At 60.9% G+C, this 56,060-nt stretch carries 55 protein-coding genes (2 of these 55 only partly in view); 40 read left to right on the forward strand and 15 right to left on the reverse strand.

Annotated features, from left to right (window positions below; translation table 11 throughout):
- From lepA to pdxJ, 7 genes are all read left to right on the forward strand, one after another.
- On the forward strand, positions 1–1,544 hold the 3' portion of the coding sequence (gene lepA, locus AERO9A_RS13770; RefSeq protein WP_159972525.1) for a translation elongation factor 4. 256 nt of this gene lie to the left of the window's left edge; the window shows 1,544 of its 1,800 coding nt (coding positions 257–1,800); its start codon lies off the left edge, out of view; it ends in the stop codon at positions 1,542–1,544.
- Positions 1,545–1,550: 6 nt separating this feature from the next.
- Positions 1,551–2,405, forward strand: coding sequence for a signal peptidase I (lepB, locus tag AERO9A_RS13775; protein WP_159972526.1), 855 nt, complete (start codon positions 1,551–1,553; stop codon positions 2,403–2,405).
- Positions 2,406–2,496: 91 nt separating this feature from the next.
- A complete protein-coding gene (locus AERO9A_RS13780; RefSeq protein ID WP_159972527.1) occupies positions 2,497–2,874 on the forward strand; it encodes a DUF4845 domain-containing protein in 378 nt (125 codons plus the stop codon).
- The gene (gene rnc / locus AERO9A_RS13785) at positions 2,871–3,560 is read left to right on the forward strand and encodes a ribonuclease III (RefSeq protein WP_159972528.1); all 690 of its coding nucleotides are present in this window, start codon (positions 2,871–2,873) and stop codon (positions 3,558–3,560) included. The genes AERO9A_RS13780 and rnc overlap by 4 nt, the downstream gene beginning before the upstream one ends.
- Positions 3,547–4,452: a GTPase Era gene (gene era / locus AERO9A_RS13790; RefSeq protein WP_178111141.1), complete on the forward strand. Its 906-nt coding sequence runs from the start codon at positions 3,547–3,549 to the stop codon at positions 4,450–4,452. Before rnc ends, era begins: the two co-directional genes overlap by 14 nt.
- Before the next feature lie 57 nt (positions 4,453–4,509).
- Positions 4,510–5,199: a DNA repair protein RecO gene (gene recO / locus AERO9A_RS13795; RefSeq protein ID WP_159972530.1), complete on the forward strand. Its 690-nt coding sequence runs from the start codon at positions 4,510–4,512 to the stop codon at positions 5,197–5,199.
- Positions 5,192–5,938, forward strand: a complete 747-nt coding sequence (gene pdxJ / locus AERO9A_RS13800) for a pyridoxine 5'-phosphate synthase (RefSeq protein WP_159972531.1) — start codon at positions 5,192–5,194, stop codon at positions 5,936–5,938. Before recO ends, pdxJ begins: the two co-directional genes overlap by 8 nt.
- Before the next feature lie 58 nt (positions 5,939–5,996).
- On the opposite strand, the gene cmoB is transcribed toward pdxJ, so the two are convergent.
- From cmoB to rapA, 4 genes are all read right to left on the reverse strand, one after another.
- Positions 5,997–6,965, reverse strand: a complete 969-nt coding sequence (cmoB, locus tag AERO9A_RS13805) for a tRNA 5-methoxyuridine(34)/uridine 5-oxyacetic acid(34) synthase CmoB (protein WP_159972532.1) — start codon at positions 6,963–6,965, stop codon at positions 5,997–5,999.
- Positions 6,962–7,705, reverse strand: a complete 744-nt coding sequence (cmoA, locus tag AERO9A_RS13810) for a carboxy-S-adenosyl-L-methionine synthase CmoA (RefSeq protein WP_159972533.1) — start codon at positions 7,703–7,705, stop codon at positions 6,962–6,964. The genes cmoB and cmoA overlap by 4 nt, the downstream gene beginning before the upstream one ends.
- 57 nt (positions 7,706–7,762) lie before the next feature.
- Positions 7,763–8,404: a lysoplasmalogenase gene (locus tag AERO9A_RS13815; RefSeq protein WP_159972534.1), complete on the reverse strand. Its 642-nt coding sequence runs from the start codon at positions 8,402–8,404 to the stop codon at positions 7,763–7,765.
- A gap of 131 nt (positions 8,405–8,535) precedes the next feature.
- Positions 8,536–11,379 (reverse strand): RNA polymerase-associated protein RapA, encoded by a 2,844-nt coding sequence (rapA, locus tag AERO9A_RS13820; RefSeq protein WP_159972535.1) that lies wholly within the window; start codon positions 11,377–11,379, stop codon positions 8,536–8,538.
- A 161-nt stretch (positions 11,380–11,540) separates the two neighbouring features.
- Here rapA and AERO9A_RS13825 point away from each other — a divergent pair, with 161 nt between their 5' ends.
- The 8 genes from AERO9A_RS13825 to argC all read left to right on the forward strand — a co-directional run bounded on the left by AERO9A_RS13825 (position 11,541) and on the right by argC (position 17,270).
- The gene (locus tag AERO9A_RS13825; protein ID WP_159972536.1) at positions 11,541–11,834 is read left to right on the forward strand and encodes an aspartate-semialdehyde dehydrogenase; all 294 of its coding nucleotides are present in this window, start codon (positions 11,541–11,543) and stop codon (positions 11,832–11,834) included.
- 38 nt (positions 11,835–11,872) lie between these two features.
- Positions 11,873–12,472, forward strand: a complete 600-nt coding sequence (locus AERO9A_RS13830) for an alpha-ketoglutarate-dependent dioxygenase AlkB (RefSeq protein WP_159972537.1) — start codon at positions 11,873–11,875, stop codon at positions 12,470–12,472.
- Positions 12,469–12,630: a hypothetical protein gene (locus AERO9A_RS13835; RefSeq protein ID WP_178111142.1), complete on the forward strand. Its 162-nt coding sequence runs from the start codon at positions 12,469–12,471 to the stop codon at positions 12,628–12,630. The genes AERO9A_RS13830 and AERO9A_RS13835 overlap by 4 nt, the downstream gene beginning before the upstream one ends.
- Before the next feature lie 174 nt (positions 12,631–12,804).
- Entirely contained in the window at positions 12,805–12,921 is a 117-nt protein-coding gene (ccoM, locus tag AERO9A_RS22640; protein ID WP_306109804.1) for a cytochrome c oxidase subunit CcoM, read from the forward strand.
- Between the two features lie 223 nt (positions 12,922–13,144).
- Positions 13,145–15,133 (forward strand): FUSC family protein, encoded by a 1,989-nt coding sequence (locus AERO9A_RS13840; protein ID WP_159972538.1) that lies wholly within the window; start codon positions 13,145–13,147, stop codon positions 15,131–15,133.
- Entirely contained in the window at positions 15,120–15,323 is a 204-nt protein-coding gene (locus tag AERO9A_RS13845) for a DUF1656 domain-containing protein (protein WP_159972539.1), read from the forward strand. Before AERO9A_RS13840 ends, AERO9A_RS13845 begins: the two co-directional genes overlap by 14 nt.
- Before the next feature lie 14 nt (positions 15,324–15,337).
- A complete protein-coding gene (locus AERO9A_RS13850; protein WP_159972540.1) occupies positions 15,338–16,195 on the forward strand; it encodes an HlyD family secretion protein in 858 nt (285 codons plus the stop codon).
- 121 nt (positions 16,196–16,316) lie between these two features.
- The gene (argC, locus tag AERO9A_RS13855) at positions 16,317–17,270 is read left to right on the forward strand and encodes an N-acetyl-gamma-glutamyl-phosphate reductase (protein WP_159972541.1); all 954 of its coding nucleotides are present in this window, start codon (positions 16,317–16,319) and stop codon (positions 17,268–17,270) included.
- A 132-nt stretch (positions 17,271–17,402) separates the two neighbouring features.
- Here the strand turns inward: argC and AERO9A_RS13860 are convergent, their stop codons facing one another.
- Positions 17,403–19,331 carry a transglycosylase SLT domain-containing protein gene (locus tag AERO9A_RS13860; RefSeq protein WP_159972542.1) on the reverse strand — a complete coding sequence of 643 codons (1,929 nt, stop codon included), beginning with the start codon at positions 19,329–19,331 and terminating at the stop codon, positions 17,403–17,405.
- Between the two features lie 210 nt (positions 19,332–19,541).
- Here AERO9A_RS13860 and AERO9A_RS13865 point away from each other — a divergent pair, with 210 nt between their 5' ends.
- Entirely contained in the window at positions 19,542–21,473 is a 1,932-nt protein-coding gene (locus AERO9A_RS13865) for an ATP-binding cassette domain-containing protein (protein WP_159972543.1), read from the forward strand.
- A 17-nt stretch (positions 21,474–21,490) separates the two neighbouring features.
- Entirely contained in the window at positions 21,491–22,177 is a 687-nt protein-coding gene (locus AERO9A_RS13870) for a hypothetical protein (protein WP_159972544.1), read from the forward strand.
- Positions 22,178–22,200: 23 nt separating this feature from the next.
- On the opposite strand, the gene AERO9A_RS13875 is transcribed toward AERO9A_RS13870, so the two are convergent.
- Together AERO9A_RS13875 and AERO9A_RS13880 are read right to left on the reverse strand one after the other, a co-directional pair.
- On the reverse strand, positions 22,201–22,641 hold the full coding sequence (locus AERO9A_RS13875) for a universal stress protein (RefSeq protein ID WP_159972545.1): 441 nt from the start codon (positions 22,639–22,641) through the stop codon (positions 22,201–22,203).
- A gap of 133 nt (positions 22,642–22,774) precedes the next feature.
- On the reverse strand, positions 22,775–23,596 hold the full coding sequence (locus AERO9A_RS13880; RefSeq protein WP_159972546.1) for a hypothetical protein: 822 nt from the start codon (positions 23,594–23,596) through the stop codon (positions 22,775–22,777).
- A gap of 460 nt (positions 23,597–24,056) precedes the next feature.
- On the opposite strand from AERO9A_RS13880, the gene fadB reads away from it, so the two are divergent.
- The 6 genes from fadB (at position 24,057) to AERO9A_RS13910 (ending at position 31,380) form a co-directional block, all read left to right on the forward strand.
- Positions 24,057–26,204, forward strand: coding sequence for a fatty acid oxidation complex subunit alpha FadB (gene fadB, locus AERO9A_RS13885; protein WP_159972547.1), 2,148 nt, complete (start codon positions 24,057–24,059; stop codon positions 26,202–26,204).
- A gap of 30 nt (positions 26,205–26,234) precedes the next feature.
- On the forward strand, positions 26,235–27,410 hold the full coding sequence (gene fadA, locus AERO9A_RS13890; protein ID WP_159972548.1) for an acetyl-CoA C-acyltransferase FadA: 1,176 nt from the start codon (positions 26,235–26,237) through the stop codon (positions 27,408–27,410).
- Positions 27,411–27,496: 86 nt separating this feature from the next.
- Positions 27,497–27,739, forward strand: coding sequence for a DUF1653 domain-containing protein (locus AERO9A_RS13895; protein WP_159972549.1), 243 nt, complete (start codon positions 27,497–27,499; stop codon positions 27,737–27,739).
- A gap of 105 nt (positions 27,740–27,844) precedes the next feature.
- The gene (topA, locus tag AERO9A_RS13900) at positions 27,845–30,451 is read left to right on the forward strand and encodes a type I DNA topoisomerase (protein ID WP_159972550.1); all 2,607 of its coding nucleotides are present in this window, start codon (positions 27,845–27,847) and stop codon (positions 30,449–30,451) included.
- Between the two features lie 93 nt (positions 30,452–30,544).
- The gene (locus AERO9A_RS13905; protein ID WP_159972551.1) at positions 30,545–31,063 is read left to right on the forward strand and encodes a DUF6586 family protein; all 519 of its coding nucleotides are present in this window, start codon (positions 30,545–30,547) and stop codon (positions 31,061–31,063) included.
- Between the two features lie 80 nt (positions 31,064–31,143).
- Positions 31,144–31,380, forward strand: coding sequence for a hypothetical protein (locus AERO9A_RS13910; protein WP_159972552.1), 237 nt, complete (start codon positions 31,144–31,146; stop codon positions 31,378–31,380).
- A gap of 224 nt (positions 31,381–31,604) precedes the next feature.
- Here the strand turns inward: AERO9A_RS13910 and sulA are convergent, their stop codons facing one another.
- Both sulA and lexA read right to left on the reverse strand, forming a co-directional pair.
- Entirely contained in the window at positions 31,605–32,078 is a 474-nt protein-coding gene (sulA, locus tag AERO9A_RS13915; protein WP_159972553.1) for an SOS-induced cell division inhibitor SulA, read from the reverse strand.
- Between the two features lie 9 nt (positions 32,079–32,087).
- On the reverse strand, positions 32,088–32,702 hold the full coding sequence (gene lexA, locus AERO9A_RS13920) for a transcriptional repressor LexA (RefSeq protein ID WP_159972554.1): 615 nt from the start codon (positions 32,700–32,702) through the stop codon (positions 32,088–32,090).
- A 226-nt stretch (positions 32,703–32,928) separates the two neighbouring features.
- On the opposite strand from lexA, the gene AERO9A_RS13925 reads away from it, so the two are divergent.
- From AERO9A_RS13925 to AERO9A_RS13940, 4 genes are read left to right on the forward strand one after another with little or no spacing between them, the layout of a single operon-like run.
- Positions 32,929–33,636 (forward strand): TetR/AcrR family transcriptional regulator, encoded by a 708-nt coding sequence (locus AERO9A_RS13925; protein WP_159972555.1) that lies wholly within the window; start codon positions 32,929–32,931, stop codon positions 33,634–33,636.
- Positions 33,637–33,677: 41 nt separating this feature from the next.
- Positions 33,678–34,205: a L,D-transpeptidase gene (locus tag AERO9A_RS13930; protein ID WP_159972556.1), complete on the forward strand. Its 528-nt coding sequence runs from the start codon at positions 33,678–33,680 to the stop codon at positions 34,203–34,205.
- Between the two features lie 11 nt (positions 34,206–34,216).
- Positions 34,217–35,215: a beta-N-acetylhexosaminidase gene (nagZ, locus tag AERO9A_RS13935; protein WP_159972557.1), complete on the forward strand. Its 999-nt coding sequence runs from the start codon at positions 34,217–34,219 to the stop codon at positions 35,213–35,215.
- Positions 35,216–35,221: 6 nt separating this feature from the next.
- Positions 35,222–35,962 (forward strand): S-methyl-5'-thioinosine phosphorylase, encoded by a 741-nt coding sequence (locus AERO9A_RS13940; RefSeq protein WP_159972558.1) that lies wholly within the window; start codon positions 35,222–35,224, stop codon positions 35,960–35,962.
- An 86-nt stretch (positions 35,963–36,048) separates the two neighbouring features.
- Here AERO9A_RS13940 and AERO9A_RS13945 read toward each other — a convergent pair whose 3' ends face one another.
- Positions 36,049–36,570, reverse strand: a complete 522-nt coding sequence (locus tag AERO9A_RS13945) for a CsiV family protein (protein ID WP_159972559.1) — start codon at positions 36,568–36,570, stop codon at positions 36,049–36,051.
- A gap of 11 nt (positions 36,571–36,581) precedes the next feature.
- A complete protein-coding gene (mfd, locus tag AERO9A_RS13950; protein WP_159972560.1) occupies positions 36,582–40,034 on the reverse strand; it encodes a transcription-repair coupling factor in 3,453 nt (1,150 codons plus the stop codon).
- 149 nt (positions 40,035–40,183) lie between these two features.
- Here mfd and AERO9A_RS13955 point away from each other — a divergent pair, with 149 nt between their 5' ends.
- The 10 genes from AERO9A_RS13955 to sthA all read left to right on the forward strand — a co-directional run bounded on the left by AERO9A_RS13955 (position 40,184) and on the right by sthA (position 50,509).
- Positions 40,184–41,632 carry a glyceraldehyde-3-phosphate dehydrogenase gene (locus AERO9A_RS13955; RefSeq protein WP_159972561.1) on the forward strand — a complete coding sequence of 483 codons (1,449 nt, stop codon included), beginning with the start codon at positions 40,184–40,186 and terminating at the stop codon, positions 41,630–41,632.
- A 278-nt stretch (positions 41,633–41,910) separates the two neighbouring features.
- On the forward strand, positions 41,911–43,248 hold the full coding sequence (locus AERO9A_RS13960; protein ID WP_159972562.1) for a Na(+)-translocating NADH-quinone reductase subunit A: 1,338 nt from the start codon (positions 41,911–41,913) through the stop codon (positions 43,246–43,248).
- A gap of 3 nt (positions 43,249–43,251) precedes the next feature.
- Positions 43,252–44,463, forward strand: a complete 1,212-nt coding sequence (locus AERO9A_RS13965) for an NADH:ubiquinone reductase (Na(+)-transporting) subunit B (RefSeq protein ID WP_159972563.1) — start codon at positions 43,252–43,254, stop codon at positions 44,461–44,463.
- Positions 44,456–45,244, forward strand: coding sequence for a Na(+)-translocating NADH-quinone reductase subunit C (locus tag AERO9A_RS13970; protein ID WP_159972564.1), 789 nt, complete (start codon positions 44,456–44,458; stop codon positions 45,242–45,244). The genes AERO9A_RS13965 and AERO9A_RS13970 overlap by 8 nt, the downstream gene beginning before the upstream one ends.
- Positions 45,241–45,915: an NADH:ubiquinone reductase (Na(+)-transporting) subunit D gene (locus AERO9A_RS13975; RefSeq protein WP_178111176.1), complete on the forward strand. Its 675-nt coding sequence runs from the start codon at positions 45,241–45,243 to the stop codon at positions 45,913–45,915. Before AERO9A_RS13970 ends, AERO9A_RS13975 begins: the two co-directional genes overlap by 4 nt.
- Positions 45,915–46,523 (forward strand): NADH:ubiquinone reductase (Na(+)-transporting) subunit E, encoded by a 609-nt coding sequence (nqrE, locus tag AERO9A_RS13980; protein ID WP_159972566.1) that lies wholly within the window; start codon positions 45,915–45,917, stop codon positions 46,521–46,523. The genes AERO9A_RS13975 and nqrE overlap by 1 nt, the downstream gene beginning before the upstream one ends.
- A 15-nt stretch (positions 46,524–46,538) precedes the next feature.
- Positions 46,539–47,762, forward strand: a complete 1,224-nt coding sequence (gene nqrF / locus AERO9A_RS13985; RefSeq protein WP_159972567.1) for an NADH:ubiquinone reductase (Na(+)-transporting) subunit F — start codon at positions 46,539–46,541, stop codon at positions 47,760–47,762.
- A gap of 2 nt (positions 47,763–47,764) precedes the next feature.
- Positions 47,765–48,790, forward strand: a complete 1,026-nt coding sequence (locus tag AERO9A_RS13990; RefSeq protein WP_159972568.1) for an FAD:protein FMN transferase — start codon at positions 47,765–47,767, stop codon at positions 48,788–48,790.
- Positions 48,787–49,017 (forward strand): (Na+)-NQR maturation NqrM, encoded by a 231-nt coding sequence (gene nqrM / locus AERO9A_RS13995; RefSeq protein ID WP_159972569.1) that lies wholly within the window; start codon positions 48,787–48,789, stop codon positions 49,015–49,017. The genes AERO9A_RS13990 and nqrM overlap by 4 nt, the downstream gene beginning before the upstream one ends.
- Before the next feature lie 97 nt (positions 49,018–49,114).
- Positions 49,115–50,509, forward strand: a complete 1,395-nt coding sequence (gene sthA, locus AERO9A_RS14000) for a Si-specific NAD(P)(+) transhydrogenase (RefSeq protein WP_159972570.1) — start codon at positions 49,115–49,117, stop codon at positions 50,507–50,509.
- A gap of 407 nt (positions 50,510–50,916) precedes the next feature.
- Here sthA and AERO9A_RS14005 read toward each other — a convergent pair whose 3' ends face one another.
- From AERO9A_RS14005 to AERO9A_RS14020, 4 genes are read right to left on the reverse strand one after another with little or no spacing between them, the layout of a single operon-like run.
- Positions 50,917–51,429, reverse strand: coding sequence for an AAA family ATPase (locus AERO9A_RS14005; RefSeq protein ID WP_159972571.1), 513 nt, complete (start codon positions 51,427–51,429; stop codon positions 50,917–50,919).
- Positions 51,430–51,437: 8 nt separating this feature from the next.
- Positions 51,438–52,157: a glycerophosphodiester phosphodiesterase gene (locus tag AERO9A_RS14010; RefSeq protein ID WP_159972572.1), complete on the reverse strand. Its 720-nt coding sequence runs from the start codon at positions 52,155–52,157 to the stop codon at positions 51,438–51,440.
- Entirely contained in the window at positions 52,154–52,456 is a 303-nt protein-coding gene (locus AERO9A_RS14015) for a phosphodiesterase (protein WP_159972573.1), read from the reverse strand. Before AERO9A_RS14015 ends, AERO9A_RS14010 begins: the two co-directional genes overlap by 4 nt.
- Before the next feature lie 20 nt (positions 52,457–52,476).
- The gene (locus AERO9A_RS14020; RefSeq protein WP_159972574.1) at positions 52,477–53,043 is read right to left on the reverse strand and encodes a PilZ domain-containing protein; all 567 of its coding nucleotides are present in this window, start codon (positions 53,041–53,043) and stop codon (positions 52,477–52,479) included.
- Between the two features lie 140 nt (positions 53,044–53,183).
- On the opposite strand from AERO9A_RS14020, the gene AERO9A_RS14025 reads away from it, so the two are divergent.
- The 3 genes in view from AERO9A_RS14025 to AERO9A_RS14035 are tightly spaced (at most 19 nt apart) and all read left to right on the forward strand, a layout consistent with a single transcriptional unit that may run on beyond the window.
- Entirely contained in the window at positions 53,184–54,431 is a 1,248-nt protein-coding gene (locus AERO9A_RS14025; protein WP_159972575.1) for a lipoprotein-releasing ABC transporter permease subunit, read from the forward strand.
- A gap of 19 nt (positions 54,432–54,450) precedes the next feature.
- On the forward strand, positions 54,451–55,137 hold the full coding sequence (lolD, locus tag AERO9A_RS14030) for a lipoprotein-releasing ABC transporter ATP-binding protein LolD (RefSeq protein ID WP_178111177.1): 687 nt from the start codon (positions 54,451–54,453) through the stop codon (positions 55,135–55,137).
- Positions 55,137–56,060 carry the 5' portion of a lipoprotein-releasing ABC transporter permease subunit gene (locus tag AERO9A_RS14035; RefSeq protein ID WP_159972577.1) on the forward strand. The gene runs 321 nt beyond the window's last position, so 924 of the gene's 1,245 nt are visible here — the first part of the coding sequence; the start codon lies at positions 55,137–55,139; its stop codon lies off the right edge, out of view. Before lolD ends, AERO9A_RS14035 begins: the two co-directional genes overlap by 1 nt.

The following is a 56,060-nucleotide window of genomic DNA, read 5'->3' on the forward strand; positions in this document are numbered from 1 at the left end:
ACTTCACCTACGAGGTCAGCCGTTCCCTGGCTGCCTGTGAAGGCGCGCTGCTGGTGGTGGATGCGGGGCAGGGCGTCGAGGCGCAGTCTGTTGCCAACTGCTATACCGCCATCGAGCAGGGCCTTGAGGTCATGCCGGTACTGAACAAGATGGATCTGCCGCAGGCTGACCCAGATCGCGTAAAAGACGAGATCGAGAAGATCATCGGCATCGACGCCACCGACGCTGTGGCGTGCAGCGCCAAGAGCGGTATGGGTGTGGATGAGGTGCTCGAGCGCCTGGTGCATACCATTCCCGCGCCGGTCGGTGAGATCGACGCGCCGTTGCAGGCCCTGATCATTGACTCCTGGTTCGACAACTACCTGGGCGTGGTGTCGCTGGTGCGTGTGCGCCAGGGCCGTGTGAAGAAGGGCGACAAGATTCTGGTCAAGTCCACCGGTAAGGTGCACCTGGTCGACAGCGTCGGCGTCTTCACCCCGAAACACACCGCCACCGTCGATCTCAAGGCTGGTGAAGTGGGCTTTATCATCGCCAGCATCAAGGACATTCATGGCGCGCCGGTCGGCGACACCCTGACCCTGTCCACGACGCCTGAAGTCGAAGTGCTGCCAGGCTTCAAGAAGATTCAGCCGCAGGTCTACGCTGGCCTGTTCCCGGTTAGTTCCGACGATTTCGAGGACTTCCGCGAGGCACTGCAGAAGTTGACCCTCAACGATTCGTCGCTGCAGTACGCGCCGGAAAGCTCGGACGCGCTGGGTTTCGGCTTCCGCTGCGGCTTCCTCGGCATGTTGCACATGGAGATCATTCAGGAGCGCCTGGAGCGCGAGTACGACCTGGATCTGATCACCACCGCGCCGAGCGTGATCTACGAGCTGGAGCTCAAGACGGGTGAGGTCATCACCGTTGATAACCCGTCCAAACTGCCGGACGTGTCGTCTGTAACCGACTTCCGCGAGCCCATCGTCACCGCAACCATCCTGGTGCCGCAGGAGCACCTGGGTAACGTCATCACTCTGTGCATCGAGAAGCGTGGCGTGCAGCGCGACATGCAGTTTCTCGGCAGCCAGGTGCAGGTGCGTTACGACATGCCGATGAACGAAGTGGTGCTGGACTTCTTCGATCGCCTGAAGTCGACCAGTCGCGGTTACGCGTCGCTGGACTATCACTTCGATCGCTACCAGTCGGCTAATCTGGTCAAGCTGGACGTGCTGATCAACGGCGACAAGGTCGATGCCCTGGCATTGATCGTGCACCGTGACAACGCCGCCTATAAAGGGCGTGCATTGACCGAGAAGATGAAAGAACTGATTCCTCGGCAGATGTTCGATGTGGCGATCCAGGCAGCCATTGGCGGCCAGATCATCGCGCGAACCACTGTCAAGGCGCTCAGAAAGAACGTACTGGCCAAATGTTACGGTGGCGACGTGAGCCGTAAGAAAAAACTGCTCGAGAAGCAGAAGGCCGGTAAGAAACGCATGAAGCAGGTCGGCAACGTGGAAATTCCACAGGAAGCCTTCCTCGCGGTACTCAGGTTGGATAGCTAAGACTCTATGTCGATCAATTTCCCGCTTCTGTTGGTTATCGCCGTTGCTGTTTGCGGTTTTCTCGCGCTGATCGATCTGATCCTGCTGGCGCCTCGGCGTCGGTCGGCGATCGCGGCCTATCAGGGGCGTGTCGACGAGCCCGATGAGCGGGTGCTGGAGCGCCTGAACAAGGAGCCCCTGCTGGTCGAGTACGGCAAATCCTTCTTCCCGGTGCTGGCCATCGTGCTGGTGCTGCGCTCGTTTCTGGTCGAGCCGTTCCAGATTCCGTCCGGCTCGATGAAGCCGACCCTGGAAGTAGGCGATTTCATCCTGGTCAACAAGTTCGCCTACGGCATTCGCCTGCCGGTGATCGATACCAAGGTGATCGAGGTCGATAACCCGCAGCGCGGCGATGTCATGGTGTTCCGCTATCCCAGCGATCCGAGCATCAACTACATCAAGCGCGTAGTCGGCCTTCCGGGTGATCGTATCGAGTACACCCAGGGCAAGCGCCTGCTGATCAACGGTGAACCCATTGCCGAAAAACTCCTGGGTGAAGAACCGGGTAGCCTGGGCAGCGTCACGCTCTATCAGGAGCATTTGGGCCAGATCGAGCACGTCATCCGCAAGGAAATGAGCCGCATGCGCCGTGAGCCGGGCGGTCAGTGGGTAGTGCCTGAAGGGCATTACTTCATGATGGGTGACAACCGTGACAACTCCAACGACAGCCGTTTCTGGCGTGATCGCAATATCCCGCAGGAACTATGGGGCATGGTGCCGGACGACCATATCGTCGGTAAGGCTTTCGCCATCTGGATGAGCTGGCCGGAGCCGAAAACCAGCCATCTGCCCAATTTCTCCCGTGTCGGTCTGATTCATTGAGCACTGGCGCGCTGTTGTGTACAGCGCGTCAGGCTATAACTAGTCTTGCCGCATCGGCATTTCAACAAGACCGAATCTTCTGGGGATACACATGAAATTCGCGCGTTCGCAGCAGGGGCTTTCCATTCTGGGTTGGCTGGTGACCCTAGCCGTCGTGGCGTTCTTCGCCAGCACGGCCTTCAAGGTGATACCGCATTATTTCGACTACATGTCGATGGAAAAAATCATCACCTCGGTGGAAACCGACAAGGCGCTGGAAATCCGCACCGTCGGTGATTTTTACAACCATCTGAGCAAGGGGATGGAGGTCAACAGCATCCGTGACCTGAACCTGCGTGATGCCGTGAAAGTGAGCGTTGAGAACAACGAGTTCCTGGTTCACCTCAAATATGAAAAGCGTGAGCCGCTGATCGAGAATCTCGATCTGGTGGTCAATTTCGATAAAGAATTTCGTGTACGAATGCCGTGAGTTCTGACCTTTCCCGTCTCGAGCGCAAGCTCGGCTACCACTTCAAGGACCAGGATCTGATGATCCTGGCCCTGACCCACCGCAGTTTCGCAGGGCGTAATAATGAGCGCCTGGAGTTCCTCGGTGATGCCATCCTCAACTTCGTCGCCGGCGAGGCACTGTTCGAGCGCTTCCCACAGGCCCGCGAGGGGCAGCTGTCACGCCTGCGCGCGCGGTTGGTCAAAGGCGAAACCCTGGCCGTGTTGGCCCGTGGCTTCGAGCTTGGCGACTACCTGCGTCTGGGGTCCGGCGAGCTGAAAAGCGGCGGTTTTCGTCGCGAGTCGATCCTCGCCGATGCGCTCGAAGCGCTGATTGGCGCGATCTACCTGGATGCCGGTATGGATGCGGCGCGTGAGCGTGTGCTGGCCTGGCTGACCGGTGAGCTCGACGGCCTGACACTGGTTGACACCAACAAGGATCCGAAGACGCGGCTGCAGGAATTTTTGCAGTCGCGTGCCTGTGAGCTGCCTCGTTACGAGGTGGTGGATATCCAGGGTGAGCCGCACTGCCGTACCTTCGTGGTCGAGTGCCAGGTGGCCCTGCTCAATGAAAAGACCCTGGGCCAGGGTGGCAGTCGGCGTATTGCCGAACAGGTCGCTGCGGCTGCGGCGCTGATCGCCCTCGGGGTGGAGAATGGCAATGACTGATGCACCTATGACCCGCTGCGGCTACGTCGCTATTGTCGGCCGACCCAATGTGGGCAAGTCGACGCTGCTCAACCATATTCTCGGGCAGAAGCTGGCGATCACTTCGCGCAAACCGCAGACCACCCGCCACAACATGCTTGGGATCAAGACCGAGGGTGATGTTCAGGCCGTCTACGTCGATACGCCTGGTCTGCACAAGCACAACGACAAGGCGCTCAACCGCTATATGAACCGCAGCGCTTCCACTGCGCTGAAGGATGTCGATGTGGTGGTGTTCGTCGTCGACCGCATGCGCTGGACCGACGAGGATCAACTGGTGCTGGAGAAGGTGCAGCATGTCACATGCCCGATCCTGCTGGCGGTGAACAAGGCCGATCGCCTGGAAGACAAGAGCGAGCTGCTGCCGCACCTGAACTGGCTGGCCGAGCAACTGCCGCAGGCCGAAATCGTGCCGATCTCCGCACTGCAGGGGCAGAACCTTGACACGCTGGAAAAATTGGTCGGCGAGCGCCTGCCGGAGTCCGAACACTTCTACCCGGAAGACCAGATTACCGACCGTTCCAGTCGCTTCTTGGCGGCTGAGCTGATCCGCGAGAAGATCATGCGCCAGCTCGGCGCCGAGCTGCCGTACCAGATCACCGTGGAGATCGAGGAGTTCAAGCAGGAGGGCCGCATCCTGCATATCCACGGCCTTATCCTGGTCGAACGTGACGGGCAGAAGAAAATCATCATTGGCGACAAGGGTGAGCGCATCAAGCGCATCGGCCAGGACGCACGCAAGGACATGGAAACCATGTTCGACTCCAAGGTGATGCTCAACCTCTGGGTCAAGGTCAAAGGCGGCTGGTCCGACGACGAGCGTGCACTGCGTTCGCTGGGTTACCTGGATTGATCGAAGCGCCATGCGCATCCTCGTTGTTGCTCATGGCGCATGTTGGCGGTTACCCACATGATTTCTGCCGCCTACGTTCTGCATAGCCGCCCCTACAAGGAAAGCAGCGCCCTGGTGGATTTCTTCACTGCCCAGGGCCGCATTCGTGCCGTGCTGCGCGCCGCACGCGGTAAGGTCGGCAGCATCGCTCGGCCATTCGCGCCCCTAGAGTTGGAGCTGCGCGGGCGTGGCGAGCTGAAGACGGTTGGCCGTCTGGAAAGCGCTGGTATTCCTCTGCTGCTGACGGGCGAGGCGCTGTTTTCCGGCCTTTATCTCAATGAGCTGCTGGTTCGTCTGCTGCCGGCCGAAGACCCACACCCTGTGATGCTCGAACATTACGCCCTGACCCTGCAGGCGCTGGCCGCCGGTCGGCCGCTGGAACCCCTGCTGCGTGCCTTCGAATGGCGCCTGCTGGATGAGCTGGGCTATGGTTTTGCTCTGGATCGCGACCAGCACGACCAGCCCATTGATCCCGCAGGCCTGTATCGCTGGCAACAGGACGTCGGCTTGGTGCCGGTGGTACAACTGCAGCCCGGCGTGTTTCAGGGCCGCGAACTGTTGGCCATGGCCGAAGCCGACTGGCAGACGCCTGGTGCGCTGGCCGCCGCCAAGCGCCTGATGCGCCAGGCACTGGCCCCCCATCTCGGTGGCAGACCGTTGGTCAGCCGCGAACTTTTCATGACGCTCAAGGAGCCCAAGCGTGACTGAGGCCAATCGTATTCTGCTCGGTGTCAACATCGACCACGTCGCCACCCTGCGCCAGGCGCGTGGCACGCGCTACCCGGATCCGGTCAAGGCCGCACTGGACGCCGAAGAGGCGGGCGCCGATGGCATCACCGTGCACCTGCGTGAAGACCGCCGACACATCCAGGATCGCGACGTGCGCGTGCTGGCCGATGTGCTGCAGACGCGGATGAACTTCGAGATGGGTGTCACCGAGTTCATGCTTGGCTTCGCCGAACAGATCCGTCCGGCCCACGTTTGCCTGGTGCCGGAAACCCGCCAGGAGCTGACCACCGAAGGTGGCCTGGACGTGGCGGGGCAGGAGTCGCGTATCGCTGCGGCAGTGGAACGCCTGTCGCTGGCTGGTTGTGAAGTCTCGCTGTTCATCGACGCCGAGGAGCGGCAGATTGAGGCAGCCATGCGCGTCGGCGCGCCGGCCATCGAACTGCACACCGGGCGTTACGCCGATGCCCACACGGCAGAAGAGGCTGCCCAGGAGCTGGCGCGCATTCGCGATGGCGTCATCTGCGGCCTCAACCATGGCCTGATCGTCAACGCCGGCCATGGCTTGCACTACCACAACGTCGAGGCGGTGGCGGCGATCATGGGCATCAACGAGCTGAACATCGGTCATGCGCTCGTCTCCCATGCCCTGTTCGTCGGCTTCAAGCAGGCCGTCGCCGAAATGAAGGCGCTGATCGTCGCGGCGGCCGAACGCGGTTAGCAGAACGAAGACTGCAATCGTAGGGAGGGTTTCACCTGCCCTACGTGAGCTATTGCCTTTAGGGTTTGCGCGCGACCAGCACGGCGCGGGTCGGCGCCGGTAGGCCTTCGATGGTGCGGCTGTGGTCGGCCGGGTCTAGGAACTCGGGCAGCGACTGGAAGCGCATCCACTCGGTGGCGCGCTGTTCCTCCACCGAGGTGGTGCTGACGTCGACGCAGCGCACGTCCTCGAAGCCTGCGCGGCGCAGCCAGCGTTCCAGCGCCGACACCGAGGGCAGGAACCAGACGTTGCGCATTTGTGCGTAGCGATCTTCCGGCACCAGCACTTGTTCGGCATCGCCTTCGACCACCAGGGTTTCCAGTACCAATTCGCCGCCCTTGACCAAGGCGTCCTTGAGGTCGAGCAGGTGATCGATGGGTGAGCGTCGGTGGTAGAGCACGCCCATGGAGAACACCGTGTCGAAGCCTTGCAGCTTGGCTGGCAGCTCTTCGAAGGCCAGCGGCAGGTGCCACACGGGGTAATCAGGCAGATAACGCTTCATCGCCAGGAATTGGCAGAGGAACAGCCAGTTGGGGTCGATGCCGACCACACTATCGGCACCGTCGCCGAGCATGCGCCACATGTAGTAGCCGTTGCCGCAACCAACATCGAGGATGCGCTTACCGGCCAGATCCAGGTGCGGGGCGACACGCTGCCACTTCCAGTCCGAGCGCCATTCGGTGTCGATGTGCACGCCGAACAACTCGAACGGCCCCTTGCGCCAGGGGATCAGCCCTTGCAGCGCCGTTTTCAATTGCGCCCGCGTGGCGTCGTCACAGGCACCGCCGAAGGCGAAGCGCTGCGCCAGCTCTACCTCGCTCACCGGCAGATCCGGTAGCGCCTGCACCGCGCCGTACCAGCGCGCCAGGTCACCATGACCGATGGCCAGCTTGGCATCGAGCTGGCCAGGCAGCTCGCACGCCCAGTCTTGCAAAGGCGTACCAGCAAGCTGTGCCTGCAGCGCGTCGAGATCCAGGTCGCGCATCATGGCAGGGCCACCAGCGAGGCGAAGTTCAGGCACTGGAACCACGGCAGCACCTTACTGAAGCCAGCGGCCAGCAGGCGCTCGCGATGCTGTTCGAGGCTGTCGGGCAGCATCACCTTCTCGATGGCGCTACGCTTCTGGGCTATTTCCAGTTCGCTGTAGCCGTTGGCGCGTTTGAAGGCGACGTGCAGTTCGGTGAGCAGCTCGTGTTCGGCGGCGTCTTCGAAGCGCAGCTTCTCCGAGAGGATCAGCGCACCGCCCGGCAGCAGGGCCTGGCGAATCTTGCTGAGCAGTTCCAGGCGGCGCTCTGGTGGGATGAACTGCAGGGTGAAGTTCAACGTCACCAGCGAAGTTGGTTGTAATTCGAGCGCAAGGATATCGGCCTCGATCACCTCCACCGGCAGCAGCTCTTGAAACATGGCGTCCTGGGCATGTAGGTACTCGCTGCAGCGTGCGACCATGGCCGGGGAGTTGTCCACGGCGATTACTCGGCAGCCATCGCTGCGTACATGGCGGCGTAGCGCCTGAGTCACAGCGCCGAGTGAGGCGCCTAGGTCATATAGCTGGGTATGCGGCTGAGCGAACTGGCCAGCGAGCACGCCGATGTTCTCGACGATGGTGGGGTAGCCGGGCACTGAGCGCTTGATCATGTCGGGGAACACCCGTACCACGTCCTCGTTGAAGACGAAATCGGGCACTTCAGCCAGAGGCTGGGCGAACAGACGGTCGGATTCTTGGCTCACGGCAACGGCAACAGGTAGCGGAAAAGGTCGGCATTCTAGCCAAGTAAGGGCCAACAGTCAGGCGCTGTTACTGCGGCTGAAGGCTGAGGCGGTGATGCCCCATTGACCGAGCCAGTAAGTGACGATGATGGCGTAGGGCGCAGCGTCGAAACTGACAAGGAAGCGGTCGATGCCAATAAGACTGTCGGATAGTACGAATAGAGCGGCGCCACCTGCCGCCAGCCAGGTGCTGCGTGGTTGCAACCTGGGATGGCCGAGCTGAGCCAGGGCGCGCCAGAACATCAGGCTGATCGCGGTGACGTAGCAGGCCACTGGCATCAACAGTTGCCCCAGACCGGCATTGGCCAGCACGGCGAACATGCCGCCACCTATGAGTAGAGCGGGCAGTAGCGCGAGCAGAGCAGGGTGCCGAGTGTTGTGGAGGTAGGCGCGCAGATAGGCCAAGTGAGCGAACAGAAAGGCGCTCAGACCCTGCACGAATAGATCACCTGGCCAGGCCAGCAACAGGTCACCCGCCAGCGAAAACAGCAGGCCCAGGCTGATCCAGCGGCGATATACGCCAGGCTTTGTCTGGCGCAGCCAGAAGAGCAGGGCGATGACCGGGATGCCCTTGGCGAGCAGGCCGAGTTGCGTATCGCCAGTGATCAGACTGTAGAGGTAGGCGCCAGCGCCTGCCAAACCCAGGAGCAACCAGCCCATGATGAGCGTCCTTTCACGCTTGAATGGGCTGCGACTATGCCGGGTAGGTTCTCCGTTTGCCAACGCACGGCGCGCCAGATTCACAGACCAATGGCGCCGCAGCGCGCCGGGCGCACCCGGCGCGCTGCGGATCAGCCAGCGACCAGGACGCGGATCGCTTCCAGGCGCAGGGCAGCCTTGTCGAACATCGCCTGACCTTGTTCGCGCTGCTCGCGCAGAGCGGCAATCTCGCTGTCGCGCACGCTGGGGTTGACCGCTTGCAGGGCGACCAGGCGAGCCAGTTCTTCATCCAGCTCAGCGAGCAGGCGGCGTTTGGCATCGGCAACGCGCTCGACGTGGCGCGGCATGATCTTCGCCTCGGCGGCGGCGATCTGCTTGGCCAGTACGTCACGCTGGGCCTGGATGAACTTGTTGGCACTGGCGCGCGGCACGCTTTCGAGCTGGTCGTTGAGCGTCTCGAAGCCGACTTTCGGCGCCAGGTCGTTGCCGTTGGCATCGAGCAGGCAGCGCAGCGCCGCCGGCGGCAGGAAGCGACCCAGTTGCAGCTTGCGCGGGGCAACGGCTTCGCTGACGTAGAGCAGTTCCAGCAGCACGGTGCCCGGCTTGAGCGCCTTGTTCTTGATCAGCGCCACGGCGGTGTTGCCCATCGAACCAGACAGCACCAGATCCATGCCGCCCTGCACCATGGGGTGTTCCCAGGTGAGGAATTGCATGTCCTCGCGGGCCAGTGCCTGGTTGCGGTCGTAGGTGATGGTGACGGCCTCGTCGTTGCCCAGCGGGAAGCTGGCGTCCAGCATCTTCTCGCTGGGGCGAAGGATCAGGGCGTTTTCCGAGTGATCTTCACTGTCGATGCCGAAGGCGTTGAACAGTTCTTCCATGTAGATCGGCAGGGTGAACTGATCGTCCTGTTCGAGAATGGCTTCGACCAGCGCTTCGCCTTCACCAGCACCACCGGAGTTCAGCTCCAGCAGGCGGTCACGGCCATTGTGTAGTTCGCCCTCCAGGCGCACGCGCTCCCCGCGGGCTTCGTCGATCAGGGCTTGCCATTGGTCATCATCGGCGCCTTCGAGCAGCGGCAGCAGGCGCGGGCCGAACTGGTGCTGCAGGGCGTTGCCGGTCGGGCAGGTGGCGAGGAAGGCGTTCAGCGCTTCGTGGTACCACTGGAACAGGCGCGCCTGCGGGCTGGTTTCCAGATAGGGCACGTGCAGTTGGATCTTGTGCTTCTGGCCGATCCGGTCGAGGCGGCCGATACGCTGTTCGAGCAGATCCGGGTGCGATGGCAGGTCGAACAGTACCAGATGGTGAGCGAACTGGAAGTTGCGGCCTTCGGAGCCGATTTCCGAGCAGATCAGCACCTGCGCGCCAAATTCCTCGTCGGCGAAATAGGCCGCTGCGCGGTCGCGCTCAAGGATGCTCATACCTTCATGGAAGACGGTGGCCGGGATGCCGGAGCGCACGCGCAGGGCGTCTTCCAGATCCAGCGCGGTTTCGGCGTGGGCGCAGATCACCAGCACCTTGAACTTCTTGAGCATCTTCAGGGTGTCGATCAGCCATTCGACGCGCGGGTCGAAGCGCCACCAGCGCTGCTCCTCGTCGACATCGTCCTGCGCCTGGTAGCTGACTTCCGGGTACAGCTCGGCATGTTCGCCGATGGGCAGTTCCAGGTATTCGGCCGGGCAGGGCAGCGGGTAGGGATGCAGTTCGCGCTCGGGGAAGCCCTGCACGGCGGCACGGGTGTTGCGGAACAGCAGGCGGCCTGTACCGTGGCGGTCGAGCAGTTCGCGTACCAGGCGGGAGCGGGCTTCGTCATCGCCACTGTCGACGGCGTCGAGCAGTTCGCGGCCTTCATCACCGAGGAAGCCGCCGATGGCATCACGCGCCTGGGCGCTCAGCTTGCCCTGATCCAGCAACTCCTGCACCGCTTCGGCCACCGGGCGATACTGGCTGCTTTCCGCGCGGAAGGCCTGCAGATCGTGAAAGCGCGCCGGGTCGAGCAGGCGCAGGCGGGCGAAGTGGCTGTCCTGGCCGAGCTGTTCGGGGGTGGCGGTGAGCAGCAGCACGCCGGCGATGACTTCGGCCAGTTGCTCGACCAGCGAATATTCGGCGCTGGCCTTCTCCGGGTGCCAGACCAGATGGTGGGCTTCGTCCACTACCAGCAGATCCCAACCAGCGGCGAACAGGGCGTCTTGCGCCTTCTCGTCGTCCACCAGCCACTCCAGGGCGACCAGGGCCAGTTGGCAATCTTCGAAGGGGTTGCTGGCGTCGCTTTCCATGAAGCGTTCGGCGTCGAACAGCGCCACTTCCAGGTTGAAGCGTCGGCGCATCTCCACCAGCCACTGGTGCTGCAGGTTTTCCGGCACCAGAATCAGCACGCGGCTGGCACGGCCGGAGAGCAGTTGGCGGTGAATGACCAGGCCGGCTTCGATGGTCTTGCCCAGGCCCACTTCGTCGGCCAGCAGCACGCGCGGGGCGATGCGGTCGGCAACGCTGCGGGCAATGTGCAACTGGTGGGCGATGGGCTGGGCGCGCACGCCGCCCAGGCCCCAGAGCGAGGACTGCAGCAGGCGGCTGTTGTGTTCCAGGCTGTGATAGCGCAGGGCGAACCAGTTCAGTGGGTCGATCTGGCCGGCGAACAGGCGGTCGCTGGCTAGGCGGAACTGGATGAAGTTCGACAGTTGGGTTTCCGGCATGCTGACCGGTTGATGCTGAGCATTGAGGCCGTGGTAGACCAGCAGGCCGTCGATGTCTTCGACTTCCTGCACGCTGAGCTTCCAGCCTTCGAAATGGGTGATCTCGTCGCCCGGCACGAAGCGCACGCGAGTCAGCGGCGCGTTGCGGGTGGCGTATTGGCGCGTCTCGCCGGTGGCCGGGTAGAGCACGGTGAGTAGGCGGCCATCCTCGGTAATGATGGTTCCAAGGCCTAATTCCGCCTCGCTGTCACTGATCCAGCGTTGCCCCGGTTGATACTGCGCCATGCCTGTCTCCCGCGTAAAAAAGCCGACTATGGTAACGGATGCCGCGCTATGGCCAAAGCGCTCACGGCACTATCGATGCAGCCGTCAGTCGAAAGTCTAGCGAGCTCGCTCTAAAGTCGTCGTTCATGGCGCCGACAGTCTGACCAAAGGAGGTGCTGTTTATGCTGCCACCGATCCCCCACAGTCTGGTGCCGGTCACTGCCACGCAGGACGTAGTCAAGCCCAGGCCCGAGGTTCCTCCTGTGACTCCAGCTCAAGGCAGTGCCGAGGAAAGTGCGCTGGGCCTGGACAGGCGCCACCCGCAGGAGGCCGAGGAACTGCTGCGTGAAGAGCAGCGCCGCCGCCAGCGGCGCGGTTATACCCCTGAGCAGTTGGCCGAAGCCGAGCCAGAGGAGATGGCGCAGGCGCTGGGCGATGTGCCCCGGCAGGGACTGTGGGTGGATGTGGAAGTCTGACAGACTCACCAAGCCTTCTTGTTGCAAGGGATATTTCGGTGTTGTTTGACGACTCTTTGCCGCCACTGGCCGATGCTGAGCTCGACTACCAGCCTGCTTGGGTCGATGCTGCGCTGGCGGATATCTGGCTTGAAGCGCTGATCGAGCAGACGCCCTGGCAGCAGCCGCAGTTATTTATCCATGGCCGGCATCACTCGGTTCCTCGTCTGACTGCCTGGTATGGCGAGCCCGAAGCGCGCTATCGCTATTCCGGGGTGATCCACGAGCCATTGCCGTGGACGCCCTTGCTCGATGAGATTCGTCAGCGCGTCGAGCAGTGCGTCGGTCAAGCGCTCAATGCCGTGCTGCTCAACTATTACCGCGACGGCCAGGATTCGATGGGCTGGCACAGCGATGCCGAGCCCGAGCTGGGGCGCAACCCGCTGATCGCCTCGCTGAACCTGGGCGGTAGTCGGCGTTTTGATCTGCGCCGGGTGGGCGCTACGCGTATCGAACATTCGCTGACACTCGACCACGCTTCGCTACTGGTCATGCGTGGGCCGACCCAGCATCATTGGCAGCACCAAGTGGCGAAGACGCGCCGAGTCTGTGCGCCGCGCCTGAACCTGACCTTTCGCCTGATCCGGTTTCCGCTATGAGCAACGACGACAAGCTGATCGATTTCGCCGCCGAGCGCGACAAGCGCATCCATGACCTCAACGACAAGCGCCTTAATGACATGCGCCAGGCCTTCGAGCAGGTGCTGCCGCTGAGCAAAGGCAAGAAGAAGTCCAAAGGCAAACCTAAAAAGCGCTGAAGCAGTCCTTGACCCTTCCAGAGCGATTGCCTACCCCTGATTTTTTGATCTGAATCAGTTTTCGGTTTGGCCAGGTTGGCCTGCCTATCGAGCATTGATCCAGATCAATTCCCGCCTCGCTGCCGCTGATAACGTGAAGCCACCCCAGACAGACAGGCATAACAGGAGGCAGCCATGTTCGTCGATACAGTGGTTCTCGCCGGAGTCGGCACCGTTCTTCTGATGTTCGCGTTCTTCGGGGGTGTTGGTTATTTCATCTGGAAGGATTCGCACAAGCGCAAGCAGGGCTGAATCTTGCCAGTTCACTGGGCACGCAAGGCAATTCGGGCAACTTCGGTTGCCCTTTTTTTCGTTGGTCATTTGCTCCGCGCCGTGTATGCATGAGATGGCTTAACGGCGGGCGGGGCATTACGGGGTGGACGAAAACTAGATAGCAGGCTAATAATTAGCTCAATTGGCTGTCCGCTCGGGCCGCCGTCTATGCTTTCAGTCGTTCTCCTCAGATTCCGACCCCATGCGTGATTCTCTGTCGGCCTTGGTTGCGCCCAGTGCGCAGGCCATTCAATTTGCTATGAAGACCCTGTTGGCCGGTGCTCTGGCTTTGTGGTGCGCTTTGCGTTTCGGTCTGGAGCAACCGCAGTGGGCGTTGATGAGCGTGTTCATCGTCTCCCAGCCGCTGTCGGGCATGGTGGTGCAGAAAGGTTTGGCGCGTCTGCTCGGCACGTTGGTCGGCGCCAGTATGTCGGTGCTGATGATGGCGTTGTTCGCCCAGGCGCCCTGGTTGTTTCTGATTGCCGTGGCGCTGTGGATGGGCCTGTGCACGGCGGCTTCGACCCTGTTGCGCAGCGCCTGGGGTTATGCCTTCGTCTTGGCCGGTTATACGGTCGCGATCGTGGGGCTGCCGGCGATCAGCGAGCCTTTGACTATCTTCGATCAGGCGGTTGCACGTGGCACTGAGATCGCGTTGGGGATCATCTGTGCCACGGTAGTCAGTGCCGTGCTTTGGCCGCAGCGCGTGGAGTGGCAACTGGGGCAGCAGGCGCGTAGCGCCTGGCAATCCGGGGTGAATGCTGCTGCGCAGACCCTCGTTGGTGAGCCCATGGCGCGTCAGGGCTTGCTGGAAGTATTGGGACGCATGGTGGCGGTTGATGCGCAACGAGAGCATGCCTGGTTCGAGGGGCCGCGTGGGCGTTTGCGAGCGGCGGCTTTGCGCCTGCTCAGCCGTGATCTGCTCACCTTGTTGCGCCTGGCGCGAGGTGTTGGGCGGCAATGGCGTCAACTCAGCGAGGCCGAGAGCCATGCGCTGGCGCCTTGGATGCAGCGGGTGCGCGATTGCCTGTCAGAGCCGCAAGGCCCGCGTTGTGCGCGTCTGGCGCAAGAAATGCGCGAGGTCGCTGAGGATGAGCGCTTGAGTGCTGCGCAGCGCCGTTGCCTGGATCGCCTTGCACTGCTTTTGCTGCGTCTGGAAACCGCCGGTAACTCGCTGCAGGCGGTGGAGCAGGGTGAGGCGCGCGGCAGTCTACCTCCGGCGTTGTCCTGGCACCGTGACTGGCAGACTGCGCTGCTTTATGGCTCGCGTAGTGCGTTAGCCTTTCTGGCGCTGGCTGCGTTTTGGATGGGAACCGGCTGGACGGCTGCCAGCGGCGCGATGTTGTTGGCCAGTGTGGTCTGCAGCCTATTTGCCAGCCGAGAGAATGCAGCGCAAATCGGCTTGTTGTTTCTGCGCGGGGTGTTCTATGCCGTGCCGGTGGCCTTTTTCGTCGGACAGATATTGCTGCCGCAGCTCAATGGTTTTGCCATGCTCTGCCTGGCGCTCGGCGTGCCCTTGTTCTTTGGGGCGCTGGGGATGGCCAAGCCGGCAATGATGGCGACTTCGACGTCGTTCTGTTTGCACTTCATCGTGCTGTGCGCGCCACAGAACGACATGAACTACGACCTGGCGTTCTTCTTCAACGAGGCGCTGGCCATGCTCATCGGCGTCGGCTGCGCTGTGCTGGCCTTCAACCTGATCGGTTTGCGTAGCCCGAACTGGCATGGCCGTCGTTTGCTGCGGGCAACCTTGCAGGATCTGGCGCGTCTGACGCAGCACCGTTTGATCGGTGCCGAAAGCTGGTTCGGTGGGCGTATGGCTGATCGTTTGCTGCAACTGGCGCGGCATTACCCGTTGCTGCCGAGCCAGACCCGTAATCGCTGGGATGACGGTGTGGCCAGTCTGGACTTGGGTGATGAGCTGCTGCATCTGCGAGCCTGCCTGGCTGCTGGTGACGGCTCGCTGGGGCAAGCTGAGGCGGACTTTCTCGCGCGCTTGCGTCAGCAGTTGCTGCTGGGGCCTGCGGCCGAACGTGAGTCGGCCTTGGACGAGGCTGCCGAACAACTGTTGCAGGCTTTACGCTCGGCACCGTCGAGCATCGACAGGCGCCTGGCAGAAGCGGCGTTGCTGCAGTTGCAAGAAGGCTGGCGACGCTGGTGTGGATTACAGGAGGGCTCTGATGGGCTTGCATGAATGGTCGCTGGGTGGCGTGCTGCTCAGCCCGTTATTGCTGTATGCGCTGCTGGCACTGCTGTTGACTGGCGTGTTGCGCATGGGCCTGCAGCGTGTCGGCATGGCGCGATGGATTTGGCATGAAGCGCTGTTTGATTGCGCGCTGTATGTCTGCGTATTGGCGGCCGTGGTGGCCGTGCTTGGACAATGAACGAGGAGAAAGGCATGCGTTCGATCCTGCGTGTCAGCGTTACCTTGAGCCTGGTAGCTGTGGCGATCGCCGCTGGCGCCTGGCTGTGGCAGCACTATTTGTATTCACCCTGGACGCGTGATGCGCGCGTGCGCGCTGATGTGGTCACCATCGCCCCAGATCTGTCCGGTTGGGTGCGCGAACTGAAGGTGCGCGACAACCAGCATGTCGCCGCTGGTGAACTGCTGATGAGCCTGGACCGTGATCGTTACCAGGCCGCGTTGGAGCAGGCGCAGGCGGTGGCCGAGACCCGGCGCCAACAATTGCTGCTGCGTGAGCATGAGTCCGTACGCCGTGATCGCCTGGGGGCGCAGGCGATCAGCGCCGAGTTGCTCGACAACGCCCGGCTCAACGCCGAGATCGCACGGGGTGAATATCGTCAGGCGCAGGCGGCGGTGAAACTGGCTGAGCTGGATGTACAGCGCAGTGAAGTCCATGCTCCGCGAGCCGGGCAGGTGACCAACTTGCGTCTGGCCGAGGGCAACTACGTGCGTGCGGGGTATCCGGTGCTGGCGCTGGTGGACGAGGCTTCGTTCTACGTGCAGGCCTATTTCGAGGAAACCAAGCTGCCGCGTATCAAGATTGGTGCGCCGGTGCAGGTCTGGCTGATGGGCCGAGATCAGCCGCTGGACGGCGAGGTGGAAAGCATCAGCCGTGGTATCACCGATCGCAATGCCAGCCCGGACGGCCAGTTGTTGGCCGATGTCGAGCCGACATTTAACTGGGTGCGTTTGGCGCAGCGCATACCGGTGCGTATCCGTCTGACCGAGCTACCGCAAGACGTACAGCTCAGTGCAGGCATGACCGCCAGCGTGCGAGTGCTGAACGACTGAGCAGCATGCAGGCTGCGCGAAGCGCGTGACGTGAGCGCGCACATGGTCGACACTATGGCCCCGTTGTTTCGTCCACCGTTTCAGGCCGGTTATGGGCCGGCCCTTGTCGAGAGGTCATGTCATGTCGTTCAAAGTTTTCGTCGACGGCCAGGAAGGCACCACCGGCCTGCGTCTGCAGGATTATCTGGCTGGGCGCACCGATATCGAGTTGCTGCGTATCGACGAGGCCAAACGCAAGGACAGTGCCGAGCGCGCACGTTTGCTCAATGCCGCTGACGTGGCCTTCCTCTGCCTGCCTGATGCTGCCTCGCGTGAAGCCGTGAGCCTGGTGAGCAACCCGAACACCTGCATCATCGACGCCAGTACGGCTTTCCGTACCGACACGGGCTGGACCTACGGTTTGCCTGAACTGGCCGCAGGTCAGCGCGAGGCAATCCGCGCCAGCAAGCGCATTGCCAATCCGGGCTGCCACGCCACGGCGTTCATCCTGCTGGTTCGTCCGTTGGTGGATGCCGGCCTGCTACCCAAGGATTACCCGATCAGCGCCTTCTCCCTGACCGGCTACAGCGGTGGCGGCAAGTCGATGATCGCCCAGTACGAAGCGGGTGGCGATGCTCGCCTGAGCAGTCCGCGCCCTTACGCCATGGCGCAAGCGCACAAGCACCTGCCGGAAATGCGCGTGCAGACTGGAATTGCCCAGGCGCCGGTGTTCAGCCCCATCGTCGGCAACTTCCTCAAAGGTCTGAGCGTGACCGTACCGCTGCACCTGGATCGACTGGCTGCCGGTACCACGCCGCAGCAAGTGCATGAAGCCCTGCAGCGCCACTACGCTGGCGAGCGTTTCATCCGTGTGATGCCGCTGGAGGGCGAACAGAATCTGGATGAAGGCTTCTTCGACGTACAGGGCTGCAACGACACCAATCGGGCCGATCTCTTCGTGTTCGGCAATGCCGAGCGCGTGACGCTGGTGGCGCGCCTGGATAACCTCGGCAAGGGCGCAGCAGGTGCCGCCGTGCAGTGCATGAACGTGCATATCGGGGCGGCAGAAGACAGCGGGCTGAGCAGCGGGCTTTAAAGCACCCTGTTCTCCAGAGGTGGCGCTCTGGAGACTGCCCGCCTAGATCCATATAGAGAAACGCCGCGAACCCAATCGGATTCGCGGCGTTTTCTATTCTCCAGAAGCTGCTTGCTGGCTACCTAGCCCACGTCACTGATCATCGAAATACCGCTCGTGCCAGGCCACCAGCGGGTGCGGGCTGCCCAGTTTTTGGCCGTAGATCACCGAGTAGGACAGCACGTTCTGCACGTACTGGCGCGTTTCGTCGAAGGGAATGTTCTCCACCCACACGTCATAACTCAGGTGGTTGGCGCCACGCAGCCATTGGCGCACGCGGCCCGGACCTGCGTTGTAGGCGGCGGAGGCGAGGACGCGGTTGCCATTGAACTGGCCATATATCTGGCTCAGGTAGGCTGCGCCCAGTTGGATGTTGATATCCGGGTTGAGCGCCTGCCGCGGCGAAGCCATGGGGATGCTGAACTTGCGCGCGGTTTCCTTGGCGGTTCCCGGCATCAATTGCATCAGACCCATGGCGCCAGCGTGGGAGCGGGCGTCGGCCATAAAGGCACTTTCCTGACGGGTGATGGCAAATACCCAGCTCGAATGTATGTCGCGGCGCTGCGCTTCGCGAACCAGTTCGTCGCGGTGAGCCATGGGGAAGCGTACGTCGAGGTCATCCCAGTATTGCGCCTGGCTGATGGTGCGAATGGCCGGGAAGTACCAGCCCATGTCGTAAGCCAGGCGTGCCTGGGCCACCAGTTCGTCACGGTTGAACAAGCGGCTGACGTGATACCACTCGCGGCGTCCGTCGACAATCTGGCCGCGCGCATGAAACTCCATGGCACGCTTGATTCCAGCGGTGTTGCGTACCTTTTGTACGGTCTTGGGATCGAGCGTCAGCGGCTGGTTATTCAGCTTGTAGGGGGCTTTGACCTGGTCGGCAGCCATGAAGCCGTAGAAGTCGCGCTCTTTGGCCAGCGCCTGGAATAGGGTCGCCGGCTGCTGGCTGTTTGGCTGTGCCAGTTGCAGGCTGCGCGCTGCCCAGTAGCGCCAACGGTTGCTGCTGGCCAGCTCTGCGGGCATACGTTGGGTCAGTTGATAGGCTTCGTCCCAGCGACCGCTACGCAGCAGCAGGCGAGCGCGCCATTCGCTGACGGTGTTGTCACGCAGTTGCGGGTCGTACTTGGCCATGACATCAAGGCCGCGGGGATCGAAGCGGCGCGCCAGAGTCAGGCCGATCTGCCGGGCAATGGCGACTTGTTCGTCCTGGGAGAACTTCATCCGCTGAGCGTAGCTGTCGAGCAAGCTCAGGGCGTCCTCGGGGCTCTGCCGTGCCAGGCGACGTAGACCCAGACCCACCACATCGGCCATGGCGGCGTCAGCGGGGGTAAAGCGAGCGCTCTGCTTGAGAATCTGTGGTTTCTGCGCCACTTCCACCATGAGCGCGCCACGGGCTCCCAGAGTCGGCATGCTCTTGATCAGAAAATTGGCCAGGCCGTAGTTACCTGCCTCGACCGCGAGCTTGGTGCGCTGCCAGCGGCGTTGTTCGGTCAACTGGCCGTTGGCCTCCCAGCGCTCGAACAATGGGTCGCAGGCGTTGGGCTGCGATTTGCCGACCAGCCAGAGCTTCTCGGCGGTGGCGTTGCCCTCGGCGTTCAGGCCATGGCTGAGCTGATACTGGCCATACAAGCAATTGAGTTCGGTGAAGTTGAGCTTGGCGTCGTAGTGGGCGAGGAACGGCTTCCAGTCGCCACGTTCGGCCAGCAGGCGCAGCCAGCGCAGTTTCATCCAGCTAGCCTGCGGCAGGTCGCCATGTTCGGCGAGGAATTTTTCCACCTCGGCATTGCTGGCCGATTTCAGGCGGTTGGTCAGGTCGTCGTAGGCCAGATAAGGCGTCAGCGGGTAATCGCGTAGCGCGCTGGCATAGTTGCGGTAGGGGCCGCTGTCGCCCTTGGCCAGGGCACGTTTGGCTTCATCGTAGAACTGGCGTTGCTGCGCCAGATTGGCGGCATCGGCTTGGGCGATGGCGACGGAGCTTAGGATCAGGCAGGACAGAACGGAGAAAAGGCGACCACGCATGACGATTCCAGGGCAAACAGGTAAGTGGGCAGCCGCTTCCATCTGGCCGCATGGCCCTAGCTTAGCCTTTCGCGCCCTGTCGGCGAAAGCGTGAAGCAGCGTGGCGACATAGCTGGAAAAAGACTGCTGAGCGCTCGACTGTTCTCGCCGAAACGGGAACTTGGCAGGCACAACTCGGGTAGAATGCGCCCCCTGTTTCCGGAGGTAGTCATGACCCTGCTCAAGTTCGCCGATGTATCCCTCGCCTATGGCGCCATGCCCCTGCTCGATGGGGTTTCCTGGCAGATCGCGCGAGGTGAGCGGGTGTGCATCATCGGCCGCAACGGCACGGGCAAATCGAGCATGCTGCGCCTGGTCAAGGGCGACCAGATGGCCGATGACGGTGAGATCTGGCGCGCGCCGGGGCTGAAGATCGGTGAACTGCCGCAGGAACTGCCGCGCGCCGACGAGCGGACGGTGTTCGATGTAGTGGCCGAAGGCTTGGCCGGTGTCGGCGAGTTGCTCGCCCGCTATCACCATCTGGCGCAGAACATTCAAGGCGATGACGACCTCGAACAACTGATGCACGTGCAGCAGGAGCTGGAGGCGAAGGACGGCTGGCGCTTGCAGCAACTGGTCGACAGCACCCTGAGCCGCCTGCAGTTGCCGGCCGACAAGACCCTGGCCGAGCTTTCGGGTGGTTGGCGTCGGCGCGTGCTGCTGGCCCAGGCGCTGGTTTCCGAGCCGGACCTGCTACTGCTCGATGAGCCGACCAACCACCTGGATATCGGCGCCATCGCCTGGCTGGAAGAGGCCTTGAAGGACTTCGGCGGTGCGGTGCTGTTCATCACCCACGACCGTTCCTTCCTGCAAAATCTGGCCACGCGCATCCTTGAATTGGATCGTGGCGGCTTGATCGACTGGAACGGCGACTACGCCAGCTTCCTGGTGCACAAGGAGCAGCAGCTCGCCGCCGAGGAAACCGCCAATGCACTGTTCGACAAGCGCTTGGCGCAGGAGGAAGTTTGGATTCGTCAGGGCATCAAGGCCCGGCGTACCCGCAACGAAGGCCGTGTTCGAGCGCTCAAGGCGATGCGCGCCGAGCGTTCCGAGCGCCGTGAGCGTCAGGGCAAGGCCAGCATCCAGCTAGATGCGGCGGACAAATCCGGCAAGCAGGTGATAGTGGCAGAAAACGTCAGTTTTGCGCACGCAGGGGGAGTTGATCTGGTGCGCGATTTCTCCATGGTGCTGCAGCGCGGCGACCGCATCGGCCTGCTGGGCGCCAATGGCACTGGCAAGACCACACTGCTCAAGCTGCTATTCGGCGAGTTGCAACCGACTGCTGGCACGATAATGGCAGGTACCAAGTTGGAGGTGGCGTACTTCGATCAGTTGCGCCTCCAACTGGAACCTGAAAAGACCGTGATAGATAACCTCGCCGAAGGTCGCGACTTTATCGTCATCGATGGCCAGAGCCGTCACGTCCTCAGCTACCTGGGGGACTTCCTGTTCAGCCCGCAGCGTGCTCGCACCCCGGTCAAGGCATTGTCCGGTGGCGAGCGTGCGCGTTTGTTGCTGGCTAAGCTGTTCAGTAAACCGGCGAACTTGCTGGTGCTGGATGAGCCGACCAACGATCTGGACGTGGAAACGCTAGAGCTGCTCGAAGAGGTGCTGCTGAGCTTCCCCGGTACAGTGCTGATGGTCAGTCACGACCGTGCCTTCCTCGATAACGTGGTCACCAGCACGCTGGTGTTCGAAGGTGAGGGGCGTGTGCGCGAATACGTCGGTGGTTATCAGGACTGGTTGCGTCAAGGTGGATCGCCGCGCCTGTTGGGTGTTGGCGAGAGCAAATCGGGCAAGGCTGAACTGGCCAGTGCGGTGGTCGAGGCGCCGCAACCAGCGGCAAGCGCGCCTGCTGCGACACAGGCCACAGCGGAACCCGCGAAGAAGAAACTGAGCTACAAACTGCAGCGTGAGCTGGAGGCGATTCCTGGGCAGATTGATGCCCTGGAACAGGAGATGGCAACGCTGCAGGCGCAGATTGCCGACCCGAGCTTCTATCAGCAGGCGTCGCAGATCACTACGCAAGCATTGGCGCGTCTCGATGACCTGCAGACGGAGTTGGACAGGTTGATCGAACGCTGGGCAGAACTGGAAGCCTGATAGGGGCACATAACCGCATGGCCATCGAATACCGCATTACCCTCGACGACAATCATCAGTTCAGCTACAGGATTGAGCTGAGCCGTGAGTACGATCCTGAACAGGCCCGGCAGACGCCTGCCTGGACGCGCCTTGGCCATCAGCAGTGCAGTAATTGTCCGCTGAGCCGCGAGCAGTTCAGCCATTGTCCGGCGGCGGTGGATTTGCACCGCGTCATCGAGGATTTTCGTGGCCTGCCGGCGTTCAAGAAGGCCAGCGTCTGGGTGCGTACGCCCGAGCGTGAGTACAATAAGCATCTGGGGCTGGAGGAGGGCTTGCGCGCCTTGCTCGGCGTGATCATGGCCACCAGTGCCTGCCCGCTGCTGGGGCGTCTGCGGCCGATGGCGCAGCACCATCTGCCGTTTGCTAATAATCAGGAGTTCATCCTGCGCACGGTGTCGCTGTACCTGACGCGGCAGTACTTCAATATGCGCGAGGGGCGTCTGGCGGATTGGGAACTCAAGGGGCTGGTGCGTATGTTCCAGCAGCTCAAGCTGGTCAATCAGGCGTTCTGGCAGCGTATCCACGACACCTGCGAAGGTGATTCCAACCTCAAGGCCTTCCTCACCTTCTTCTCGATGTCATCAAGCATGACGGTGTCGCTCGAGACCCAGTTGCAGAAGATACGCCCGCTGGTGATGAGTGCGGGCGATAGTTTCGACTGACGACGTTGGCGCTGCTTGACGTTTTACTCGGACTTTTTCAGGCGCACGGCCAGCACGTCGCAGGGCGCACCGTGCAGCACGTCATTGGCTGTTGATCCGAGTAGCAGCGCCAGGCCGTGGCGACCGTGGCTGCCGACGACGATCAGGTCGCAGCCCTGTTCTTCAGCCAGACGGTGAATTTCCTGGCGAGGTTGGCCGTAAGCCAAGTGGCGCTGTTCGGCTGACAGTTCCGGGTATTTGCCGCTGAATGCCTCCAGGCGCTCGCGTGCCTGCTCGAACTGCTGCTGTTGCAACATTGACAGATCCATCGGCACGTCGCCGCCAAAAGCCATCGCCATTGGCTCGACAATATGCACCAGAGACATCTTGGCATTGCTGGCCTGCGCTAGTTTGCGTGCGCGTGTCACGACGGGATCGCACTCTTCAGTGAGGTCGACGGCGACCAGAATGTGCTGGTAGGGCATGGTGAACACCTCCTAAGGGTAAGAAACCGCTGTGCACTCAGTATCGCTCTGGATGTGCGCTCGTGTCTTGAAGAAAAAAACGGTGTAGGCACCGGGCTAGGGTAAGGCCAGGCAGGCCTTAGTATGCGAGGCATCAGAGCTGGTTGGCGGCGTATTGGGCCGCTACGTTTTCCAGTTCCTCGATGATGCTGTTGGAATATTTGCTGACCAGAAAGGGCACGGTGTTCTGGTTGTAGTTCAGCAGAGACTTCTCGATATAGTGAAATTTATTGGCGATATTGCCAAGTTCTGCTCTGATCTTCGGCGTGTTTTGCTTGGCTTGGGTGAGTGTGTCCAGACGCGTTGCCAGCAGCCTCACTTGCTCATCGAGAGCGTGTTCCTCGCCGCCACCGAAGAAGCTGGCACCTACTGAGGCGCTGCGTGAGGCGTAATCCACCGCAATACCCTGCATCAATAGGCTTAGTTCGCGGCTCTGCTGGGTCAGTGTGGGGACAACATATCCGCTTTCCTGCTGAATCTTCAGATATAGAGTCTGTGCGGTCTCCATCAATTGCCGGTTGCTGTCGGCCATGCTGGCAACTGGCTGTAGGTCAGTAAATCCCTGCTTGCGCATCGTTTCCATCAGGCCTTGCAAGGTGTCTTGATAGTGCTGCCATTCGCTTGCCAGTCGCGCTCTTAGGGTCGCCGAGTCCTCACCTGGCATGGTGCTCGGCGTGTCCAATTTTGCCTGGGCCTGCTGTAGCGACGTGTTGATCATCCGCGCGTAGCGCTGATCAGCGTCCATGCTGCTGAACATGTAGAAGTCACCCAGACTCTGCTGTACGGCCAGGCGCATTTGGTGGACATGCAGCAGTTCGTCGGCTGGCGCTGCCAATAGGTAGGGGGCGAGGAGCAGGTTGAATGCGAGGCTGAGAAAGGCGCATTTAAATGATGCAAGTGTTTGGCGGCTCGGCATGGGGAACTCCGCTGGCCCATCGTGGGGCTCGATTTGTTTTTCTGTGCGGGGCTGGCGTTGAACCAGTCGAACTGGGAACTGTACCGGCAGGTTTTATTTATGGCTAGGCAGAACACGGGGCGTGGTGCGTCACGCAATCATTGCTATATGCCGGTATAAGTACTGTTTATGACGTCGATGGACGGTCCTCGGACTGCCTGGCCTGGTTAATCGTGGTGGGCCAGAGGCGTAAGAAGGCCAATTGACAAGTTCAGGGTTTTGCCTGATGGTGTGCACACCCAAATCAAACGGGCGTATGAATTGAGCGTTTGCCTGGTCAGGCGCGCCGTTCCGAGCCCGATTATCGCGTCGGCGGGTGTGCCGTACTGATTGGGGCTATGCTCGATGGCAATGCCGCGAGCTGGCCTGCCGGTTGGCTCCGATGTGTACTGTTCAGCTTCCATACCGTGGAGATCAGTTGATGATTTACGAAGGTAAAGCCATCACGGTTAAGGCTCTTGAGAGTGGCATCGTCGAATTGAATTTCGACCTCAAGGGTGAGTCCGTCAACAAATTCAACCGCCTTACCCTCAATGATCTGCGTGCTAGCGTAGATGCGATCAAGGCTGACGGTTCGATCAAGGGCGTGATTGTCACCAGTGGCAAGGACGTGTTCATCGTCGGTGCCGACATCACCGAATTCGTCGATAATTTCAAACTGCCCGACGAAGAGCTGGTGGCTGGCAACCTGGAAGCCAACAAGATTTTTAGTGATTTTGAAGACCTCGCTGTGCCAACGGTCGTTGCCATCAATGGTATAGCCCTAGGTGGCGGTTTCGAGATGTGCCTGGCCGCTGACTACCGCGTGATGAGCGAGAGTGCCAAGGTCGGCCTGCCAGAGGTCAAGCTGGGTATTTATCCGGGGTTCGGCGGCACAGTCCGTCTGCCGCGCGTAATCGGCGCCGACAATGCTGTCGAGTGGATTGCCTCCGGCAAGGAAAACAAAGCCGCAGACGCCCTCAAGGTGGGTGCCGTCGACGCCGTCGTTGTCGCTGACAAGCTCAAGGATGCTGCACTGGACCTGGTCAAACGTGCCATCTCCGGTGAACTCAACTACAAGGCCAAGCGCCAGCTCAAACTGGAAAAACTCAAGCTCAACGCCATCGAGCAGATGATGTGCTTCGAGACCGCCAAGGGCTTTGTTGCAGGGCAGGCTGGGCCAAATTATCCGGCGCCTGTCGACGCGATCAAGACCATCCAGAAAGCCGCCAACTTCGCTCGTGACAAGGCGCTGGAAGTCGAGGCCGCTGGTTTCGTCAAGCTGGCCAAGACCTCGGTTGCCGAGAGTCTGATTGGCCTGTTCCTCAACGACCAAGAGTTGAAGAAGAAGGCCAAGCATTACGATGAAATCGCTCAGAGCGTGAAACTGTCCGCCGTGCTTGGCGCCGGTATCATGGGCGGTGGTATCGCTTATCAGTCGGCCTCCAAGGGCACCCCGATCTTGATGAAGGATATCCGTGAAGAGGGTATCCAGATGGGCTTGAACGAGGCCTCCAAGCTGCTCGGCAAGCGTGTCGAGAAAGGCCGCATGACTGCGGCGCAGATGGCTGATGCGCTCAATGCCATTCGCCCGACCATGTCCTATGGCGACTTTGCCAATGTCGACATCGTCGTTGAGGCTGTAGTCGAGAATCCCAAGGTCAAGCACGCTGTGCTGGCCGAGGTGGAAGGCCAGGTGCGCGAGGATGCGATCATCGCTTCGAACACCTCGACCATTTCCATTTCCTACCTGGCTCAGGCACTGAAGCGCCCCGAGAACTTCGTCGGCATGCACTTTTTCAACCCGGTGCACATGATGCCGTTGGTGGAAGTTATTCGTGGCGAGAAGTCCAGTGAAGTGGCCGTGGCGACCACCGTTGCTTATGCCAAGAAAATGGGCAAGACCCCTATCGTGGTTAACGACTGTCCGGGCTTCTTGGTCAACCGTGTGCTGTTCCCGTACTTCGGCGGTTTCTCCAAGTTGCTGGAGTTTGGCGTTGATTTCGTGCGTATCGACAAGATCATGGAGAAGTTCGGTTGGCCCATGGGCCCGGCCTATCTTTCCGATGTGGTCGGTATCGATACCGGTCACCATGGCCGTGATGTGATGGCTGAAGGTTTCCCCGACCGCATGGCTGTGGAAGGCAAGACCGCCGTTGATGTGATGTACGAGGCCAATCGTTTAGGGCAGAAAAACGGTAAGGGCTTCTACTCCTACGAGATGGACAAGCGCGGTAAACCGAAGAAAGTTTCTGATCCCGAGGCTTATGAAATCCTCAAGGCCATCGTCAAGCAGCCGCGTGAGCTGACTGACGAGGACATCATCAATTTCATGATGATTCCGCTGTGCCTGGAAACCGTTCGCTGCCTGGAAGACGGCATCGTCGACACCGCAGCCGAGGCCGATATGGGCCTGATCTACGGTATCGGCTTCCCTCCCTTCCGTGGTGGTGCGCTGCGCTACATCGATTCGATCGGTGTGGCCGAGTTCGTCGCCCTGGCCGACAAGTACGCCGAGCTGGGCGCCCTGTACCACCCGACCGCCAAACTTCGCGAAATGGCCGCCAAGGGCCAGAAGTTCTTCGGTTAATCGCGCAGCGAACAGAGCGAGAGTAGAAATATGAGCCTGAATCCAAGAGATGCAGTGATCGTCGACTTCGGTCGTACCCCGATGGGGCGTTCCAAGGGCGGCATGCACCGTAACACCCGTGCGGAAAACATGTCCGCGCACCTGATCAGCAAGCTGCTGGAGCGCAACGACAAGATCGATCCGAAGGAAGTCGAGGATGTGATCTGGGGTTGCGTGAACCAGACCCTGGAGCAGGGCTGGAACATCGCCCGCATGGCGTCGCTGATGACCCAGATTCCGCATACCAGTGCCGGCCAGACCGTCAGCCGTCTGTGCGGCTCGTCCATGAGCGCCCTGCACACCGCCGTACAGGCGATTCAGACTGGCAATGGCGACGTCTTCGTCATTGGTGGTGTGGAGCACATGGGCCACGTCGGCATGATGCACGGCGTCGATCCCAACCCGCACTTGTCGCTGTACGCCGCCAAAGCGTCCGGCATGATGGGCCTGACTGCTGAAATGCTGGGCAAGATGCATGGCATTAGCCGCGAGGCGCAGGATCAGTTTGGTGTGCGTTCGCACCAACTTGCCTGGAAAGCTACGCAGGAAGGTAAGTTCAAGGACGAGATCATTCCGATGGAAGGCTATGACGAAAATGGCTTCCTGAAGATGTTCGACTTCGACGAAACCATTCGTCCAGAAACCACGCTGGAGGGTTTGGCCTCCCTGAAGCCTGCCTTCAACCCCAAAGGTGGCACCGTGACGGCGGGGACGTCCTCGCAGATCACCGATGGTGCGTCCTGCATGATCGTCATGAGTGCCCAGCGTGCTAAGGACCTGGGTGTCGAGCCGATGGCTGTGGTACGTGCCATGGCGGTTGCTGGCGTAGATCCGGCAATCATGGGTTACGGCCCCGTACCTGCAACGCAGAAGGCGCTCAAGCGTGCCGGTCTGACTATCGACGACATCGACTTCCTTGAGCTCAATGAGGCTTTCGCCGCCCAGGCCTTGCCGGTGCTGAAAGATCTGAAACTGCTCGACAAGATGGAGCAGAAGGTCAACCTGCATGGTGGTGCTATTGCTCTAGGACACCCCTTCGGTTGTTCCGGGGCCCGTATCTCCGGTACCCTGCTGGGCGTCATGAAGCAGAACGGTGGCACCCTGGGTGTTTCCACTATGTGTATTGGGCTTGGTCAAGGCATCACCACCGTCTTCGAGCGTATCTAAGCGATCTCGTTTAGCGTTAGCGGACACGAAACCGGGGCCACACGCCCCGGTTTTGCTTTTACGGCTTTTTATTTTGGAGCCCTCTCATGCAGTTGCAGCCAGGACTTTATCGCCATTACAAGGGGCCGCAGTACCGTGTATTCGGTGTGGCGCAGCATTCCGAAACCGAGGAACCGATGGTGGTCTATCAGGCTCTTTATGGTGAGTTTGGACTTTGGGTTAGGCCGCTGGCTATGTTCTGCGAGCAGGTCGAAGTGGACGGGCAGCCATATCCACGCTTTGCTTTGATTCAGGCTGAAATCAGTCCAATCGGTGGTGGCAGTGCCTGAAGGCGCAACCCCCTTTGCTTGACCTTCACTCGGTCGCCACTATATATAGCGGGGCCTCAAGGTTACCCGCCTTCTATATTTCGCAATTCAGGAATCTTCTGATCCATGGGCAAATCGCTGGTCATCGTGGAATCCCCGGCCAAGGCCAAGACCATCAACAAGTACCTGGGCAGCCAGTACGTGGTGAAGTCGAGCATCGGCCACATCCGTGACCTGCCTACCAGCGGCTCGGCAAGCGCCACCAAGGAGCCGGCCAAGCGTGGCAAGGCTGCCGCCGAGGCGCCTGCACTGTCGCCCAAGGAAAAAGCCAAGCGTCAGTTGTTCGCTCGCATGGGCGTCGACCCTGAGCACGGCTGGAAAGCCAAGTACGAGATCCTGCCCGGCAAGGAAAAGGTGATCGAAGAGCTGCGCCGTCTGGCCAAGGATGCTGACACCATCTATCTCGCAACCGACTTGGACCGAGAGGGGGAGGCCATCGCTTGGCACCTGCGCGAGTCCATTGGTGGCGATGACAGCCGCTACAAGCGCGTGGTGTTCAACGAGATCACCAAGAAGGCGATTCAGGACGCTTTCTCCAAGCCCGGTGAGTTGGACATCAATCGTGTCAACGCTCAGCAGGCCCGTCGCTTCCTCGACCGCGTGGTGGGCTACATGGTCTCGCCGCTGCTGTGGGCCAAGATTGCCCGTGGCCTGTCTGCCGGTCGCGTGCAGTCGGTAGCCGTGAAGCTGGTGGTTGCGCGCGAGAAAGAAATCCGCGCCTTCGTCCCAGAAGAATACTGGGAAGTGCACGCCGATCTGGGCACCGCGAAGAATGCCAAGGTGCGCTTCGAGGTCGTTCGTGAAGACGGCTCGGCCTTCAAGCCGGTCAACGAAGCGCAGGCCATGGCGGCGCTGGAGAAGCTCAAGGCTTCCAGCTACAGCGTGGTCAAGCGCGAAGACCGCCCGACCAGCAGCAAGCCCTCGGCTCCGTTCATCACCTCGACCCTGCAGCAGGCCGCGAGCAACCGCCTGGGCTTCGGGGTGAAGAAGACCATGATGATGGCCCAGCGTCTCTATGAGGCTGGCTACATCACCTATATGCGTACCGACTCGACCAACCTGTCCAACGACGCGGTGGAGATGGTGCGTGGTTTCATCGGCAGCGAGTACGGCGACAAGTACCTGCCGGGCAAGCCCAACCTGTATTCGAGCAAGGAAGGCGCGCAGGAGGCGCACGAAGCGATTCGTCCGTCCGACGTCAATCTGCGCCCGACCCAGCTCTCCGGTATGGAGCGTGATGCCGAGCGTCTGTATGACCTGATCTGGCGCCAGTTCGTCGCCTGCCAGATGCCGCCGGCTGAATACCTGTCCACCAGCGTCACCGTGGCTGCCGGCAACTTCGAGCTGCGCGCCAAGGGCCGCATCCTCAAGTTCGACGGTTACACCCGTGTGCTGCCGCAGCAGAGCAAGCCCGGCGAGGACGATGTCCTGCCGGAAATGAAGGAAGGCGAGGGCCTCAAGCTGATCCAGCTCGACCCCAGCCAGCACTTCACCAAGCCGCCTGCTCGTTATTCTGAAGCCAGCTTGGTCAAGGAGCTGGAAAAACGCGGCATCGGTCGTCCATCCACCTACGCGGCGATCATTTCCACCATTCAGGATCGTGGCTACGTCACAGTGCACAACCGCCGCTTCTATGCCGAGAAGATGGGCGACATCGTCACCGAGCGCCTCGATGAAAGCTTCGCCAACCTGATGGACTACAGCTTCACCGCCACCATGGAAGAGCATCTCGACGATGTGGCCCAGGGCGAGCGCGAGTGGAAGAACCTGCTCGATGAGTTCTATGGCGACTTCAAGAAGAAGCTTGAGGCTGCCGAAGCAGGCGAGGGCGGCATGCGTGCCAACCAGCCGACCTTGACCGATATTCCCTGCCGCGATTGCGGTCGGCCAATGATGATTCGTACCGCCTCTACCGGTGTGTTCCTCGGCTGCTCCGGTTATGCTCTGCCGCCGAAAGAGCGCTGCAAGGCCACCATCAACCTGGTGCCGGGCGATGAAATCGCCGCCGATGACGAGGGTGAGTCCGAGTCCCTGGTGCTGCTCGGCAAGCATCGCTGCCCAATCTGCTCTACGGCCATGGATGCCTACCTGCTGGATGAGACTCGCAAACTGCACATCTGTGGCAACAACCCCGATTGCACGGGCTACGAGATCGAGCAGGGCCAGTACCGCATCAAAGGCTATGAAGGCCCGAGCCTTGAGTGCGACAAGTGCGGCAGCGAAATGCAGCTCAAGACGGGGCGTTTTGGCAAGTTCTTCGGTTGCACCAACTCCACCTGCAAGAACACCCGTAAATTGCTGAAGAATGGCGAGGCTGCTCCGCCTAAGATGGATAAGGTGGATATGCCGGAACTCAAGTGCGAGAAGGTGGATGACACTTACGTGTTGCGCGATGGGGCTTCTGGTCTGTTCCTTGCGGCTAGCCAGTTTCCGAAGAACCGCGAAACGCGTGCGCCCTTGGTGCTGGAGATTGTCCCGCATAAGCACGAAATCGATCCCAAGTACCACTTCCTGTGCGATGCACCGCAGAAAGACCCGGATGGTCGCCCTGCGGTGATTCGCTACAGCCGCAAGACCAAGGAGCAGTACGTGCAATCGGAAGTGGACGGCAAGCCCACTGGGTGGCGTGCCTTCTTCGACGGTGGCAAGTGGAAGGTTGAGGACAAGCGCTGAGCCTATGGGCTCGGCGATGTTTTCCAGATCCACTACGCGCCGACTTTGCTCGGCGCGCGTATGATGGCTCCACCTGCAATGGAGATCGCCACAATGGCCAAAGAGCTCTATACCCGCACTAATCAGAAGATCTTCTTCGCTGGGATTGCGCTGGACAATTGGCGTAAGGCCGAAGCCTCCTCCGCTTTCAATGTATCGGCGCTAGTTCAGGCGGAGCGAGAAGCGGCGTTGTTCCATCTATATGGCGGTGTGTTGGGGGTGTGCCACGAAATTGCCGGTTATTACCGCATGCCGGATGGCATGGTGACTCGTGTTGAGGCTTTTCTTGATCAGGCTGTACTTACCCGTTCCCCGAGCCCTGAGCTTGCCGAGCTGGTGGAGTTGGCGCAGCAGCCTGAAACCTGGTTGGCTCAGTTGCTGGCGGCGTATGCAGAGTTGTTCAAAGCTCATCAGGACGTCCCAAAAGCCAAGGTTGACCCGGCTATGCCATTGATCACGGCGCTCAGCCTGGAATCATCGCGCCCCGAACTCACATTGGACGATCTTGATGAGTACCGTCAGCAGCTCAAGACGCTGGTGCTGCGTTTTCGTGAAGGGCTCAGTGAGTGCTGATTGCATTTATCTGGACAAGTGGGCTGGGGCTGTCTTCGGCTGACTGTTACAATGTCGTGTTTTCGTATAGAGATTGAGCCATGTCTACGTCCTTTCTGGAAATCGTCGAACTGCCCGATGGGCGTATCGCCTTGCGCCGTGCAGAGGATGAAGAGGCTCTGGTGACTCTGGATTTTTCCGCGGATGCCAAGGCTTTCTTGCAGGGCCAGCATGTCGAAGTGGCCAAGGCCATGCTCAATGTTGGCGTGCAGATGGCGGGACGAATGGCTGAGGGTGATTTCAGTGCTGAGGATGAAGGTCCGCGAGTTTTGCACTGAACGATCACTTTCAGGCTTCAGGCAATAGCGAAAAGCCCCTCCAGTGTGAGGGGCTTTTCATTGGGGCGCATTCATGGTTTAGGTCATTGACGAATCATCGTCCGGCCGGACGCTTTTGTAGCCTGTAGCCTGTAGCCTGTAGCCTGTAGCCTGTAGCCTGTAGCCTGTAGCCTGTAGCCTGTAGCCTGTAGCCTGTAGCCTGTAGCCTGTAGCCTGTAGCCTGTTCAGCCCAGGCTGATATTCAGGCTCTGTGCTTTTCCTGTTTGGGCTGCTTTGGCAAGGCTTAGTCGTGTGCTGCGTGCAACGGGATGCAGCCAGCTGATCACCGTATGGCTGCGCCCCAACTTAAGGGCCTCTTCGGCCAGCTCCAGTGCGCTTTGTCCCTGGCGCGGCTGCAGCAGCAGGATGCGCTCACGGTTCAGGCCAGCTTCGCGTAGCCAGGCTTGGGTCAGGCTGGCGGGTGGGGCTACCAGTGTCAGCCAGCGTGCATCCTGATTCTGGCTCAGCTCACGCAAGATGGGCGCTAGCAAGTGCAGGCAATGACCGGCGGCACCGCGCAGGGCCAGTTCGCTGAATGCTTGATCATCCTCGCCGTGCAGGATGTCATCGCTAGCGACCATCGGTTCGCTGGATGTGGGTGCCAAGAAGGCTTCAAAAAGGTGGAGTTGTGAGCGCTCGAATGACTGCTGCACTTGCATGACACCTCCTCAGCGGCGGATTACACCGACACTCAAGCCTTCGATGATCAGTTCCTGGTGCTCCAGATCCACTTCGATTGGTGAGAACTCCGGGTTTTCAGCGATCAGCCAGACTTTATTACCCTCGCGTTTGAAGCGTTTGACTGTCACTTCATCATCGATACGGGCGACGACAATTTGGCCGTTGCGGGCTTCACGGGTGGTATGTACGGCAAGCAGGTCACCGTCGAAGATGCCGATGTCCTTCATGCTCATGCCGCGTACGCGCAACAGGTAGTCGGCCTTGGGCTGAAAGAATGCGGGGTTGATCTGGCAGGACTCCTCGACATGCTGCTGGGCGAGGATCGGTGCGCCGGCGGCGACGCGACCGATTACGGGCAGGCCGTCGTCGTCGTTGGCGGCGCCTGGTTCGAAGCCGGGGATGCGGATACCACGCGAAGCGCCAGGCGTCATCTCGATAGCGCCTTTGCGTGCCAGTGCCTTGAGGTGTTCTTCTGCGGCATTGGGTGATTTGAAGCCCAGCTCCTGAGCGATTTCTGCGCGGGTAGGCGGGTAGCCGTTGTCTTCCAGGCAGCGCTTGATGAAGGCGAGAATCTCGGCTTGGCGTGGGGTCAGTTTCAGCATGACTGGACTCTGTCTTTTTATACAGTTGCTGGGATTATATACAGTAAGTTCGGCTTGGCAACGGTCAATTTCATCTTGGCTCTGTTGCTCTGTAACTTGGCGTAATCGGCGCTCGTCATAGCCTCCTGTATGCTGTGACCGGTCGGGCAGAATCTGGCTTGTGCGGCTTGACAATTCGGTGGGCTGAAACGTATGTTTCAAACGATTGTTTGTCTGGTGATAAGTCATGGCTCAGTCTGAAACCGTTGAACGCATTCTCGATGCAGCGGAGCAGCTATTCGCGGAGAAAGGCTTCGCTGAAACGTCGCTGCGCCTGATCACCAGCAAGGCTGGGGTTAACCTGGCTGCTGTCAATTACCACTTCGGTTCCAAGAAAGCACTGATTCAAGCGGTCTTTTCGCGCTTTCTAGGGCCGTTTTGCGCCAGCCTGGAAAAAGAACTGGATCGCCGCCAGGGTAAGATCGAGGCTCAGTTTACGCTTGAGGAGCTGCTTGAGTTGTTGGTAGAGCAGGCGCTGGCCGTCAAGCCGCGTAGTGGCAATGATCTGTCGATCTTCATGCGTCTGCTGGGATTGGCCTTCAGTCAGAGCCAAGGGCACCTGCGCAAATATCTCGAAGAGGTGTACGGCAAGGTGTTTCGCCGCTACATGCTGCTGGTGCACGATGCCGCACCGCGTATCCCGCCGTTGGAGTTGTTCTGGCGTGTGCATTTCATGCTCGGCGCTGCGGCGTTCAGCATGTCCGGTATCAAGGCGCTGCGCGCCATGGCAGAAACGGATTTCGGCGTGCATACCTCCATCGAGCAGGTGATGCGTATGATGGTGCCGTTCCTCGCAGCCGGTATGCGTTCTGAAACTGGTGTTGCCGATCCGCAACTGGCGGCAGCTCAGCTCAAGCCGCGCAACAAGACCGCGAGCGCGCCAACCAAGGCGTGACAGCGATGGGCTCGCCTGGCGTCATCCGCTAAGCTAGCCGCATGCTGGATCTCGACCTGCTGCACATTTCCATTGCCGACCAGATGCTCTACGGCCTGAAGGCCGGGCGTCTGTGCGTACGTGTTCCTGTATCAACGGCGCTCAATGGGGCGGGCGAGCGCAACGGTAGCGGCTGCACACCGCGCGGTCTGCATCAGGTACGTGCACGTATCGGTGCGGGATTGCCTCTGGCGGCCGTGTTGCGCGCTCGGCGCTGGACGGGTGAGGTTTGGTCGCCGCATTTGCATCAGCAGTTCCCGCGGCGAGACTGGATTCTGACGCGGATTCTTTGGTTGAGCGGTCTGGAGCCTGGGCGCAATCGCCTGGGACAGGTCGACACCTTTCGCCGCTATATCTATCTACATGGCACGCCGGATACGGAACCCATGGGTACTGCGCTGTCCCATGGCTGCATTCGCCTATGCAATACCGACATGCTGGCGCTTTTTGAGCGCGTCCCTCTGTATTGCCGGGTGTTTATCGATGAGGCGCCCTGCCCACAGTGGTCTGCAGGTCACGACTTTCAATAAGGAATATTCCCATGCAAGGTTCTTTGATGATGGACATTGGCGGCGCTTGGTTGACCGCCGAGGACCGTCAGATGCTGCGCCAGCCCGAGGTGGGCGGCTTGATCATTTTCGCTCGTAATATCGAATCCCCTCGTCAGGTACGCGAGCTGTGCCAGAGCATTCGCGCAGTGCGCCCGGACTTGCTGTTGGCAGTTGATCAGGAGGGGGGGCGTGTGCAGCGTCTGCGTCAGGGCTTTGTGCGTTTGCCTGCGATGCGTGCTATCGCTGACAACGACAATGCTGAAGTGTTGGCTGAGCATTGTGGCTGGTTGATGGCGACCGAAGTGCAGGCGGTGGGTCTGGACTTGAGTTTTGCTCCCGTGCTTGACCTTGATCATCAGCGCAGCGCCGTGGTTGGTAGTCGTGCATTCGAAGGCGACCCGCAGCGTGCCGCCAGGCTGGCGGGGGCGTTCATTCGAGGCATGCACCAGGCTGGCATGGCGGCTACCGGCAAGCACTTTCCGGGGCACGGTTGGGCCGAGGCTGACTCCCATGTCGCTATTCCGGTTGATGAGCGCAGTCTCGATGAGATTCGCGCCTGTGACATGCAGCCGTTTCGTTTGCTGGGCACTGAGCTGGATGCAGTGATGCCCGCTCATGTGATTTATCCGCAGGTCGATGAACAGCCTGCTGGTTTCTCGCGTCGTTGGCTGCAAGACATCCTGCGTGGTGAGTTGGGCTTTGATGGGGTGATTTTCAGTGATGACCTGTCGATGGCCGGGGCTCATGTTGCAGGTGATGCTGGGCAGCGTATCGAGGCGGCGCTAGTGGCTGGCTGTGACATGGGTTTGGTGTGCAATGACCGCGCAGCCGCTGAGGTGGCCCTGGCGGCTTTGCAGCGCTTACAGGTGAAGCCGGCGCAGCGTTTGGCGCGTATGCGCGGGCGAGGTTATGCCAGCACTGATTATCAGGCAGCACCGCGTTGGTCGCAGGCTATTGCGGCTTTGCGCGCTGCCCAGTTGCTGGAGTAAAAGGCCATGACCGTTCATGCGATCATCGGTGGTACCGGCCTAACGCAGCTTGACGGCTTGCACATCGAGACCGAACTCAGCCTGCAGACGCCTTACGGCAGCCCTTCGGCGGCAATCCTGCGTGGTGAGTATGCTGGGCGTACGGTGCTGTTTCTGGCGCGTCATGGTCAGCCGCATCGTATTGCGCCACATCAGGTGAACTACCGGGCCAATCTCTGGGCGCTCAAGCAGGCTGGGGCGCAGGCGATTGTCGCGGTCAATGCGGTCGGTGGTATTGCACAGGGCATGCCTGCCGGACACTTCTGTGTGCCGCGACAGATCATCGATTACACCTATGGTCGTGCTCAGACTTTTTTTGAGGATGAGCTGCAGCAGGTTACCCATATCGATTTCACTGAGCCATACGATGCCGGGCTGCGTGCGATGTTGATTGCAGCCCTGCGTAGCGAGCGGGTTGGGTTCAGCGATTACGGCGTCTATGGCTGCACGCAGGGGCCGCGCCTGGAGACTGCTGCTGAAATCCAGCGCATGGAGCGCGATGGTTGTGATGTGGTGGGTATGACTGGTATGCCCGAGGCAGCACTGGCCCGTGAGCTGGCCTTGCCATACGCCTGCCTGGCGCTGGTGGTCAATCCGGCGGCGGGTAAGTCGAGTGCACCGATTACCATGGAGGGCATCGAGCGAGTGCTAGAGCAAGGTATGGGCTCAATCAGGTCGGTGCTGGCGCGCGTGCTGGCGATCAATTAAAGGGTGAAAAGGGCTGCCTTGCCTGACCTTCGCTCGCTACGTTTTCACTCAGTCTGTTAGCGGCCCTTTCTGTTTTGCGTGCAGGCTTAAAGCGGGCTGACGCGAATGAGGGCGCCGAGGCTGCCATGATCGAGATAAGTCAGGCTGTTGTCTTTAAGGCGTTGGGCAATTTTCATGTGCTCACTGGCCTCGACCAGACCGTCGGTGGTGAAGCGATTGATCCAAAGCTCGATATCCAGATCGGTGAAGCGATCCTGTACGAAGCTGAGTGTGCCTTCGACTGGGTAGTGGCCAAGCTGGCTTTGCCCGCTCGTTACGGCAACACGGCTAGGTGTGTCGCTCATGGTTTGGCTCCAGGCTTTGTGTAATAGCACCTGATAGCCGTTGTTTGGGTTGAGTTTGGCGGCTTCGCTATCCAGTGCTGTGGCGCGCTCGTTGCCGGTGATTGGCAGGGCAGTACCGGCCCAGTCGTCCGGTGCGATTTTCGGCGCGAGCACGGCCTCGCCAGGTTGGCGGAACACCAGTAGCTCCACCTGGTATAGGCGTTCAGCGAAGGCGCTTGGTGCGAGTAAGCAGAGCAGCAGGGCAATCAGGTGCAGTGGGCGCATTTAAGAGTCCTTCAGGTGGTGGGTGCAAGGCATTCGAACAGGGCTTCCAGGGTGTTGAAGCGTTCTTCTGCGCGCTCCATCGGTATCTGGATCTTGAAGACGGTGGCGCCTTCGAATTTGTAGCGTTTGGGCTGGGTCTGGATCAGTTTGATCAGCGTCAATGGGTCGACGCAGGTTTCGGCGGCAAATTCGATACGACCGCCCTGTGGCCCTGCGTCGACCTTGGTGATGCCGAGCTTTTCTGCCTGCAGTTTGAGTAGGGTCAGGCGCATCAGATGCTTGGCAGGCTCCGGCAGTAGGCCGAAGCGATCGATCATCTCCACCTGCAGTTCTTTCAGGCCGTCCTCGTCGGTAGCCGAGGCGATGCGCTTGTACAGGATCAGCCGTGCATGCACGTCGGGCAGGTAGTCCTCGGGGATCAGCGCGGGGACGCGCAGGTTGATCTCCGGGCCGCCGCCCAGTGGCTGGTCGAGGTTGGGCTGCTCGCCTTTCTGGATGGCCTTGACCGCGCGTTCGAGCATTTCCATGTACAGGGTGAAGCCGACGGCCTGGATCTGCCCGCTCTGGCCGTCGCCGAGCAACTCGCCGGCGCCGCGGATTTCTAGGTCGTGGGTGGCCAGGATGAAGCCGGCGCCGAGATCCTGAGCGCCTGCGATGGCTTCCAGACGCTTCTGTGCGTCTTCGGTCATGTTCTTGCGCGGCGGGGTGAGCAGGTAGGCATAAGCCTGGTGGTGACTGCGGCCAACGCGGCCGCGTAGCTGGTGTAGCTGGGCCAGACCGAACTTGTCGGCACGTTCGATGATGATGGTGTTGGCGCTGGGCACGTCGATGCCGGTTTCGATGATGGTCGAGGCCACCAGCACATTGAAGCGCTTGTGGTAGAAGTCGCTCATCACCTGTTCCAGCTCGCGCTCGCGCATCTGTCCGTGGCCAACGCCGATACGCGCTTCCGGCACCAGTTCGGCCAGATCGGCGGCGCATTTCTCGATGGTCTTAACATCGTTGTGCAAGTAGTACACTTGGCCGCCACGCAGCAGCTCGCGCAGCAGCGCTTCCTTGATGGTCGGCTTGTTCTCCTCCATCACGAAGGTACGCACCGACAGGCGCCGCGCCGGTGGCGTGGCGATGATCGACAGGTCGCGCATGCCAGCCACGGCCATGTTCAGGGTGCGCGGGATCGGCGTAGCGGTGAGGGTGAGGATATCCACCTCGCTGCGCAGCGCCTTGAGCTGCTCTTTCTGGCGCACGCCAAAACGGTGTTCTTCGTCGATGATCACCAGGCCTAGGTTGTGGAATTTTACATCGTCCTGCAGCAGCTTGTGGGTGCCGATGACGATGTCCACCTTGCCTTCGGCGAGCTGTTGCACGGCGCCTTCGACTTCCTTGGCGCTCTTGAAGCGGCTCATCACCTCGACCTTCACCGGCCAGTCGGCGAAGCGGTCGCGGAAGCTGTTGTAGTGCTGTTGGGCGAGCAGGGTGGTGGGCACCAGCACGGCCACCTGCTTGCCGCTGTGCACGGCGATAAAGGCGGCGCGCATGGCCACTTCGGTCTTGCCGAAGCCGACATCGCCGCAGACCAGGCGATCCATCGGCTTGCCAGCCAGCATGTCACTGCGCACGGCGTCGATGGCGGTCTGCTGATCGGGCGTTTCCTCGAAGGGGAAGCCGGCGCTGAAGGTGGCGTAGTCCACTGCTGGGTCTTGGAAGGCGAAGCCTTCGCGGGCAGCGCGGCGGGCGTAGATGTCGAGCAGTTCGGCGGCGACGTCGCGCACCTGTTCGGCGGCCTTGCGCTTGGCCTTCTGCCAGACTTCCGAACCCAGGCGGTGCAGCGGTGCGAGAGCGTCGTCGCTGCCGCTGTAGCGGGCGATCAGGTGCAGGCTGGCCACTGGCACATAGAGCTTGGCCTCGTCGGCGTACTGTAGGGTGAGGAATTCGGCAGCCTGGGCGTCAAACTCCATGGTCACCAGGCCCAGGTAGCGGCCGACGCCATGATCGATATGCACCACCGGCGCGCCCTCGCGCAGCTCGGTGAGGTTCTTGATTACGTTGTCGCCGCCTTCGCGGCCTTTCTCGCGGCGACGACGTTGCATCACGCGCTGGCCAAATAGCGGGTTTTCCGGGATGAGTGCCAGCTCGTCGAGCAGCAGGCCCTCATCCAGCGGCGCGATGCAGATATTAAGGCGTTCCGTGCTGGCGACGAATGCCGACCAGCCGTCGACTTCCTTGGGCTTGAGCTTGAGGCGGGCGAGCAGTTCCAGCAGCACTTCGCGGCGACCGGCCGACTCGGCGCAGAACAGCACGCGGCCCTGATACTCCTCGATGAAGCGGCGCAGGGCAGCCAGCGGCTCGCCGGCCTTGGCCTGGATCGCCAGGTCGGGCAGGGCGCGTGCGTCGAAGCGGGTCTGGCCGACGCCTGGCTCGATGTCGTCCTGATTGACCACCACGCGTGGCCAGTTCTTCAGGCGCGCGAAGCAGTCTTCGACCGGCAGGAAGATGTCGGCTGGCGGCAGCAGCGGACGCTCGGGGTCGACGCGGCGGTCTTCGTAGCGGTTGCGCGCATCCTGCCAGAACTGTTCGGCGGCTTTCTCGATACCCGGCAGGGAGAACACCTGGGTATCGCTCGGCAGGTAGTCGAACAGGGTGCCGGTTTCTTCGAAGAACAGTGGCAGGTAGTACTCGATACCGGCCGGGGTGATGCCGCTGGACAGATCCTGATAGATCGGGCAGCGGCGAAAATCCACGTCGAAGCGCTCGCGGAAACGGCCGCGGAAATCGGTGACGGCTTTCTTTTCCAGTGGAAACTCACGCGCCGGCAGCAGGCGGATCGACTCGACCTTGTCCACCGAGCGCTGGGTTTCCGGGTCGAAGGTGCGCAGGGTCTCGATTTCGTCGTCGAACAGGTCGATGCGGTAGGGCGTCTCGCTGCCCATGGGGAACAGGTCGATCAGCGCGCCGCGTACGGCGAACTCGCCGTGCTCGTAGACCGTATCGACGCAGCGGTAGCCGCCCGCTTCGAGGCGGGCGCGCATTTCCTCGACATCGAGTTTCTGTCCAACGTCCAATACCAGGCCGCTACCGAGCAGAAAACGCTTTGGAGCCAGGCGATGTAGGGCTGTGGTGATAGGCACTACCAGAATGCCGCTGGCCAGCTCCGGCAAACGGTAGAGCGTGGCGATGCGCTGGGAAATAATGTCCTGGTGCGGTGAGAACACGTCGTAAGGCAGCGTTTCCCAGTCGGGGAAATGCAGCACCGGCAGGTCGGGAGCGAAGAAGGCCAGCTCCTCCTGCAGGCGCTCGGCGCTCTGACTGCCCTCGGTCAGTACCAGGGTGAAGCGTTTGGCGCCGCTGGCGGCTGCGGCGATGGCCAGCGAGATCGCTGCACCGGGCAGGTTGCCCCATTGCTGCTTGCCGGCGCTGGATGGCAGGGCGGGGAGTCTGAGTACGGACGCGGTCGTTGCGGACACTGGCGGCTCACGATCATGACGAAAGGCTCGGAATTGTAGCGGGGCTTGGTGGTCAATGTCAGTCGCGACAGGCGCGCATTGCTCATGCAGGCGCTCGCCGTCATAATGTAGCCCCTTTTTTCAGCCCCTACATGTAGAAGGTACTGCCCGTGACTCAGAAGCCCGACCAGTGTCTCGGTGAATGGATCGATCGTGAAGCCCTCGCGGAAGCCATGATTCCGCTGATTGGCCAGCTCTACCGCAACAACAATGTGGTGACCTCGATTTATGGCCGTGGCCTGATCAATCGTTCGGTCATCGACATTCTCAAGGCCCACCGTTTCGCCCGCCATCGCTTGGCCGAAGAGGCTGAGCTGTCCGTGCACGATACCTTCCCCATGCTCAAAACCATGAGCGAGCTGAAGCTCGGTGCTGCCTCTGTTGATCTGGGCAAGCTGGTTGCCAAGTTCAAGGCCGAGGGTGCTGGTCGCAGCGTTGAGCAGTTCGTCAAGGACGAGCTGGCCGATGTGGTTGGTAAGCAGAACGGCTCGGCGCGTGAAGGTACTGACGTGGTGCTGTACGGTTTCGGCCGTATTGGCCGTCTGCTGGCACGTATCCTGATCGAGAAGACCGGTGGTGGTGATGGCCTGCGTCTGCGTGCCATTGTCGTGCGTAAGGGCGCGAGCAATGATCTGGTCAAGCGTGCCAGCCTGCTGCGTCGTGATTCGGTGCATGGCAAGTTCAATGGCACCATCACCATCGATGAAGAAAATAGCACCCTGACTGCCAACGGCAATCTGATTCAGGTGATTTACGCCAAGGATCCGAAAGAAGTCGATTACACCCAGTACGGCATCAAGAATGCACTGCTGGTGGATAACACCGGTGTATGGCGTGATGCCGAGGGTCTGGGGCAGCACCTGCAGTGTCCGGGCGTTGATCGCGTAGTGCTGACCGCGCCGGGCAAGGGCGCGCTGAAGAACATTGTGCACGGCATCAACCACAGCGAAATCACCGCTGAGGACAAGATCATTTCGGCTGCTTCCTGCACCACCAACGCCATCGTGCCGGTGCTCAAGGCCGTTAATGATCAGTACGGTATCGTCAACGGTCACGTCGAGACTGTTCACTCGTACACCAACGACCAGAACTTGATCGACAACTTCCATAAAGGCAGTCGTCGTGGTCGTAGCGCCGCGCTGAACATGGTCATCACCGAGACCGGTGCGGCCACCGCAGCCGCCAAGGCGCTGCCGGTGCTGAAAGGCAAGCTGACCGGCAATGCCATTCGCGTACCGACGCCGAACGTGTCCATGGCCATCCTCAACCTGAACCTGGAGAAGGCTACCAGCCGCGAAGAGATCAACGAGTATCTGCGTCAGATGGCCATGCACTCGGATCTGCAGAAGCAGATCGACTTCGTCAGCTCGCAGGAAGTGGTGTCGACCGACTTCGTTGGTTCGCGTCATGCCGGTGTGGTCGATGCCGAAGCCACCATCGCCAACGATAACCGCGTCGTGCTGTACGTCTGGTACGACAATGAGTTCGGTTATAGCTGCCAGGTGGTGCGTGTGATGGAAGATATGGCCGGGGTCAACCCGCCAGCCTTTCCCCGCTGATCAGCGGCAAGCATGAACAACGGGAGCTCAGGCTCCCGTTTTGTTTTTCTGGCAAGTCTGGGTGAGGGCAGACTGTTGCCGACTGTTACCGAAGCGCCAAAAAAACAAGTGCTTGGGTGGTCAGTGTGGGGGGGCATCTCTATAATTGAGCGGTTTTTTACCCAGGTTATGCACCTTCATTCATGCCCGCAATACGCTGGCGTGGGTAGCCCTATTAGGGTTTCGAGTGCAACCCCTGTCCTATAAGAAGCTTTCTAAATCAGTGGTTAGGCAGACCTATGATCAAACTAAAGCATGGGCTTGATTTGCCCATAACAGGTGCGCCGACACAGCGTATCGAGGCCGCCAGGCCCGTACGCAGCGTCGCCGTCATCGGCTTCGACTATCACGGGATGAAGCCGACGATGGAGGTGGAGGTGGGCGATCGAGTGAAGCTCGGTCAACTGCTGTTCACCGACAAGAAAACACCTGGCGTGCGTTATACCGCTCCGGCTGCCGGCGTGATCAGCGCCATCCATCGCGGCGAGAAGCGTGTGCTGCAGTCCGTGGTCATCGACGTCGATGGCGACGAACAAGAGACTTTCGCTCAGTATGCGGCTGACCAGATCGAGTCGCTGAGCGATGCCCAGGTTCGCGAGAACCTGCAGCAGTCCGGCTTGTGGACTGCCTTGCGCAGCCGCCCGTTCAGCAAGGTGCCGGCCATTGATGCCGTGCCCAGCTCGATCTTCGTCACTGCTATCGACACGCACCCGCTGGCCGCAGATCCGGCAGTGGTCATCGGCGAGCATGCCACTGATTTCGAAAACGGCCTGAAAGTCCTCGGGCAACTGGCCAAGGTTTTCCTGTGCAAGGCCGAAGGCCTCAGTCTGCCAGGCGAGAAACTCGCCAAAGTACACAGCGAAGCCTTTGCGGGCCCGCATCCGGCCGGCCTGCCGGGCACTCACATTCACTTCCTCGATCCGGTCAGCGCCAGCAAGAGCGTTTGGCAGATCGGTTATCAGGACGTGATCGCCGTGGGCAAGCTGTTCACCACCGGTCAATTGTTCGTCGAGCGCGTCGTCGCGCTGGGTGGCCCCGTCGCCGAGCAACCGCGTCTGTTGCGCACGCGTCTGGGCGCCAGTCTGGAGGCACTTACCGCCGGTGAGCTCAAACCGGGTGTCAATCGCGTCATTTCCGGTTCAGTGTTCGGCGGTCGTACCGCTCGTGGTGCATTCGCTTTCCTCGGCCGTTACCACAATCAGGTGTCTTGCCTGAGCGAAGGCAACGACCGCGAAATGATGCATTACCTGCGTGCCGGGGTGAACAAGCACTCGGTGCTGAACATCTTTGTGTCCAAGCTGACTAGCGGCAAGCTGTTCAACTTCACCACCACCACCAACGGCAGCCCGCGCGCCATGGTGCCGGTCGGCAACTACGAAGCGGTAATGCCGCTGGATATCCTGCCGACTCAACTGCTGCGCTACCTGATCGTCGGTGACACCGAGATGGCGCAGAAACTGGGCTGCCTGGAACTCGACGAAGAAGACCTGGCGCTGTGCACCTACGTCTGTGCTGGCAAGTATGAATACGGCCCGATCCTGCGGGATAACCTCGCCCGTATCGAGAAGGAGGGTTAATCCGTGGGTATCCGTGCATTCCTCGACAAGATCGAGCACAACTTCGAAAAGGGCGGCAAGTACGAGAAGTGGTACGCCCTCTACGAAGCCATCGACACCTTCTTCTACCGTCCTGGCAGTGTGACCAAGACCACCGCTCACGTGCGTGATGGCATCGACCTCAAGCGCATGATGATCACCGTGTGGCTGTGCACCTTTCCGGCCATGTTCTTCGGTATGTGGAACACCGGCTACCAGGCCAACCTGATCTTCGCCCAGAGCCCTGATCTGCTGGCGGCGCAGGAAGGCTGGCGCTTCGCCCTGATCGGCTCGCTGGCCGGTTTCGACCCAAATAACCTGTGGGACAACTTTATCCAGGGTGCGGCCTACTTCCTGCCCGTCTACGCGGTGACCTTCATCGTCGGCGGCTTCTGGGAAGTGCTGTTCGCCTCGATCCGTCGTCACGAAGTCAACGAAGGCTTCTTCGTCACCTCCGTGCTGTTCGCCCTGATCCTGCCGCCGAGCATTCCGCTGTGGCAGGTGGCTCTGGGTATCAGCTTCGGCGTGGTGATTGGCAAGGAAGTGTTTGGCGGTACTGGCAAGAACTTCCTCAACCCAGCATTGACCGGCCGTGCCTTCCTGTTCTTCGCCTACCCGGCGCAGATGTCCGGTGACGCGGTGTGGACTGCCGTTGATGGTTTCGCTGGCGCGACTTCGCTGAGCCTGGCGGCATCTGGCGGCGTCGAGAACGTGATCAACCATGGCGTGACCTGGATGGATGCCTTCGTCGGTACGATTCACGGCTCCATCGGTGAAACCAGCACCCTGGCCATCGCCATCGGCGGCCTGATCCTGCTGCTGACTCGTATTGCTTCTTGGCGCATCGTCGCTGGCGTGATGTTGGGCATGATTGGTCTGAGCCTGCTGTTCAACAGCATCGGTTCGAACACCAACCCGATGTTCGCCATGCCCTGGTACTGGCATCTGGTAGTGGGCGGTTTCGCTTTCGGCATGTTCTTCATGGCCACCGATCCGGTATCGGCTTCCATGACCAACACCGGCAAGTGGATCTTCGGTGCCCTGATCGGCGTGATGGTGGTGCTGATCCGTGTGGTCAACCCGGCCTTCCCCGAGGGCATGATGCTGGCGATTCTGCTCGCCAACCTGTTCGCACCGCTGATCGACCACTTCGTCGTTCAGGCCAATATCAAGCGGAGGCTGGCACGTAATGTCTAGTCAAAAAGAATCCACCGTCCGCACCCTCACGGTAGCCCTGCTGGTCTGCCTGGTGTGCTCGGTGTTTGTGGCCGGCGCGGCCATCGCCCTGAAACCGACGCAGGTGGAAAACCGCTTGCTGGACAAGCAGCGCAGCATTCTGGCCATCGCCGGCCTGGGTGAGCCGGGCATGTCTTCGGCCAAGGTGAAAGAGGTATTCGGCAGCACCATCACCGCCAAACTGGTCGACTTGCAAACCGGCAAGTTCTCCGATGCGTTCGACCCGATGACCTTCGATCCGCTCAAGGCAGCCAAGGATCCGAAACTCTCTACTGCACTCAAGGGCAGTGAAGACGTGGCGGGTATCAAGCGCCAGGAGCGTTACAGCACCGTTTACCTGGTGGAAAAGGATGGTCAGGTGCAAACCCTGATCCTGCCGGTGCGTGGCTACGGGCTGTGGTCGACCCTGTACGGCTTTATCGCCGTCAAGGGCGACCTCAATACCGTGGTCGGCATGGGCTTCTACCAGCACGGCGAGACGCCGGGCCTTGGTGGTGAAGTCGACAATCCGAAGTGGAAGGGCCAGTGGCCGGGCAAGACGCTGTTCGACGAGAACGGCAAGCTGGCGGTGAAAGTGGTCAAAGGCGGTGTCGATCCGCAGAGTCCGCAAGCCGCACATCAGGTCGATGCCCTGGCTGGCGCGACCCTGACCAGCAACGGTGTCAGTCACCTGCTGCAGTTCTGGCTTGGCCAGAACGGCTTCGGTCCGTTTATCGCTAACCTGCGTGCAGGGGAGGCCTGATCATGTCGCAGCCGACTATTAAAGAAGTCCTGCTTAATCCGATCTTCAACAACAACCCCATCGGCCTGCAGATCCTCGGGATTTGCTCGGCCCTGGCGGTCACCTCGAACCTGAAGACCGCGCTGGTGATGTCCGTTGCCCTGACGCTGGTAACGGCCTTCTCCAACCTGTTCATCTCGATGATCCGCAGCCAGATCCCCAGCTCGATCCGCATGATCGTGCAAATGGTGATCATCGCCTCGCTGGTGATCGTGGTGGATCAGGTGCTCAAGGCCTACGCCTTCAGCCTGTCCAAACAGTTGTCGGTGTTCGTCGGTCTGATCATCACCAACTGCATCGTGATGGGGCGTGCCGAAGCTTTCGCCATGCAGAACCCGCCCGTGCTGTCGTTCTTCGACGGTATCGGTAACGGCCTGGGTTACAGCGCCATGTTGATTGTTCTGGGCGTGGTGCGCGAGCTGTTCGGCGCTGGCAAACTGATGGGCTACGAGATCATTCCGGTGGTCAACGACGGCGGCTGGTACCAGCCCAATGGCATGCTGCTGCTGCCACCGTCCGCGTTCTTCCTGATCGGTCTGTTCATCTGGGCGTTGCGTAGCTGGAAGAAAGAGCAGGTCGAGAAACCGAGCTACAAGATGGCGCCTCAAGTGTCCAACAAGGAGGCCTACTAATGGAGCACTATCTCAGCCTGCTGGCCAAGGCGGTGTTCGTCGAGAACATGGCTCTGGCCTTCTTCCTCGGCATGTGCACCTTCATCGCTATCTCCAAGAAGGTGGAGACCGCGATCGGTCTGGGTATCGCCGTGGTCGTGGTTCAGGTCATCACCGTTCCGGCCAACAACCTGATCTACACCTATCTGCTCAAGGACGGCGCGCTGGCCTGGGCCGGTCTACCTAACGTAGACCTGAGCTTCCTTGGTCTGCTCAGCTATATCGGCGTGATCGCCGCCATCGTGCAGATTCTGGAAATGCTGTTGGATAAATACGTGCCGGCGCTCTACAACGCTCTGGGCGTGTTCCTGCCGCTGATCACCGTGAACTGCGCCATCATGGGCGGCACCCTGTTCATGGTCGAGCGTGACTACAACCTGGCGGAAAGTACCGTGTACGGCTTTGGCTCGGGTCTGTCCTGGGCGCTGGCTATCGCTGCGCTGGCGGGTATCCGCGAGAAGCTCAAGTACAGCGACGTACCGGCTGGCCTGCAGGGGTTGGGCATCACCTTCATCACCATCGGTCTGATGTCGCTGGGCTTCATGTCCTTCTCCGGCGTGCAGCTGTAAGGAAAGGATGAACAGATGAATTACGAAATCTTCCTCGCGATCGGCATGTTTACCGCCATCGTCCTGGCGCTGGTGGTGATGATTCTCGCCGCACGCGCCAAGCTGGTTTCCAGCGGCGATGTGAGCATCGAGATCAACGGCGAGAAAACCATCGTGGTACCGGCCGGCGGCAAGCTGCTGCAAACCCTGGCCGCCAACAACGTCTTCCTGTCTTCGGCCTGTGGCGGCGGCGGTACCTGCGCTCAGTGCAAGTGCATCGTGGAAAGCGGCGGCGGCGAGATGCTGTCTACCGAAGAGTCGCACTTCACCAAGCGCGAAGCCCGTGAGGGCTGGCGCCTGTCCTGCCAGACCGCAGTTAAACAGGACATGAAGATCGAAGTCCCCGAAGAAGTCTTCGGCGTGAAAAAGTGGGAGTGCACGGTCGAGTCCAACCCGAACGTCGCCACCTTCATCAAGGAACTGACGCTGAAACTGCCGGAAGGCGAGAACGTCAACTTCCGCGCCGGTGGCTACGTGCAGCTCGAATGCCCGCCGCACACTGTGCACTACAAGGACTTCGACATTCAGCCCGAATACCGTGGCGACTGGGACAAGTTCAACCAGTGGAAGTACGTGTCCAAGGTCGAAGAGACCGTGATTCGTGCCTACTCGATGGCGAACTACCCGGAAGAGCAGGGCATCGTCAAATTCAACATCCGTATCGCCTCGCCGCCACCGGGCAAGGATCATCTGCCACCAGGCAAGATGTCGTCCTTCGTCTTCAGCCTCAAGCCCGGCGACAAGGTCACCGTGTACGGGCCGTTCGGTGAGTTCTTTGCCAAGGATACCGACGCCGAGATGGTCTTCATCGGTGGTGGTGCCGGCATGGCGCCGATGCGTTCGCATATCTTCGATCAGCTCAAGCGCCTGAAGTCCACGCGAAAGATCAGTTTCTGGTACGGCGCGCGCTCCATGCGCGAGGCCTTCTACAACGAAGAGTACGATCAACTGGCGGCGGAAAATCCGAACTTCCAGTGGCACCTGGCACTGTCCGATCCCCAGCCGGAAGACAACTGGACGGGACTGACCGGCTTCATCCACAACGTGCTGTACGAGAACTACCTCAAGACCCACAAGGCGCCTGAGGATTGCGAGTTCTACATGTGCGGCCCGCCCATGATGAACGCCGCGGTGATCAAGATGCTGACCGACTTGGGTGTCGAGCCGGAGAACATTCTCCTCGACGACTTCGGCGGTTAAGCATGAAGCTTGCTGTACTTCAGCCCGTTATCGCTGTCGCCCTGGCGGCAGCCCTAACGGGCTGCTTGCATTCTGAGCGGATCGAAGAGTTCGGCGGCCCGACCATGGGCAGCACCTATTCGGTCAAATACGTGCGCAGCGAGGGTGTCGCGCCACAAACCGAAATAAAGGCCGCGACCGAGGCGATCCTTGCCGAGATCGACCAGCAGATGTCCACCTACCGCGACGATTCGCTGATCGAGCGCTTCAACAAAGCCCCAGCAGGCACCTGCCAGGCTATGCCTGAGGGTGTGCTGGATCTGGTGCGTGCCGGCAACCGGCTGCATGAGGAAAGCCAGGGCGCGTTCGACCTGACCCTGGAGCCGCTGCTCGATCTCTGGGGCTTCGGCCCGCGCGGTGTGGGCGAGGCAGTGCCGAGCGACGAGAAACTGGCCGAGGTGCGCCAGCGTGTCGGCCAGCAGCATCTGCGCATCGACGGCGAGCAGCTATGCAAGGACGCTGACGTACAGGTCGATTTCAATAGCATTGCCGCCGGTTATGCGGTGGATCGTATCGTTGCGCGTCTGGGCGAGCTGGGCGTCACCAGTTACCTGGTCGAAGCCACAGGTGAGCTCAAGGCTGCGGGCCTCAAACCTGATGGCAGCCACTGGCGTATTGGCCTGGAAGCGCCGCGTGACGACGAGCGTGTCGCCCAGCGGATTCTGCAACTCGATGGCTACGGTATTTCCACTTCAGGTGATTACCGCAACTATTTCGAGGAGAATGGCGAGCGTTATTCGCACACGCTCGATGCGTTGACCGGGCGCCCGGTTCGCCACAAGCTGGCAGCCGTCACCGTGGCCGATAAGTCGACCTCGCGCGCCGATGGCTTGTCTACTCTGTTGATGGTGCTCGGGCCCGAGGCCGGTATGGCCTTCGCCGAGCGCAACGGTATCGCCGCGTTCTTCATCACGCGTGACGGCAAGGGCTTCGTCACGCAGGGTACGCACGCATTCGAGCAGCTATTCGCTGCAGGAGAAGAGCAATGACATTCGTGGTGGTATTTCTGGTCATGGTGCTGGTCGTCGGCATGATGGCCATTGGTGTGATCATGGGGCGCAAACCCATCGCCGGTTCCTGCGGTGGCATCGCCAACCTGGGCATCGAAAAGGAATGCTCGATCTGTGGCGGTAGCCGCGAGAAGTGCGAAGAGGTGAACCGCGACAAGGACGAAGCGCCGCGTACCGACCTCGCATACGACGCCAGCAAGCGCTGAGTGCAAACGAAGCATTGAACGATAGCCGACCCGCCAACCTGGGTCGGCCCTGCCGAGGGTGCGCCACAAGCGCTCCGGCCTGATCTGAGGAGTAAACATGGCGGTCTACAACTATGACGTAGTGGTGCTGGGCTCGGGCCCGGCGGGCGAGGGCGCGGCGATGAACGCGGCCAAGGCCGGGCGCAAGGTGGCGGTCGTCGACAACCGCCCGCTGGTCGGCGGCAACTGCACCCACCTCGGCACCATCCCGTCCAAGGCGCTGCGCCACTCGGTGCGGCAGATCATGCAGTTCAACACCAACCCGATGTTCCGCCAGATCGGTGAGCCGCGCTGGTTCTCCTTCCCCGACGTGCTGAAAAGCGCCGAGAAGGTGATCGCCAAGCAAGTCACCTCGCGCACCGGCTACTACGCGCGCAACCGCATCGACACCTACTTCGGTACCGCCAGCTTCGCCGACGAGCAGACCGTCGAAGTGGTCTGCCTCAATGGTGTGGTGGAAAAACTGGTGGCCAAGCAGGTCGTCATCGCCACCGGCTCGCGCCCTTACCGCCCCGCCGATATCGATTTCAACCACCCGCGTATCTACGATAGCGACACTATCCTCAGCCTCGGCCACACGCCGCGCCGTCTGATCATCTACGGAGCCGGTGTGATCGGCTGCGAGTACGCCTCGATCTTCAGCGGTCTGGGTGTGCTGGTCGACCTGATCGACAACCGAGACCAGTTGCTTAGTTTCCTCGACGACGAAATTTCCGATGCGCTCAGCTATCACCTGCGCAACAACAATGTGCTGATTCGTCACAACGAGGACTACGAGCGCATCGAAGGGGTGGAGAACGGGGTGATCCTGCACCTCAAGTCCGGCAAGAAGATCAAGGCCGACGCGCTGCTGTGGTGCAACGGTCGTACCGGCAACACCGACAAGCTGGGCTTGGAGAACATCGGCATCGGCGTCAACAGCCGTGGCCAGATCCAGGTGGATGAGTATTACCGCACCGAGGTCAGCAACATCTACGCCGCTGGCGACGTGATCGGCTGGCCAAGCCTGGCCAGTGCCGCCTCCGACCAGGGCCGTTCTGCGGCCGGCAGCATCGTCGACAACGGTAGCTGGCGCTTCGTCGATGACGTACCGACCGGCATCTACACCATTCCCGAGATCAGCTCCATCGGCAAGACCGAGCGTGAGCTGACCCAGGCCAAGGTGCCCTACGAAGTGGGCAAGGCCTTCTTCAAGGGCATGGCCCGTGCGCAGATCTCGGTGGAGCCGGTCGGCATGCTGAAGATTCTCTTCCACCGTGAGACCCTGGAAGTGCTTGGCGTGCACTGCTTTGGCTATCAGGCTTCGGAGATCGTCCACATCGGCCAGGCGATCATGAACCAGAAGGGCGAGGCCAACACGGTCAAGTACTTCATCAACACCACCTTCAACTACCCGACCATGGCCGAAGCCTACCGGGTAGCAGCGTTCGACGGCCTCAACCGGCTTTTTTGAGCGGCACCGGCCGGCGGCCTGAGCCGGTCGGGGAGGTAGGCTGGGAGCAGGCTTGCGACTGGCGCTGGCCGAATCGGGAGAGCTTCTAGCGTCTCAGGCGGCAGCAAACGACAAAACCGGCTTTAGGCCGGTTTTGTCGTTATGGGCGCTGTATTCGTAGCCCGGATGCAATCCGGGGGGCTCGGGGCAGGCATCCCCGGATTGCGTCCGGCTACGCGGCTGCACCGCTCCGCATCGCGGATAAATCCGCTCCTACCTCAGTCCGTAGGGTGCGCTGCGCGCACCAAGGCTATCGAGCTGGAGCTCGCTAGTGTGGGGTGCTGGTGTGCATGGCGCACCCTACGAGGTTCAGCCGCGCAGCGTCTGCACCGCCGGGCGGTGCATCAGGCCCGGCTGGTTGCGTTCGATTACTCGACCATGCAGGCCGCAACCTGCTCAGCTATCAAGGCCTGCGCGGCTTGAGGGGAGAGTCGTGCGCTATCGACGGTGAACGGTGCGTTCTGCCAGGCTTCATATTCATGCTGGCTGACTGATTGCCTGGTCGGTGGTACCAGGCCAGGCACGTCGCTGATCCTCGACTCCACTGGCTGCCGGTGAAGACTTTCATCGGAGCAGATGGCTAGCACGTTCAGTAGCCGGCAGTTGGCTCTGGCTGCTGTTGCAGCCCAGGCTGCACGACTTTCCTGAACCGGGTTGACGCAGTCAGCGACAACCAGGCGACCATTGTTCAAGTTATCCAACGCGATGGCATTGGCGACCGCGTAGGCACTGCTGCCGATCTCACTGCCCATGGCCTGGCTGTTGCGCAATGACTGCTCGATGCTGTCAATACGCAGGTAAACAGCCTCCAGGCTGACCGCCAGCGCTCTGGCTAGGGTGGTTTTGCCGGTACCTGGAAGGCCGCTGAACACGATGAGCATGACTGGCCTCAACCGCGCAGCGTCTGCACCGCCAGGCCGGGGAAGTCGGTGATGATGCTGTCGACGCCGAAGTCGGCGAGGCGGCGCATCAGGGCGGGCTCGTTGACCGTCCACACCGACACGTGCAGCCCTTGCTTCTGTGCCTTGAGTAAACGCTCGGGCGTGCACAGCGTCCAGTTCAGTGCCAGCAAGTGACACTGGTAATGGGTGGCAACCTTGAGCGGATCGAGCCAGGCGTATTCGGCCACCAGCCCCAATTGCAGGTGCGGCGCCAGCTCGCGCGCGGCCTTGAGCACTTCCCGCGAGCTGGAGGTGATGGTCACGCGTTCGTTCAAACCGTGCTTGGCAGTCAACTCGGCGATGGCCAGTACGGTACGTGCCGCACGAACCCGCGAGGCGCTTTTGACCTCCAGTTGCCAGTGCTCGAACGGGCACTGCTCGAATAACGCTTCCAGGCGCGGAATCGGGCAGGGGTGCATCCAGCCGGGGCCTCCCTTGCGCGCGTCGTATTGCACCAGATCGGCGGCATTGTGTTCGACCACCTTGCCGCGTTGGCCGGTGGTGCGTTTCAGGGTCGGGTCGTGGATGACCATGAGCTCGCCATCGCGAGACAGGTGCAGATCCAGTTCGCAGCGATTGACGCCGTGTTCCAGGCAGCGCTGGAAGCTGGTCAGGGTATTTTCCGGTGCTTCGCCCTTGGCGCCGCGATGGCCGTAGATAAGGGTCACTGTTGCTCCTTGGCGGGTTGGCCTGGCTGGTGATGACGCACGCTGTCGAGCACGTGGTCGTATTCGAAATAGACGCTGAAGTCGCGGTAGTCCCAGCGGGTGATTGGCGGCTTGCCGATGGGGGCATGTTCTTCGTCGGCCAGGCCGAAGCGTTCGAGCACCGCACGTTTCGACTCGCCCTTGTGCGGCAGACTGGCAACATCGATGTCGGCGCCCTGGCTACCGACGGGGATGGTCAGGGTGTCGGCGAGCAAGGCGCCGGGAGCAAGCAGGGCGAGCAGAAGGGCAAGACGCTGCATGGCGCTTCCTTGTGTGGCGGTCATTCACGGGCCTGGCGCCGTTCCAGCGCCTGTTTCTGCAGGATGTGCCGGGCCAGCAACTGGCGCTGGGCATCGGTCAGCGCTTCGAACTCGGTGCCGATTTCGTACTGCCCGTCCGCGCGTTGGCTGCAATGCACCACCTCTGCGCGCAGTAACAGGCCGAGGGCCTGTGGCATCAGCACCATCTTGATCGCCAGGTGGCTGCCAGGCGTTACCGGTTGCAGGTTGTTGAAACTGATGCCGCCCTCGGACAGGGACACCCGCCGTGGCGTACCGATGTCGCGCAGCAGGCTCTGCGCCATGGCCTGGCCGAGCAGGTCAATGCGCTTGTTGATCACCTTCAGGTAGTTGGCCAGTGTACGGTCGCGCTCGCTGATATGACGCAGCAGGTGCTGTGACTCGAAGTCCATCAGGTGCAGGTCGCTGAGCAGGTTGAACAGCGGTGAGGCGTCGTGAAGTACGTCGCTGGAATGCGCCGCGGCACCTGACAGCAGGTTGAATTCCAGTGCGATCGTATCGTCGATACGGTAGTATTCGCGGCGATCATCTACATCGTTTGTCGACATGGCGAACCCATGGCAGCGGTGGTGGTCAGAGAACTCGTTGACGATCCGGCCAGGGCCTGGTTCGCATAGGTTCTGAGTGTAAGGCCGCTGCTCAGGCCCCGCCACAAGGACGTTCCTCTTTCCCCCGAATCCTCCCCGACATGTTCAAACCTCTGTTCGTTTTCATCGGTACGCGCTACACACGGGCCAAGCGCCGCAACCACTTCGTATCCTTCATCTCGCTGACCTCCATGCTCGGCCTCACCCTGGGGGTGACGGTGATGATTTTGGTGCTGTCGGTGATGAATGGCTTCGACCATGAGATGCGTACCCGTGTGTTGGGCATGATCCCGCACGCTACGGTAGAGTCGCCGACCCCGGTGAGCGATTGGCCGGCGCTGGAGCGTCAGGTCAAGCAGCATCCGGGTGTGGTGGCAGTCGCGCCGTTCACCCAGATGCAGGGCCTGCTGACCCACGATGGCAAGGTACAGAAGGCGCTGATCAACGCCATCGACCCCGAGCAGGAGCACAAGGTGTCGATCATCGACAACTTCATGCGCGAAGGTGATCTGGCGAGTCTGGCGCCTGGCGAGTTCGCCATGATCATCGGCGACAAAGCGGCCGCCAAGCTGGGCGTCAAGGTCGGTGACAAGGTCACCTTCGTCGCCCCCGAGGTCACCGTGACCCCGGCCGGCATGTTCCCGCGTCTGAAGCGCTTCACCATCACCGGAATTTTCCATGTCGGTGCCGGCGAGATCGACGGCGGCCTGGCTCTGGCCAATATCACCGACCTGGCGCGTTTGCAGCGCTGGAAGCCAGATCAGGTGCAGGGCCTGCGTCTGAAGTTCGACGACCTGTTCCAGGCCCCGCGTGCCGCCTGGGAAATTGCCCAGCGTCTGGATGGCGACTTCTACGCCCGTGACTGGACGCGCACCCATGGCAACCTGTACCAGGCCATCCGCATGGAAAAGACCATGATCGGTCTGCTGCTGCTGCTGATCGTCGCAGTGGCCGCGTTCAACATCATCTCCACGCTGGTGATGGTGGTGAACGACAAGAAGGGCGATATCGCCATCCTGCGTACCCTGGGCGCTACGCCGCGGCAGATCATGGCCATCTTTATGGTGCAGGGCACGGTGATCGGTGTGGTCGGCACCCTGATCGGCGCCGTGCTGGGCATTCTTGCCGCGCTTAATGTCAGTGCGCTGATCGCCGGTATCGAGCATTTGTTGGGGATCAAATTCCTCAATGCCGATGTGTACTTCATCGACTACCTGCCGTCGCAGTTGCAGGCCGCCGACGTGATCATGGTCTGCAGCGCCGCCCTGTTCCTGAGCTTCTTTGCCACCCTGTATCCCGCCTGGCGCGCGTCGCGTACCCAGCCTGCCGAGGCCCTGCGTTATGAGTGAATCCATGACCCCGAACGCCATGAAACAGCACAATGCCGTGCTCAGTTGCCGCAACCTGAGCAAGCGTTACGACGAAGGCCCCGAGTCGGTAGTGGTGCTCGACGGCCTGGAGCTTGAACTCTTCCCCGGCGAGCGCGTGGCTATCGTCGGCAGCTCCGGCTCGGGCAAGAGTACGCTGCTGAACATGCTCGGTGGCTTGGATACGCCTAGCGATGGCAGTGTGTGGCTGGCTGGCGAGCAACTCTCGGCGCTCAGCGAAACCGCCCGTGGTTTGCTGCGTAACCGCGCCTTGGGCTTTGTTTACCAGTTTCACCACCTGCTGGCTGAATTTACCGCGCTGGAAAATGCCTGCATGCCGCTGTTGATCGGCAAGACGCCGATACCTGAAGCGCGCCAGCGTGCCACCGTGCTGCTGGAGCGGGTCGGCCTCGGCCACCGGCTGAATCACAAGCCGGCCGAACTGTCCGGTGGCGAGCGTCAGCGCGTGGCTATCGCCCGTGCGCTGGTCAACCGTCCGGGCCTGGTGCTGCTCGACGAGCCTACCGGCAACCTCGACCAGCACACCGCCGAAGGCATCCAGGAGCTGATGCGTGAACTGAGTCAGGACTCCAATACCGCGTTTCTCGTGGTGACCCACGACATGCAGCTCGCACGGCAGATGGATCGCGTGCTGAGCCTGCAGGACGGCAAGTTGGTGGCCATCTGATGTTCCGTCCGCTGAGTCTGTTCATCGGCACCCGCTATACGCGGGCCAAGCGCCGTAACCACTTCATCTCGTTCATCTCGCTGACTTCGATGATCGGTCTGGCGCTTGGCGTGCTGGCGATGATCGTGGTGTTGTCGGTGATGAATGGCTTCCAGAAGGAAATGAGCTCGCGCATCCTCGGTATGGTGCCGCATGCCATGCTTTACGGCGCCGAGCCGGTGGCCGACTGGCGCGCTCTGGCCGCCAAGGCCATGAGCAATCCAGAGGTGAAGGCGGCTGCGCCTTATGCCGAACTGGAAGGCATGCTCTCGCATCGCGGCACGATGCAGCCGATCCAGATTCACGGCATCGATCCGGCCGAAGAGGCCAAGGTATCGATCCTGCCCAATCACATACGGCAGGGCAGCCTGAACAATCTGCAGCCCGGCGAGTTCGGCGTGGTCATCGGCGATATCACCGCGCGTCGCTTCGGCCTGCAGGTGGGTGACAAGCTGACCCTGATCATCCCCGAGCTGAGCAACGCGCCGGGCGGCGTCACGCCGCGCATGCAGCGCCTGAACGTGGCGGCGATCTTCAAGGTCGGCGCCGAGCTGGACAGCTCGCTGGCGCTGATCAACGTCGCCGATGCCGCTACGTTGCAGCGCCTGCCGGACGGCACGGTGCCGGGCATTCGCCTGGCGTTGAAAGATTTGTACCAGGCGCCGCAAGTGTCCAAGGCGCTGGTCGCCGAGCTGGGTAGCGGCTACCGCGCCGATGACTGGACGCACACCCAGGGCAGCCTGTTCAGTGCGATGAAGATGGAAAAGACCATGATTGGTCTGCTGCTGTTGCTGATCGTCGCGGTGGCGGCGTTCAACATTATCGCCACGCTGATCATGGTGGTGTCCGACAAGGGCGGTGACATCGCCATCCTGCGCACGCTG

Origin of the sequence: Pseudomonas sp. 8Z, assembly GCF_902506535.1 — a bacterium.
In the GTDB taxonomy this organism is placed as follows: Bacteria; Pseudomonadota; Gammaproteobacteria; order Pseudomonadales; family Pseudomonadaceae; genus Aquipseudomonas.

Coding starts and splice junctions, on each gene's coding strand:
- lepB (WP_159972526.1), top strand. CDS start 1,551: ATGTCGATCAATTTCCCGCTTCTGTTGGTTATCGCCGTTGCTGTTTGC.
- AERO9A_RS13780 (WP_159972527.1), top strand. CDS start 2,497: ATGAAATTCGCGCGTTCGCAGCAGGGGCTTTCCATTCTGGGTTGGCTG.
- era (WP_178111141.1), top strand. CDS start 3,547: ATGGCAATGACTGATGCACCTATGACCCGCTGCGGCTACGTCGCTATT.
- recO (WP_159972530.1), top strand. CDS start 4,510: ATGATTTCTGCCGCCTACGTTCTGCATAGCCGCCCCTACAAGGAAAGC.
- cmoB (WP_159972532.1), bottom strand. CDS start 6,965: ATGATGCGCGACCTGGATCTCGACGCGCTGCAGGCACAGCTTGCTGGT.
- AERO9A_RS13815 (WP_159972534.1), bottom strand. CDS start 8,404: ATGGGCTGGTTGCTCCTGGGTTTGGCAGGCGCTGGCGCCTACCTCTAC.
- rapA (WP_159972535.1), bottom strand. CDS start 11,379: ATGGCGCAGTATCAACCGGGGCAACGCTGGATCAGTGACAGCGAGGCG.
- AERO9A_RS13825 (WP_159972536.1), top strand. CDS start 11,541: ATGCTGCCACCGATCCCCCACAGTCTGGTGCCGGTCACTGCCACGCAG.
- AERO9A_RS13835 (WP_178111142.1), top strand. CDS start 12,469: ATGAGCAACGACGACAAGCTGATCGATTTCGCCGCCGAGCGCGACAAG.
- ccoM (WP_306109804.1), top strand. CDS start 12,805: ATGTTCGTCGATACAGTGGTTCTCGCCGGAGTCGGCACCGTTCTTCTG.
- AERO9A_RS13840 (WP_159972538.1), top strand. CDS start 13,145: ATGCGTGATTCTCTGTCGGCCTTGGTTGCGCCCAGTGCGCAGGCCATT.
- AERO9A_RS13845 (WP_159972539.1), top strand. CDS start 15,120: ATGGGCTTGCATGAATGGTCGCTGGGTGGCGTGCTGCTCAGCCCGTTA.
- AERO9A_RS13850 (WP_159972540.1), top strand. CDS start 15,338: ATGCGTTCGATCCTGCGTGTCAGCGTTACCTTGAGCCTGGTAGCTGTG.
- argC (WP_159972541.1), top strand. CDS start 16,317: ATGTCGTTCAAAGTTTTCGTCGACGGCCAGGAAGGCACCACCGGCCTG.
- AERO9A_RS13860 (WP_159972542.1), bottom strand. CDS start 19,331: ATGCGTGGTCGCCTTTTCTCCGTTCTGTCCTGCCTGATCCTAAGCTCC.
- AERO9A_RS13865 (WP_159972543.1), top strand. CDS start 19,542: ATGACCCTGCTCAAGTTCGCCGATGTATCCCTCGCCTATGGCGCCATG.
- AERO9A_RS13870 (WP_159972544.1), top strand. CDS start 21,491: ATGGCCATCGAATACCGCATTACCCTCGACGACAATCATCAGTTCAGC.
- AERO9A_RS13875 (WP_159972545.1), bottom strand. CDS start 22,641: ATGCCCTACCAGCACATTCTGGTCGCCGTCGACCTCACTGAAGAGTGC.
- AERO9A_RS13880 (WP_159972546.1), bottom strand. CDS start 23,596: ATGCCGAGCCGCCAAACACTTGCATCATTTAAATGCGCCTTTCTCAGC.
- fadB (WP_159972547.1), top strand. CDS start 24,057: ATGATTTACGAAGGTAAAGCCATCACGGTTAAGGCTCTTGAGAGTGGC.
- fadA (WP_159972548.1), top strand. CDS start 26,235: ATGAGCCTGAATCCAAGAGATGCAGTGATCGTCGACTTCGGTCGTACC.
- AERO9A_RS13895 (WP_159972549.1), top strand. CDS start 27,497: ATGCAGTTGCAGCCAGGACTTTATCGCCATTACAAGGGGCCGCAGTAC.
- topA (WP_159972550.1), top strand. CDS start 27,845: ATGGGCAAATCGCTGGTCATCGTGGAATCCCCGGCCAAGGCCAAGACC.
- AERO9A_RS13905 (WP_159972551.1), top strand. CDS start 30,545: ATGGCCAAAGAGCTCTATACCCGCACTAATCAGAAGATCTTCTTCGCT.
- AERO9A_RS13910 (WP_159972552.1), top strand. CDS start 31,144: ATGTCTACGTCCTTTCTGGAAATCGTCGAACTGCCCGATGGGCGTATC.
- sulA (WP_159972553.1), bottom strand. CDS start 32,078: ATGCAAGTGCAGCAGTCATTCGAGCGCTCACAACTCCACCTTTTTGAA.
- lexA (WP_159972554.1), bottom strand. CDS start 32,702: ATGCTGAAACTGACCCCACGCCAAGCCGAGATTCTCGCCTTCATCAAG.
- AERO9A_RS13925 (WP_159972555.1), top strand. CDS start 32,929: ATGGCTCAGTCTGAAACCGTTGAACGCATTCTCGATGCAGCGGAGCAG.
- AERO9A_RS13930 (WP_159972556.1), top strand. CDS start 33,678: ATGCTGGATCTCGACCTGCTGCACATTTCCATTGCCGACCAGATGCTC.
- nagZ (WP_159972557.1), top strand. CDS start 34,217: ATGCAAGGTTCTTTGATGATGGACATTGGCGGCGCTTGGTTGACCGCC.
- AERO9A_RS13940 (WP_159972558.1), top strand. CDS start 35,222: ATGACCGTTCATGCGATCATCGGTGGTACCGGCCTAACGCAGCTTGAC.
- AERO9A_RS13945 (WP_159972559.1), bottom strand. CDS start 36,570: ATGCGCCCACTGCACCTGATTGCCCTGCTGCTCTGCTTACTCGCACCA.
- AERO9A_RS13960 (WP_159972562.1), top strand. CDS start 41,911: ATGATCAAACTAAAGCATGGGCTTGATTTGCCCATAACAGGTGCGCCG.
- AERO9A_RS13970 (WP_159972564.1), top strand. CDS start 44,456: ATGTCTAGTCAAAAAGAATCCACCGTCCGCACCCTCACGGTAGCCCTG.
- nqrE (WP_159972566.1), top strand. CDS start 45,915: ATGGAGCACTATCTCAGCCTGCTGGCCAAGGCGGTGTTCGTCGAGAAC.
- nqrF (WP_159972567.1), top strand. CDS start 46,539: ATGAATTACGAAATCTTCCTCGCGATCGGCATGTTTACCGCCATCGTC.
- AERO9A_RS13990 (WP_159972568.1), top strand. CDS start 47,765: ATGAAGCTTGCTGTACTTCAGCCCGTTATCGCTGTCGCCCTGGCGGCA.
- nqrM (WP_159972569.1), top strand. CDS start 48,787: ATGACATTCGTGGTGGTATTTCTGGTCATGGTGCTGGTCGTCGGCATG.
- sthA (WP_159972570.1), top strand. CDS start 49,115: ATGGCGGTCTACAACTATGACGTAGTGGTGCTGGGCTCGGGCCCGGCG.
- AERO9A_RS14005 (WP_159972571.1), bottom strand. CDS start 51,429: ATGCTCATCGTGTTCAGCGGCCTTCCAGGTACCGGCAAAACCACCCTA.
- AERO9A_RS14015 (WP_159972573.1), bottom strand. CDS start 52,456: ATGCAGCGTCTTGCCCTTCTGCTCGCCCTGCTTGCTCCCGGCGCCTTG.
- AERO9A_RS14020 (WP_159972574.1), bottom strand. CDS start 53,043: ATGTCGACAAACGATGTAGATGATCGCCGCGAATACTACCGTATCGAC.
- AERO9A_RS14025 (WP_159972575.1), top strand. CDS start 53,184: ATGTTCAAACCTCTGTTCGTTTTCATCGGTACGCGCTACACACGGGCC.
- lolD (WP_178111177.1), top strand. CDS start 54,451: ATGAAACAGCACAATGCCGTGCTCAGTTGCCGCAACCTGAGCAAGCGT.